This window comes from Planococcus sp. APC 3906 (genome assembly GCF_030407685.1).
Lineage (GTDB): Bacteria > Bacillota > Bacilli > Bacillales_A > Planococcaceae > Planococcus > Planococcus koreensis.
Map to the genome: position 1 here is coordinate 1 of NZ_JASDCW010000015.1, position 57,671 is coordinate 57,671.

General features: G+C 47.9%; 52 protein-coding genes, 1 pseudogene and 1 other annotated feature (1 of these 54 running past the window's edge). Of the genes and pseudogenes, 36 read left to right on the forward strand and 17 right to left on the reverse strand.

The window, feature by feature from the left end; all coding sequences use genetic code 11:
* Positions 1-83 precede the first annotated feature (83 nt).
* A complete protein-coding gene (locus QMA09_RS10005; RefSeq protein ID WP_135500356.1) occupies positions 84-599 on the reverse strand; it encodes a gamma carbonic anhydrase in 516 nt (171 codons plus the stop codon).
* Between the two features lie 92 nt (positions 600-691).
* Between QMA09_RS10005 and QMA09_RS10010 the strand changes: the two genes are divergently transcribed.
* Positions 692-1,492: an alpha/beta hydrolase gene (locus QMA09_RS10010; RefSeq protein WP_158290555.1), complete on the forward strand. Its 801-nt coding sequence runs from the start codon at positions 692-694 to the stop codon at positions 1,490-1,492.
* A gap of 21 nt (positions 1,493-1,513) precedes the next feature.
* Positions 1,514-2,527 (forward strand): LLM class flavin-dependent oxidoreductase, encoded by a 1,014-nt coding sequence (locus tag QMA09_RS10015; RefSeq protein ID WP_290213016.1) that lies wholly within the window; start codon positions 1,514-1,516, stop codon positions 2,525-2,527.
* A gap of 92 nt (positions 2,528-2,619) precedes the next feature.
* Here the strand turns inward: QMA09_RS10015 and QMA09_RS10020 are convergent, their stop codons facing one another.
* Positions 2,620-3,666 carry a hemolysin family protein gene (locus QMA09_RS10020; protein ID WP_290213017.1) on the reverse strand — a complete coding sequence of 349 codons (1,047 nt, stop codon included), beginning with the start codon at positions 3,664-3,666 and terminating at the stop codon, positions 2,620-2,622.
* Between the two features lie 209 nt (positions 3,667-3,875).
* Between QMA09_RS10020 and QMA09_RS10025 the strand changes: the two are divergent.
* A pseudogene (locus tag QMA09_RS10025) lies at positions 3,876-4,656 on the forward strand (SDR family oxidoreductase).
* 163 nt (positions 4,657-4,819) lie between these two features.
* Here the strand turns inward: QMA09_RS10025 and QMA09_RS10030 are convergent.
* The 4 genes from QMA09_RS10030 to mnmL form a co-directional block, all read right to left on the reverse strand.
* The gene (locus QMA09_RS10030; RefSeq protein ID WP_290213018.1) at positions 4,820-6,178 is read right to left on the reverse strand and encodes an IS1182 family transposase; all 1,359 of its coding nucleotides are present in this window, start codon (positions 6,176-6,178) and stop codon (positions 4,820-4,822) included.
* A gap of 319 nt (positions 6,179-6,497) precedes the next feature.
* Positions 6,498-6,920: a DUF948 domain-containing protein gene (locus tag QMA09_RS10035; protein WP_290213019.1), complete on the reverse strand. Its 423-nt coding sequence runs from the start codon at positions 6,918-6,920 to the stop codon at positions 6,498-6,500.
* Between the two features lie 81 nt (positions 6,921-7,001).
* Positions 7,002-7,568, reverse strand: coding sequence for a tRNA 5-(aminomethyl)-2-thiouridylate-methyltransferase MnmM (gene mnmM / locus QMA09_RS10040; RefSeq protein ID WP_290213020.1), 567 nt, complete (start codon positions 7,566-7,568; stop codon positions 7,002-7,004).
* Positions 7,565-8,518, reverse strand: coding sequence for a tRNA modification radical SAM protein MnmL/YtqA (mnmL, locus tag QMA09_RS10045; RefSeq protein ID WP_290213021.1), 954 nt, complete (start codon positions 8,516-8,518; stop codon positions 7,565-7,567). The genes mnmM and mnmL overlap by 4 nt, the downstream gene beginning before the upstream one ends.
* Before the next feature lie 181 nt (positions 8,519-8,699).
* Here mnmL and QMA09_RS10050 point away from each other — a divergent pair, with 181 nt between their 5' ends.
* The 3 genes from QMA09_RS10050 to leuS all read left to right on the forward strand — a co-directional run bounded on the left by QMA09_RS10050 (position 8,700) and on the right by leuS (position 12,803).
* Positions 8,700-9,386, forward strand: coding sequence for a CoA transferase subunit A (locus QMA09_RS10050; RefSeq protein WP_290213022.1), 687 nt, complete (start codon positions 8,700-8,702; stop codon positions 9,384-9,386).
* Between the two features lie 22 nt (positions 9,387-9,408).
* A complete protein-coding gene (locus QMA09_RS10055; protein ID WP_135500364.1) occupies positions 9,409-10,062 on the forward strand; it encodes a 3-oxoacid CoA-transferase subunit B in 654 nt (217 codons plus the stop codon).
* Between the two features lie 45 nt (positions 10,063-10,107).
* Positions 10,108-10,314, forward strand: a binding site (T-box leader).
* Positions 10,315-10,391: 77 nt separating this feature from the next.
* Positions 10,392-12,803: a leucine--tRNA ligase gene (gene leuS, locus QMA09_RS10060; RefSeq protein WP_290213023.1), complete on the forward strand. Its 2,412-nt coding sequence runs from the start codon at positions 10,392-10,394 to the stop codon at positions 12,801-12,803.
* A 322-nt stretch (positions 12,804-13,125) separates the two neighbouring features.
* On the opposite strand, the gene QMA09_RS10065 is transcribed toward leuS, so the two are convergent.
* The gene (locus tag QMA09_RS10065; protein WP_290213024.1) at positions 13,126-14,391 is read right to left on the reverse strand and encodes a BaiN/RdsA family NAD(P)/FAD-dependent oxidoreductase; all 1,266 of its coding nucleotides are present in this window, start codon (positions 14,389-14,391) and stop codon (positions 13,126-13,128) included.
* Positions 14,392-14,572: 181 nt separating this feature from the next.
* Here QMA09_RS10065 and QMA09_RS10070 point away from each other — a divergent pair, with 181 nt between their 5' ends.
* Both QMA09_RS10070 and QMA09_RS10075 read left to right on the forward strand, forming a co-directional pair.
* The gene (locus tag QMA09_RS10070; RefSeq protein ID WP_290213025.1) at positions 14,573-16,180 is read left to right on the forward strand and encodes a putative polysaccharide biosynthesis protein; all 1,608 of its coding nucleotides are present in this window, start codon (positions 14,573-14,575) and stop codon (positions 16,178-16,180) included.
* Between the two features lie 9 nt (positions 16,181-16,189).
* Entirely contained in the window at positions 16,190-16,903 is a 714-nt protein-coding gene (locus tag QMA09_RS10075; RefSeq protein WP_290213026.1) for a pseudouridine synthase, read from the forward strand.
* A 41-nt stretch (positions 16,904-16,944) separates the two neighbouring features.
* Here QMA09_RS10075 and QMA09_RS10080 read toward each other — a convergent pair whose 3' ends face one another.
* Positions 16,945-17,166 carry a DeoR family transcriptional regulator gene (locus tag QMA09_RS10080; protein ID WP_135500369.1) on the reverse strand — a complete coding sequence of 74 codons (222 nt, stop codon included), beginning with the start codon at positions 17,164-17,166 and terminating at the stop codon, positions 16,945-16,947.
* A gap of 330 nt (positions 17,167-17,496) precedes the next feature.
* Between QMA09_RS10080 and pepV the strand changes: the two genes are divergently transcribed.
* The 6 genes from pepV to QMA09_RS10110 all read left to right on the forward strand — a co-directional run bounded on the left by pepV (position 17,497) and on the right by QMA09_RS10110 (position 22,825).
* Entirely contained in the window at positions 17,497-18,870 is a 1,374-nt protein-coding gene (pepV, locus tag QMA09_RS10085) for a dipeptidase PepV (RefSeq protein ID WP_290213027.1), read from the forward strand.
* A gap of 17 nt (positions 18,871-18,887) precedes the next feature.
* Positions 18,888-19,736 carry a D-amino-acid transaminase gene (dat, locus tag QMA09_RS10090; protein ID WP_290213028.1) on the forward strand — a complete coding sequence of 283 codons (849 nt, stop codon included), beginning with the start codon at positions 18,888-18,890 and terminating at the stop codon, positions 19,734-19,736.
* Positions 19,737-19,808: 72 nt separating this feature from the next.
* Complete coding sequence (thpR, locus tag QMA09_RS10095; protein ID WP_290213029.1) at positions 19,809-20,354, forward strand: RNA 2',3'-cyclic phosphodiesterase; 546 nt, start codon at positions 19,809-19,811, stop codon at positions 20,352-20,354.
* 18 nt (positions 20,355-20,372) lie between these two features.
* Entirely contained in the window at positions 20,373-21,305 is a 933-nt protein-coding gene (locus tag QMA09_RS10100; protein WP_290213030.1) for a diacylglycerol/lipid kinase family protein, read from the forward strand.
* Positions 21,302-21,952, forward strand: a complete 651-nt coding sequence (gene trmB, locus QMA09_RS10105) for a tRNA (guanosine(46)-N7)-methyltransferase TrmB (protein WP_290213031.1) — start codon at positions 21,302-21,304, stop codon at positions 21,950-21,952. Before QMA09_RS10100 ends, trmB begins: the two co-directional genes overlap by 4 nt.
* Before the next feature lie 18 nt (positions 21,953-21,970).
* On the forward strand, positions 21,971-22,825 hold the full coding sequence (locus QMA09_RS10110) for a YtnP family quorum-quenching lactonase (protein ID WP_290213032.1): 855 nt from the start codon (positions 21,971-21,973) through the stop codon (positions 22,823-22,825).
* A gap of 74 nt (positions 22,826-22,899) precedes the next feature.
* Here QMA09_RS10110 and QMA09_RS10115 read toward each other — a convergent pair whose 3' ends face one another.
* Positions 22,900-23,214, reverse strand: coding sequence for a PepSY domain-containing protein (locus QMA09_RS10115; RefSeq protein WP_135500376.1), 315 nt, complete (start codon positions 23,212-23,214; stop codon positions 22,900-22,902).
* 348 nt (positions 23,215-23,562) lie between these two features.
* On the opposite strand from QMA09_RS10115, the gene QMA09_RS10120 reads away from it, so the two are divergent.
* From QMA09_RS10120 to ccpA, 13 genes are all read left to right on the forward strand, one after another.
* Entirely contained in the window at positions 23,563-24,636 is a 1,074-nt protein-coding gene (locus QMA09_RS10120) for a M42 family metallopeptidase (protein ID WP_290213033.1), read from the forward strand.
* Positions 24,637-24,677: 41 nt separating this feature from the next.
* Positions 24,678-25,199 (forward strand): DUF84 family protein, encoded by a 522-nt coding sequence (locus QMA09_RS10125; protein WP_290213034.1) that lies wholly within the window; start codon positions 24,678-24,680, stop codon positions 25,197-25,199.
* A 60-nt stretch (positions 25,200-25,259) separates the two neighbouring features.
* Positions 25,260-25,781, forward strand: a complete 522-nt coding sequence (locus tag QMA09_RS10130; protein ID WP_290213035.1) for a hypothetical protein — start codon at positions 25,260-25,262, stop codon at positions 25,779-25,781.
* A gap of 4 nt (positions 25,782-25,785) precedes the next feature.
* Entirely contained in the window at positions 25,786-26,103 is a 318-nt protein-coding gene (locus QMA09_RS10135) for a thioredoxin family protein (protein WP_290213036.1), read from the forward strand.
* Positions 26,104-26,172: 69 nt separating this feature from the next.
* Positions 26,173-26,988 carry a DUF1444 family protein gene (locus QMA09_RS10140; protein WP_290213078.1) on the forward strand — a complete coding sequence of 272 codons (816 nt, stop codon included), beginning with the start codon at positions 26,173-26,175 and terminating at the stop codon, positions 26,986-26,988.
* Positions 26,985-27,593 carry a YtpR family tRNA-binding protein gene (gene ytpR / locus QMA09_RS10145; RefSeq protein WP_290213037.1) on the forward strand — a complete coding sequence of 203 codons (609 nt, stop codon included), beginning with the start codon at positions 26,985-26,987 and terminating at the stop codon, positions 27,591-27,593. Before QMA09_RS10140 ends, ytpR begins: the two co-directional genes overlap by 4 nt.
* A gap of 6 nt (positions 27,594-27,599) precedes the next feature.
* On the forward strand, positions 27,600-30,428 hold the full coding sequence (locus QMA09_RS10150; RefSeq protein WP_290213038.1) for a DNA translocase FtsK: 2,829 nt from the start codon (positions 27,600-27,602) through the stop codon (positions 30,426-30,428).
* Positions 30,429-30,583: 155 nt separating this feature from the next.
* Entirely contained in the window at positions 30,584-31,897 is a 1,314-nt protein-coding gene (murC, locus tag QMA09_RS10155; RefSeq protein WP_135500383.1) for a UDP-N-acetylmuramate--L-alanine ligase, read from the forward strand.
* A 224-nt stretch (positions 31,898-32,121) separates the two neighbouring features.
* A complete protein-coding gene (locus QMA09_RS10160) occupies positions 32,122-32,616 on the forward strand; it encodes a DUF948 domain-containing protein (RefSeq protein WP_135500384.1) in 495 nt (164 codons plus the stop codon).
* A gap of 26 nt (positions 32,617-32,642) precedes the next feature.
* Entirely contained in the window at positions 32,643-33,470 is an 828-nt protein-coding gene (locus QMA09_RS10165; protein ID WP_290213039.1) for a YtxH domain-containing protein, read from the forward strand.
* A gap of 16 nt (positions 33,471-33,486) precedes the next feature.
* Complete coding sequence (gene ytxJ / locus QMA09_RS10170) at positions 33,487-33,816, forward strand: bacillithiol system redox-active protein YtxJ (protein ID WP_135500386.1); 330 nt, start codon at positions 33,487-33,489, stop codon at positions 33,814-33,816.
* 166 nt (positions 33,817-33,982) lie between these two features.
* Positions 33,983-35,068, forward strand: coding sequence for a bifunctional 3-deoxy-7-phosphoheptulonate synthase/chorismate mutase (locus tag QMA09_RS10175; protein ID WP_135500387.1), 1,086 nt, complete (start codon positions 33,983-33,985; stop codon positions 35,066-35,068).
* Positions 35,069-35,596: 528 nt separating this feature from the next.
* Positions 35,597-36,595, forward strand: coding sequence for a catabolite control protein A (gene ccpA, locus QMA09_RS10180; RefSeq protein WP_290213040.1), 999 nt, complete (start codon positions 35,597-35,599; stop codon positions 36,593-36,595).
* Between the two features lie 36 nt (positions 36,596-36,631).
* Here ccpA and QMA09_RS10185 read toward each other — a convergent pair whose 3' ends face one another.
* Genes QMA09_RS10185 through QMA09_RS10195 form a run of 3 tightly spaced genes read right to left on the reverse strand, consistent with a single transcriptional unit; the run spans position 36,632 to position 39,079 of the window.
* A complete protein-coding gene (locus QMA09_RS10185; protein ID WP_277751527.1) occupies positions 36,632-37,810 on the reverse strand; it encodes an acetoin utilization protein AcuC in 1,179 nt (392 codons plus the stop codon).
* Entirely contained in the window at positions 37,780-38,424 is a 645-nt protein-coding gene (locus QMA09_RS10190; RefSeq protein ID WP_135500389.1) for an acetoin utilization AcuB family protein, read from the reverse strand. Before QMA09_RS10190 ends, QMA09_RS10185 begins: the two co-directional genes overlap by 31 nt.
* Positions 38,425-38,446: 22 nt before the next feature.
* Positions 38,447-39,079: a GNAT family N-acetyltransferase gene (locus QMA09_RS10195; protein ID WP_135500390.1), complete on the reverse strand. Its 633-nt coding sequence runs from the start codon at positions 39,077-39,079 to the stop codon at positions 38,447-38,449.
* Positions 39,080-39,247: 168 nt separating this feature from the next.
* On the opposite strand from QMA09_RS10195, the gene acsA reads away from it, so the two are divergent.
* Complete coding sequence (gene acsA / locus QMA09_RS10200) at positions 39,248-40,966, forward strand: acetate--CoA ligase (RefSeq protein WP_290213041.1); 1,719 nt, start codon at positions 39,248-39,250, stop codon at positions 40,964-40,966.
* Positions 40,967-41,016: 50 nt separating this feature from the next.
* Here acsA and QMA09_RS10205 read toward each other — a convergent pair whose 3' ends face one another.
* On the reverse strand, positions 41,017-44,067 hold the full coding sequence (locus QMA09_RS10205) for a transglycosylase domain-containing protein (RefSeq protein WP_290213042.1): 3,051 nt from the start codon (positions 44,065-44,067) through the stop codon (positions 41,017-41,019).
* Between the two features lie 412 nt (positions 44,068-44,479).
* Between QMA09_RS10205 and tyrS the strand changes: the two genes are divergently transcribed.
* Together tyrS and QMA09_RS10215 are read left to right on the forward strand one after the other, a co-directional pair.
* Positions 44,480-45,748: a tyrosine--tRNA ligase gene (gene tyrS / locus QMA09_RS10210; protein WP_290213043.1), complete on the forward strand. Its 1,269-nt coding sequence runs from the start codon at positions 44,480-44,482 to the stop codon at positions 45,746-45,748.
* Between the two features lie 160 nt (positions 45,749-45,908).
* On the forward strand, positions 45,909-46,760 hold the full coding sequence (locus QMA09_RS10215) for a general stress protein (protein ID WP_290213044.1): 852 nt from the start codon (positions 45,909-45,911) through the stop codon (positions 46,758-46,760).
* Between the two features lie 36 nt (positions 46,761-46,796).
* On the opposite strand, the gene QMA09_RS10220 is transcribed toward QMA09_RS10215, so the two are convergent.
* Positions 46,797-47,603 (reverse strand): cobalamin-binding protein, encoded by an 807-nt coding sequence (locus QMA09_RS10220; protein WP_290213045.1) that lies wholly within the window; start codon positions 47,601-47,603, stop codon positions 46,797-46,799.
* A gap of 186 nt (positions 47,604-47,789) precedes the next feature.
* Here QMA09_RS10220 and QMA09_RS10225 point away from each other — a divergent pair, with 186 nt between their 5' ends.
* Complete coding sequence (locus tag QMA09_RS10225) at positions 47,790-48,635, forward strand: STAS domain-containing protein (protein ID WP_290213046.1); 846 nt, start codon at positions 47,790-47,792, stop codon at positions 48,633-48,635.
* A gap of 100 nt (positions 48,636-48,735) precedes the next feature.
* Here QMA09_RS10225 and rpsD read toward each other — a convergent pair whose 3' ends face one another.
* The gene (rpsD, locus tag QMA09_RS10230) at positions 48,736-49,338 is read right to left on the reverse strand and encodes a 30S ribosomal protein S4 (RefSeq protein ID WP_135503232.1); all 603 of its coding nucleotides are present in this window, start codon (positions 49,336-49,338) and stop codon (positions 48,736-48,738) included.
* A gap of 432 nt (positions 49,339-49,770) precedes the next feature.
* Between rpsD and megL the strand changes: the two genes are divergently transcribed.
* Positions 49,771-50,979 (forward strand): methionine gamma-lyase, encoded by a 1,209-nt coding sequence (gene megL, locus QMA09_RS10235; RefSeq protein WP_290213047.1) that lies wholly within the window; start codon positions 49,771-49,773, stop codon positions 50,977-50,979.
* A 57-nt stretch (positions 50,980-51,036) separates the two neighbouring features.
* Here megL and QMA09_RS10240 read toward each other — a convergent pair whose 3' ends face one another.
* Both QMA09_RS10240 and hisJ read right to left on the reverse strand, forming a co-directional pair.
* Positions 51,037-51,516, reverse strand: a complete 480-nt coding sequence (locus QMA09_RS10240) for a GAF domain-containing protein (protein WP_135503226.1) — start codon at positions 51,514-51,516, stop codon at positions 51,037-51,039.
* 26 nt (positions 51,517-51,542) lie between these two features.
* Positions 51,543-52,337: a histidinol-phosphatase HisJ gene (gene hisJ, locus QMA09_RS10245; RefSeq protein ID WP_290213048.1), complete on the reverse strand. Its 795-nt coding sequence runs from the start codon at positions 52,335-52,337 to the stop codon at positions 51,543-51,545.
* A 154-nt stretch (positions 52,338-52,491) separates the two neighbouring features.
* On the opposite strand from hisJ, the gene ezrA reads away from it, so the two are divergent.
* The 4 genes from ezrA to mbcS all read left to right on the forward strand — a co-directional run.
* Positions 52,492-54,195 carry a septation ring formation regulator EzrA gene (ezrA, locus tag QMA09_RS10250; RefSeq protein WP_290213049.1) on the forward strand — a complete coding sequence of 568 codons (1,704 nt, stop codon included), beginning with the start codon at positions 52,492-52,494 and terminating at the stop codon, positions 54,193-54,195.
* Between the two features lie 56 nt (positions 54,196-54,251).
* Positions 54,252-55,358 (forward strand): cysteine desulfurase family protein, encoded by a 1,107-nt coding sequence (locus tag QMA09_RS10255; RefSeq protein ID WP_290213050.1) that lies wholly within the window; start codon positions 54,252-54,254, stop codon positions 55,356-55,358.
* Between the two features lie 3 nt (positions 55,359-55,361).
* On the forward strand, positions 55,362-56,564 hold the full coding sequence (thiI, locus tag QMA09_RS10260) for a tRNA uracil 4-sulfurtransferase ThiI (protein ID WP_290213051.1): 1,203 nt from the start codon (positions 55,362-55,364) through the stop codon (positions 56,562-56,564).
* A gap of 155 nt (positions 56,565-56,719) precedes the next feature.
* A protein-coding gene (mbcS, locus tag QMA09_RS10265; protein ID WP_290213052.1) for an acyl-CoA synthetase MbcS crosses the window boundary here: on the forward strand, positions 56,720-57,671 show its 5' portion. 620 nt of this gene lie beyond the right edge of the window; 952 of the gene's 1,572 nt are visible here — the first part of the coding sequence; its start codon is at positions 56,720-56,722; its stop codon lies off the right edge, out of view.

A 57,671-nucleotide genomic window follows, 5' to 3' on the forward strand; every position in this document is an offset into this window, starting at 1 on the left:
AAATAATGGGTATCAATCTATTTGCATGCCATGAAAATACTCAGCATAAAAAAAGCCGGCTTTTGGCCGGCTCGAAAATCTTTTTATTTTTCTTGCAGCGATTTGTAATAAGCGCCTTTTTCCGCATATTCGCGGACGATCCGCTCCATGTCCGTTTTATCTTCGACAGTTAGTTCACGGACAACTTTTGCTGGGCGGCCAAGTGCGAGCATGCCAGGCGGGATGACTTTTCCGGGCGGCACGAGGCTTCCCGCTCCGATAAATGCACCTTCGCCAACTTCTGCGCCGTCAAGGATGATCGAACCCATGCCGACAAGCGCGCCTTTGCGGATTTTGCAGCTGTGCAAGGTGACCTGGTGGCCAATCGTGACATTATCCTCTAAAATCAGCGGGTTGTCTGGGCTTTGATGCAAAACGCAGAGATCCTGGATATTGGTTTTATTGCCAATGATGGTCGGTGCGACATCGCCGCGGATGACGGTATTGAACCATACGGAAGATTCTGCGCCGATGGTGACGTCACCGGTAACCGTCGCGAAATCCGCGATGAAGACGGAAGGGTGGATGTTCGGCTGTTTGCCGTGGAACGGATAAATCATGGGAAAACCTCCAAATAAGTTAGTAGCTATCTTTAATCCTATCAAATTCGATGCAAAGGTCAAAATATTGGCGTTCATATGAAGATAAGGGGATGATGGATTTGTGGAAATGGGAAGCGGAAGGACCGGCGAAAGCGGTCATGGTCCTTGTACATAGTGCGTATGAGCACCACATGAAATATGCGTGGCTGATTGAACAATGGCGGGCTTCCGGATTCCATGTCATCATGGGGGACCTGCCTGGGCATGGCCGCGGAATTCCCGGCAGCAAGCCGCATAACGAAGCTTTCAGCGATTACGAAAAATCAGTGGAGCAGGCGATTGCGGTTGCTTTAGAAAATGAGCTGCCGGTCTTTGTTTTAGGCCACGGCCTCGGAGCGACAATCGCGATGAATGTTTTGAGCGGCAAGGCTTTTCCTATAGCTGGAGTGGTATTGAGTTCGCCATGGCTCCACTTGCTGAAAACTCCTTCTGTCTTGACGTCTGCCTTTTCCAACTTGGGCAGCCTCCGCATTGACCACGCTTTGAAAATCGAAGACTTAACGAGCAATCCGGAATCGATCGAATCCGAAAGCGGCGACCCTTTTTACCGCACAGTTGTGACGATGGGCTGGTACCGCGAACTGCATGCTTATATGAAAAAATCCATTTCTGCGAAAAGGCATTTTCCGGATATCCCGGTCATGGTCCAGACTGCAGGAAATGACAGAGTTGCAGATAAAAGTTATGCCAAGCGCTGGCTGCATGACCGCCAGCTTGGACATTTCAGCTACAAAGAATGGACCGGCTGCAGCCACGACTTGTTTTTGGAGCAGCAGCGGGAAGAAATATTCGCCGCAAACCATTCATTTGTCAAAGATGCATTGCGTTTGGTCGGCTATGTTGTGAATTAACCCTAAGCAAGGAGGAATAATGTGGCATTGAAATTCAGTATTTTAGATCAGTCACCTATAGCAGAAGGCAGTACGCCGCAGGAAGCGTTGAAAAATACGGCGGAACTTGCGCGCCATGCAGAGGAATGTGGCTATACGCGCTTTTGGGTTTCCGAGCATCACGACGCGGCTACATTGGCAGGCTCGAGCCCGGAAGTGCTGATTGCTCATCTCGGAGCGGTAACGAAAACCATCCGGCTGGGTTCTGGCGGCGTCATGCTGCCGCATTATTCAGCGTTTAAAGTCGCAGAAAATTTCAAGCTTCTGGAGGCGTTGTACCCGGAGCGGATCGATGCCGGAATGGGCCGGGCGCCGGGCGGAATGCCGCGCGCTAGCTACGCTTTGAATGACGGCAAAGCGCGGGACGCGAGCCGTTTCCCTGAACAAATCGATGAATTGCGGATGTACCTGGACGATGCGATACCGGAAGACCATCCGTATTACGGCATGAAAGCGACACCCGTGACGGACAACGCACCGCCTATTTGGATATTGGGGTCCGGACAAGATTCCGCGTTATTGGCAGCGGAAAAAGGGCTGCCTTATATGTTCGCCCAATTCATCAATGGCGAAGGCGGACAAAGTTTCGCGCGCTCGTACCGCGAGCGCTTTGCGCCATTCAATGGAAGCAAACCTTATCAAGGCGTCGCTATTTTCGCAGTCTGCCAGGAAACTGAAGAACAGGCGGAGCGGGTTGCTTCTTCGATGGATATGGCATTGGCATTCGGCGCTCAAAGCAAACCGCTATCAGGGACGCCAGCGCCGGAAAAAGCGTTGGCGTACAATTATTCGAAATTCGAGAAATTACTTGTCGAGGAAAACCGCAAGCGTATGATTGTTGGCGATCCGGTTCAGGTAGTGGATGCGCTGGAAGAGCTGGCTGCGGGATATGCAGCAGATGAAGTGATGCTAGTAACTATTACTTATGATTTCAAAGATAAACTGACTTCTTATAAACTGATTGCAGAAGAAATGAGAAAACGCCAGACGGGTTGATTCGTCTGGCGTTTTTTTGCCAAGCAGAAAGAAAAAAGGCAGACAGCCTCGCTGAAATGCTCTTTATAAAACGAATGCTGCGAAGGAAGTGGTCATTGTTTTTTTTCAAATTCATTTTTGATATCGCCAACCAATTCTTCCAGCAAATCTTCGAGTGTAACCATTCCTGAAACTTTTTCGTCTGATCCGATTATGATGGCAGAGTGGACATTGGCCTTTTGCATATTCTTGAATAATGCATCGAGTTTCTGAAATTCGTGCGCAAAATAAGGCGGCTGGATGATTTTTTGGATATCGAAAGGCCCCAATGCCGGCTGCTCCTTATAGCGGAATAAATCTTTGACATGCAAAGTGCCGATGATGTGGTTGACGTCGCTTTCGTAAACAGGGAAACGTGAAAAGCGCTGTTCTTTCATGATTTGGCTGATTTCTTCCAAGCTTTGATCTTTTGATATTACAACCAAATCTTGTAAAGGAACCATGATTTCAGCGACAGTTTTATTATTGAATTCAAATACATTAGTGATCAAAAGCTGTTCCATTTCCTGGATGCTGCCCATTCCGATGCCTTCTGCCAGCAGCATGCGGATTTCTTCTTCTATCTCTTCTTCCTCTTTTTTATGGAGGTCGACGCCGAATAACCGGAGAATCGTATTGGTCGACCAAGATAATAGTTTTACGAAAGGTGCAGCAGTTTTGGACAATAGATAGAGCGGCCAGATTGCAGCCATAGATACAGTTTCTGCCCGCTGCATCGCTAGTCGCTTCGGCACCAATTCACCGAAAACCAAAGTGAAATAAGAAAGAATTATCGTGATGCCGACCAAAGACACCGTTTCGAGCAATTGCATGCTGCCTGGGATTCCAATGCCAAAGAGCCATATCGACATATCACTTGAAAAACTATCGGCGGCTAAAGCGCTCGCCATAAATCCTGCAAATGTGATGCCGAGTTGGATTGTGGCGAGAAATCGGCTTGGTTCTGATAATAATTTAGCGATCATGTCAGCTTTTAGGTTGCCTTCTGCAGCCATTTTAATGACTTTATTGTCATTCAATGAAATCAAAGCAATTTCGGAAGCGGCAAAAAAAGCATTCAGCAAAACCAATAAGATTAATATAGCCAGTTCGATTCCCATCCGCACATCTCCTTGCAATTGGAATTGTCTTCTTCCATTCCCGATTTTAAGCAAGTTGAAAATCATTTAGCATTATGCGCAGAATAGAAGAGTGTTCCTGTAATTTATTAAAAAAAGAGTTGAATTTATGATTTTCTCAACAAAAGCATTCTGCATCCCAGCGCTTAAGAAAAGGGTGCTAAGAAGAAGGGGGCGTTAAAGTGGCCAAAATTAAACAACAAAGCAACGCTAAAATCGCAATTGTCACGGGAGCCAGCCGGTTGAATGGCATCGGAGCCGCTATTTGCCGGGAATTGGCAGAAAGCGGCTGCCATCTCTTTTTTACCTATTGGACAGAATACGACAGGAGCATGCCGTGGGGTGTAGGTGCAGAAGAACCCCAAAAGCTGCAAGAGGAACTCACGGCATCAGGCGTTAAGGTGTCGAGCCTGGAAGTGGACTTGGCTCAAATCGATTTTGTGGATCTTTTATTGGACCGGGTTTCAGCTGAATTCGGAGAACCAGACATTTTGGTCAATAACGCTGCGTATTCGACAGCTACCGATTATGCCAGTTTGACGGCAACCGAATTAGACCGCCATTACCAGGTGAACGTCCGGGCAACGGCTTTGCTGAGTGCGGGATTTGCACAGCGTTTCAAGAAAAAAAGAAGGGGGCAGAATCATCAATATGACCTCAGGCCAGTTTCAAGGCCCAATGGCTGGAGAGCTGGCTTATGCGGCGACAAAAGGTGCGATTGATGCATTGACCATTACATTATCTGCTGAAGTTGCGCCGCTCGGCATCACGGTCAATGCGGTGAACCCGGGTCCGACCGATACCGGATGGGCAACTGGGGAAACAAAACGCTTTTTGGAAACGAAATTCCCGACAGGCAGGCTCGGCCAGCCGCGGGATGCTGCGAAGCTTGTGAAATTTCTCGCCAGCGAAGATGCGGAATGGATCACGGGTCAAATCATCCATTCCGAAGGGGGCTTTATGAGGGGATAAAATGCTTCCACTTAATGGTTCAAGCAAAAGAAAAAGGCAGCCATTGAGGCTGCCTTTCAGAGTGTAGACAAAAGGGGTTTTGGAATGAGTTCATTCCAAAACCCCTTTGTTTTTTCAGAATATCGGCTTTAACGGCGGAGTAGACCTTTTAGCGTTTACCCGATTAACCTAATATCGGCTCTTTCCATGTCCAGTTGGCCATCTTTTTTAAATTCATGCAAGCAAATGTAAGCATCGCCTGCATGGACAATTTCTTCAGACCTCGGAGCGTTGTCCAACGCATGCCATGCTTTTCCTTTGCATCAGCGAAAACCCGCTCAATCGTTTCCTTCCGCCTTTTGTAAATGGCTTTGACTTCGTCGAGGTGGCGAAGGCGCTCCACTTCTTCCAGATACGCTTGCCACACATGCCGATTGACCACCTTCTGGTGGTTCTTGCTTTCCGTACACTGGGTCAAAAGTGTACAGTTGACGCAAATCGCTGGACGGGATTTGTATTCCCGGTACCCCTCTTTATTGGTGGTGGAATAAGCCAAAACTTGCCCATCTGGGCACAGATAATGATCGTGCAACTCGTCATAGAGATAATCGCTTTTCCGGAAGAATCCTTTTTTTGTCCGCGGACGTGTATAAGGTAACGCGGGCATCATGTCTTTACCGATCAGGTAACGGGCAATCGCCGGTGTTTTGTAGGCGGCGTCAGCTGCGACAGCGGAGGGTTTCATAACCTTCTCGATCAGTTCCGAAAGGAGTGACTCCAAGACTTGGCTGTCGTGGACATTTCCTGGCGTCACACAGGAACCGACCACAAAACCGTTGCGATCGGCAGCGGCGTGAAAGGAATAGGCAAACTGTTTCGTCCGTTCATCTTTGACGTAATAGCCACTTTCGGGATCTGTCTTGCTTTCTTTGATTTCCTTTTCCTCCACCTTATCGAACTTATCGGGTGGGAATGGGTTTTTCCCATGATCGATCCGGTCTTGGTTGATCTCCTCTTGAAGCTGTTCCTGATAAGCCCGGGTTTCTTTACGAACCACTTTCTTTTCAAACTTCCGTTTATTGGCACTCGCTTTGACATGGGTGGAATCGATAAAGACATGTCCCGGACTAATCAATTTCTTGTCCGCTGCAGTTTTCAGGATGCGGTAGAAAATCTGTTCAAACAGGTCCGTGTTTTTGAAGCGCCGTTCGTAATTCTTGCCGAATGTGGAGAAATGCGGCACTTTATCGTGGAAGCCAAATCCAAGGAACCAACGATAGGCCATGTTGGTTTCCACTTCTTCGATGGTCTTACGCATGGAACGGATGCCGAAGGTATATTGGATGAACGTCAATTTAATGAGGATAACAGGGTCGATGCTTGGGCGACCGATCTCGGAATACGTGTCTTTCACGATGTCGTAGATGAACGAAAAGTCGAGGGCGGCTTCCATTTTGCGAACCAGATGGTTCGGTGGGATCAGCTGGTCCAGGGTTACGGTCTCCAATTGATTTCGATGAATCGGACTGTGTTTTGTCATCATGTTCATCACCTCACGGTTTTTATGCTTTTATTTTAACCGCATTCCGACCGATTGGAAGAGGATTTTTTCCTACTCCCTCCACTTAAAAAGAAACAAAGCGAAGGCGCGTCAACGGGGTAGGCGAAGCAAGAAGACAGGTGCTCTTCCTGGCTTTTTGCGGGAGCCATCCCCAGAGCGACCGTAGCGGTTAATCGACTTCATGCCACAAAAAAACTGTAGACCACTCGAGTGACTCGAGTTTGTCTACAGTCTGAAAGGCAGCCATTGAGGCTGCCTTTTTCGATTCGTTTTGAGTTTTCGCTTGGAAAACCGTTTGCTGTTACGAAGTTTTGCGGTTTTTCACCATATCGATCAGGCCAACTGCTTGGCTGCTCCACTGGTCGACTTGAGCAGCGTTGCGTTTGTCATGGTCAACCTTGGTAGCGATGTTCGTAGTGATGGCATGAACCGATGCGTTCAAGTCAACGACTGAATTCTTTGTGCCTTTTAATGCATCAACTGTAAAACCGACTTTTTCGGATTTCATGTTCATGTCTTCTTTTATTTCGTTTGTCCGGTGCTGCAAGCTCGTCGTTTCCAGGTTGAGCTTATCCATCCGCTCTTTCAAGTTGTTGGCGGAACCTTTAATTTCTTTCACCGGTTCCTTCATTCCTTTGATCAAAAGGAAAACCCCGATTCCTGCGACGATCAATCCAATTACGACGAGTGCTAATGCTATGTACAGATACATTGCTGGTTCCATTTTGTTTCCTCCTTCATATTATTGGCGTATTGGATATCTTATACCCGTTTTGCACACCGCATTAACATGCGAGAAGAGCAATCATGCGTTCTTTGACCGCTTTTTCTCGATGGCGACCAAAAAAGGAGGGGAATGCTGCTGGTTGATAAATTCATACCGCATGACGTCATAAGAAATCTGGGGCAAAGCGCGGACGAAATCCATGACGGCATCGCGCTCTTCGCTGCCGCCTTCGTGGCCGGAATAAATGACGATCAGCACCAGGCCGTTTTCCTTCAGCAATTCCAAGCATTGCTCGATTGCTTGCAGCGTACTGTCGGATTTCGTGATGATGCTGTGGTCGCCTTTCGGCAAATAGCCGAGATTGAAAACGGCTGCAGCAATCGGCTCGTGGACACGCGCCGAAATTTCCGCGTGGCTAGCGTGGAACAGCTCGACATTCGGGTAATCTGCGACACGCTCGCGCGTCGCGTCGATTGCTTCCTGTTGGATATCGAAGGCATATACTTTACCGGAAGGGCCGGTGAGCTGCGCCAGGAAAAGGGTGTCGTGGCCGTTGCCGGCTGTTGCGTCGATTGCCGAATCGCCGGCTGATACCACTTGCTGCAATAAGTTTTTAGTGAAAGGCAGGACGCGCTGCAATGTCATGATTTCACACGCTCCTTGAAATGTTTTCCTTGCCAGCTACCGCGTTCAGCAAGTTCCTTATCGATGCCGTTCAAGACGTCCCATTTATTGACGCTCCACATCGGCCCGATCATCAAATCGATCGGCCCATCTCCCGTAATGCGCTGGACGACCATCTCTGGCGGCAATATCTCCAATTGGTCAGCAACAAGGCGGATGTATTCCTCTTTACCAAGAAATTCAAGCATGCCTTTTTCGTATTGCTTGACCATTGGTGTGCCTTTCAATAAATGAAGCAGATGGATTTTGATGCCTTGGACATCCAGTTTCGCGACTTCGCGCGCGGTTTCCATCATCATGCCGCGGTCTTCAAGCGGCAAGCCGTTGATGATATGCGTGCAGACGCGGATGCCGCGTTTCCGCAATTTCTCGACGCCTTCTTGATAAAGCGCAAAGTCATGCGCACGGTTGACCAATAGCGCAGTCTTTTCATGGACTGTCTGCAAGCCGAGCTCGATCCATAAATATGTGCGTTCATTCAGCTCCGCCAAATAGTCGACCACGTCGTCGGGCAAACAGTCGGGACGGGTTGCAATGCTCAGGCCGATGACATTTTCCTGTGCCAAAGCGGCTTCGAATTTTTCCTTGATGACTGCGAGCGGCGCGTGGGTATTCGTATAGGCTTGAAAATAAGCCATGTATTTCGCATCTTTCCATTTGCGGTGCATCGTCGTTTTGACTTTCTCGAATTGCACATCGATCGGGTCGACGCGGTCGCCGGCAAAATCGCCGGAGCCGGCCACGCTGCAGAATGTGCAGCCGCCAAAAGCCACGGTACCGTCACGATTCGGGCAGTCAAAGCCCGCGTCCAAAGCAATTTTCATGACCTTGAAGCCAAAATGGTCCCGCAAATGGCGGTTCCACGTATAATAACGTTTGCCGTCGGAAGAAAAAGGCAAAAGATCATCCATTGTCTAACAACTCCTCTGCGGTTATTGTATCACGGCCCGAAAAGACGCGGCAATGGCATGCCGCAATGGCGCTATTCGCATTTCTTAGATATTGCGTTTTGTGGAGGAGTTTGTTTAAATTAAAAAGGAAAGCGCTTTAATTTAAAAAATTCTGTACATAGAAGAATGGAGGCCACTTGAAATGAAACCGATATATGGATCTGCGAAAGAAGCAGTTGCCCAAATTCAAGACGGCGCGACAATCATGGTCGGCGGTTTTGGATTGGTAGGAATCCCCGAGCAATTGATCTTGGCGTTAGTAGATAAAGGGATTAAAGAACTTACTGTAATCTCCAATAATTGTGGCGTCGATGAATGGGGCTTAGGCCTGTTATTGAAAAATAAACAAATCAAGAAAATGATCGGCTCGTATGTCGGCGAAAACAAAGAATTCGAGCGCCAAGTATTATCCGGCGAAATCGAAGTGGAATTGACGCCGCAAGGCACATTGGCTGAAAAAATGCGTGCAGGCGGCGCTGGAATTCCGGCATTTTTCACACCAGCCGGCGTTGGCACGATGATTGCGGAAGGCAAGGAAATCCGCGAATTCGACGGCAAGGAATATGTCCTTGAACATGCGTTGAAAGCGGATTTCGCTTTAGTGCGCGCGCATAAAGCCGATAAGATGGGGAATCTCGTCTACAACAAAACGGCACAGAACTTCAACCCGCTCGCTGCAGCTGCAGGGAAAATCACCATTGCGGAAGTGGAAGAAATCGTGGAAACGGGCGACATCGATCCGAACCACGTTCAGACGCCAAGCATTTACGTCCAAGGCTTGCTGCAAGCGAAACAGGAAAAACGCATCGAACGCCTGACAACTCGATAGATATAGAAAGGACGGGAAGACTGTGGATAAGAATTTAGTGAGAGAACGCATTGCCCGCCGCGCGGAGCAGGAAATCAAAGACGGAGACTATGTCAACCTCGGAATCGGCATGCCGACATTGGTAGCCAATTTCATTTCTGACAATAAAAGCGTTGTGCTGCAATCGGAAAACGGTTTGCTTGGCATCGGCCCATACCCGACAGAAGACCAGGTGGACCCTGATTTGATCAATGCAGGGAAAGAAACGGTCACGGCAATTCCGGGCGCGGCGTATTTCACCAGCGCGGAATCGTTCGCGATGATCCGCGGCGGCCATATTGATGTCGCGATTTTAGGCGGCATGGAAGTGGCTGAGAACGGCGATTTGGCCAACTGGATGATTCCAGGGAAAATGATCAAAGGCATGGGCGGCGCGATGGACTTGGTGCACGGCGCGAAGAAAGTCATCGTCATCATGGACCATGTGGCGAAAGACGGTTCTTCCAAGATCAAGAAACAATGCGAGCTGCCGTTGACGGGCAAAGGCGTCGTCAACAAAATCATCACGGAGCGTGCAGTGATGGAAGTGACGGAAAACGGCTTGGTGCTGATCGAAGTGTTTGAAGGCTTCACTGTCCAGGACATCATCGACTCTACCGATGCGCCGTTGAATACAGATAACGTGAAAGTATCGTAAGCTATTGCCAAAAAACGGTGTGTCCGCTAAAATTAACTTTAATAGCTTTTGACAGTGAAGAGGATCAGTAAATTGTTTTTTGTCGACAGAGAGCCGGCGGCAGGTGCGAGCCGGTGTCAAAAACAATTGAACTCGCCTTAGAGTCTGTGCAGCCGAAACCAAGTAGGCCGCACCGTTTTCCGCGTTAAGGAGTCAAGTTGAGCGGGAAACCGCTAATTTGGGTGGCACCGCGGGAAAACTCCCGTCCCTTATTCCAAGGGACGGGAGTTTTTATTTTTTGCCGCAGGTGCCTGAGCTGTTTTCGTTTTTAATTCGAGGAGGAACTGGAAATGACATTCAAGCACAAGGAAATCGAGAAGAAATGGCAGAAACATTGGGAAGACAATAAGACGTTCAAAATGGAAACGGATTTTTCGAAACCGAAATTCTACGCGTTGGATATGTTCCCTTATCCATCAGGAGCCGGCTTGCACGTCGGGCATCCAGAAGGCTACACGGCTACGGATATTTTAAGCCGCCAGAAACGCATGCAAGGCTTCGACGTTTTGCATCCGATGGGCTGGGACGCTTTCGGGTTGCCTGCTGAACAATACGCACTCGACACGGGCAACGACCCGGCTGAATTCACGGCGAAAAACATCGCGACGTTCAAGCGCCAGATCCAGGAACTTGGCTTCTCGTACGACTGGGACCGCGAAGTGAATACAACGGACCCGAAATATTATAAATGGACGCAGTGGATTTTCACCCAGCTGTACAATAAAGGCTTAGCGTATGTCGACGAAGTGGCAGTGAACTGGTGCCCGGCACTTGGCACAGTGCTTGCCAACGAAGAAGTGATCGACGGTTTGTCCGAGCGCGGCGGCCATCCGGTTGAACGCCGTCCGATGCGCCAATGGGTGCTGCGCATCACCGAATACGCAGACCGTTTGCTGGAAGACTTGAACGATTTGGACTGGCCGGAAAGCTTGAAAGACATGCAGCGCAACTGGATCGGCAAATCCGAAGGCGCAGAACTTGAATTCAAAGTTGACGGCATGGAGCATTCATTCCGCGCATTTACAACGCGTCCGGATACGATTTTCGGGGCAACGTATGCTGTCTTGGCACCGGAACATAAATTGGTGGCGTCGATTACAGCGGCTGAGCAAAAAGAAGCAGTCGAAAAATACATCGACGACGTGAAAACGAAGAGCGACTTGGAGCGCACAGATCTGGCGAAATCGAAATCGGGTGTTTTCACCGGCTCTTACGCAGTCAACCCGGTCAGCGGCGAAAAAATGCCGATCTGGATCGCTGATTACGTACTGGCAACTTACGGAACTGGTGCCATTATGGCAGTTCCGGCACACGACGAACGCGATTACGAATTCGCGAAGCAATTCGATTTGCCGATTGTTGAAGTTGTTTCAGGCGGGGATATTTCGACGGAAGCATACGCAGGCGACGGCGAGCTGGTCAATTCCGATTTCTTGAACGGCTTGAACAAAAAAGAGGCGATTGAGCGCGCGATTTCATGGCTGGAAGAACACGGTGCCGGCGAGAAGAAAATCACGTACCGCTTGCGCGATTGGCTGTTCAGCCGCCAGCGCTATTGGGGTGAGCCGATTCCGATCATCCATTGGGAAGACGGCACGATGACGCCGGTCGATGAAAAAGACTTGCCATTGATGCTGCCGGTGACGACAGATATCAAACCGAGCGGTACAGGCGAATCACCGCTTGCCAACATCACGGAATGGGTCAACGTCGTGCATCCGGAAACGGGCATGAAAGGCCGCCGCGAAACGAACACGATGCCGCAATGGGCAGGAAGCTGCTGGTATTATTTGCGCTACATCGATCCGAACAACGAAGAAGCGTTGGCGGATCCGGAATTATTGAAACACTGGCTGCCGGTCGATGTCTACATCGGCGGCGCGGAGCACGCGGTATTGCATTTATTGTATGCACGCTTCTGGCATAAAGTGCTTTACGACATCGGCGTAGTATCGACGAAAGAGCCGTTCCAGAAATTATTTAACCAAGGGATGATTTTGGGCGAAGGCAACGAGAAAATGTCGAAATCGAAAGGCAATGTCGTCAACCCGGACCAGATCATCGAAAGCCACGGCGCGGATACGCTGCGCTTGTACGAAATGTTCATGGGGCCGCTTGAGGCATCAATCGCCTGGTCGACGAACGGTTTGGACGGCGCGCGCCGCTTCTTGGACCGCGTCTGGCGCTTGTTGATCGAAGAAGGTACATTGAGCCCGAAAGTCACCGATGCAAACGACGGCAAGATGGAAAAAGTCTATCACCAAACCGTTAAAAAAGTGACCGAGGATTTCGAAGGCTTGCGCTTCAATACGGCCATTTCGCAAATGATGGTCTTTATCAATGAAGGCTATAAAGCCGATTCGATTCCGAAAGAATATGTCGAAGGCTTTGTGAAATTGCTGTCGCCGATCGCGCCTCATGTAGCTGAAGAGCTATGGGAGAAATTAGGGCACGCAGAAACCATCACGTACGCCGTTTGGCCGGAATTCGACGAGTCGAAAATGATCGAGGACGAAGTCGAAGTCGTTGTGCAAGTGAACGGCAAAGTGCGCACGAAAATCGTTGTCGCAAAAGATTCAACCAAAGAACAATTGGAAGCAGCAGCGTTAGCTGATGAGGCAATCGTGAAAGCTGCGGAAGGCAAACAAGTCCGCAAAGTGATTGCGATTCCAGGGAAATTGGTCAACGTCGTCATTTCATAATTTATATAGAAAAGCCTGTCCGGCGTCGGACAGGCTTTTTTGTGCTGCTGCAAGTAAACGGCTGTTTGCTGCAAGTTAAGCAGGGAATGCTGCAAGTAAAATGAAGATACTGCAAGTGTTTTCGATTTGCTGCAAGTAAACCGGTGGATTCTCCAAGTAAATCGCGGATACTGCAAGCAAATGATTTATTCTGCAAACAAATCGGCAGATTCTGCAAACAAACTCCGTATTCTGCAAACAAATCAAAAATCGGCATCTTTTCATCAACAATTGCGGTCCTATTAGAAAAGCCGCCCGCAATAGCGGACGGCCGGGCATAACATTAATGTGTTTTTGAAAATGCGGCTGCGCTTTGGCCGGCGACGTTGCCGGTCACCAAAGCGGAGGTGATGTTATAGCCGCCGGTGTAGCCGTGGATATCCAGGATTTCACCGCAGAAATAAAGTCCGGGCTTTTTGCGCGAAGCCATCGTTTTTGGCTCGATTTCCTTGATGGAGACGCCGCCGCCAGTGACGAATGCTTTTTCAATCGGTTGGCTGCCGTTGACTAACATCGAGAATGCAGTCAATTGCTGGGCCAGCACGCGAACTTTGTCGCTCGCGAGCTCGGCACCAACCGCTTGCGGATCTATTCCAGCGCGCTCGAGCAGGAATAGCAGCCAGCGTTCCTGGGTGATGCTTTTCCAGACATTCTTGACGGCTTTTTTCGGCTCTTCTTTCATCATCTTCAAGAGCATTTGGAACGCCGATTCGGCATTTTCACCCGGCAGCGTATTGATGCGCATTTCCACCGGAAGTCCGCCGTTTTTCTTCATTTCCTTGACGACGTACTGGCTGCAGCGCAGCACAGCCGGACCGCTGAGGCCGAAATGGGTAAACAGCATGTCCATCTGATGGGTGACGAGCACTTTTCCTTTTTTATTGTACACGGAAACAGCGGCGTCGCGCAGGGCAAGACCCTGCAATTCACGGCTGACGATGAACGGCTCTTTTGACAACAGCGGAACTTCCGTCGGATATAAATCGGTCACCGTGTGGCCCGCTTTTTGCGCCCATGGATAGCCGTCGCCGGTCGAACCGGTCTGCGGCACCGCTTTGCCGCCGACTGCGACGACAACGGCTTTCGCGGTGAATTCTTCGCCGGAATGAAGCCGCACGCCGGTGATTTTCTCGTCGGTCATCAATAGCTTCTTGACCGGGGAATCGAGCATCACTTTGACATTGAGGCGGTCCATTTCCTTGAACATTGCCTCCGCAACATCTTGCGCCCGGTCGGAAACGGGGAACATGCGGCCATGGTCTTCTTCTTTCAGCGCTACGCCGAGCCCTTCGAAAAAGTTGATGATGTCTTCGTTATTGAACACGGAAAACGGGCTGTAAAGGAATCGGCCGTTTCCGGGAATGTGCTTGACGATTTCTTCCAATGGCAGGCGGTTCGTAACATTGCAGCGGCCGCCGCCGGAGATGATCAGTTTCTTGCCGAGCTTTTTGCCTTTTTCAATCAATAAAACCTGTTGGCCGTTAGAAGCCGCGGCGATCGAAGCCATCAATCCTGATGGTCCGCCGCCGATGATTATTACGTCATACATAATTTAAGAACTCGCTTTCGTTTTTATTAGTGTCCAGACTCCAGCGCCTCTTCGAGCTGAACAGGCGCTTCCGCTTTTCTCAAGTATACACGATGCGGCAAAACTCGTTGAGTAATTTAGTTTATAGGTGTAAACTATCGTGTAGATTGTTTTTTTATCATCTCAAGTCAGGAAGTGCAAAATGTCAACATTAATCAAAGGAACCGCCATTTTAACTTTAGGTTTATTCATATCCAAAGTCCTTGGCATCATTTACGTCATCCCGTTTTACAGCATGGTCGGGGAAGAGAACATCGGCCTCTACCAGTACGCATACATACCATATAATTTAATGCTGTCGCTGGCGATTTCCGGAGCGCCGATCGCATTTTCGAAATTCGTCGCAAAATACAATTCGCTGGGTGATTATGAAACCGGCCGCAGGCTTTTGAAATCCGGCTTGCTGACGATGATGATCACTGGTTTCGTGTCATTCCTCGCGCTCTACTTTTTCGCAGGACCGCTGGCGGAAATTACAATAGATGAAAAAGAAAAAATCCATTCCGTGCAAGATATCAAAGAAGTGATTCAATGGGTGAGTTTCGCGTTGATCGTCGTACCGTTCATGAGTTTGTTCCGCGGATTCTTCCAGGGCTATAACTTCATGATGCCGACAGCCGTGTCCCAGCTGATTGAGCAAATTGTACGCATCGTCTTCTTATTAGCGGGGGCTTACCTCGTATTGAACGTTTTTGGCGGCACAGAGAAAACGGCTGTGCAGTTTGCCGTATTGTCGGCGTTCATCGGCGCACTAGGCGGAGTTCTGGTATTGTTCTATTACTGGAAAAAGCGCAAGCCGGAATACGATGAACTTCGTAAAAACTCTGTTGAGTCTTATGACGTCAGTTTGCGTGACATGTACAAAGAAATTGCGATTTATGCAGTGCCTGTCGTGTTTCTTGGAATTGCCAATCCATTGTTCCAATTCGTTGACATGCTGACGTTCAACAATGCAATGGGGTCTACTGAAGGGGCTGCCAATTCAAGCATTTACTTGAGCATGCTGAACTTTACAACCCATAAACTGGTGATGATCCCGGTGATGCTTGCTACCGGATTTTCCATGGCATTGATTCCATTGATCACAAAATACTTTACGACAAACCAGCACCAATCCGTCAACCGCACGCTCGATCAGGCATTCCAGATTTTATTGTTCCTGACATTGCCAGCGGTTGTCGGCATGACATTATTATCGGATGAACTTTACCACATTTTCTATGAAGTAAGCGATGCAGGTTCAGAAATCCTAGCCCATTACTTGCCGGTTGCGATTCTTTTCGCTTTGTTCCCGGTAACGGCGTCGATTCTGCAAGGGATCAACCAGCAAAAATGGATCATCTTGAATTTATTGACCGGTTTGCTGTTGAAATTGGCATTGAACATTCCGTTGATCAAGCTTTTTGAAACAGATGGCGCAATTGCTGCGACGATTATCGGCTATGTTGTCGCAATCGGCATGAACCTTGTGGTCATCAAAGTGACGTTGAATTACCAATCGAATATGGTGCTGCGCCGGCTGTTCCTCATCTCGTTAATGAGCGCAGCGATGGCAGCAGCTGTCTACGGCACGCTTGCTGTACTCGATCTGTTCCTTGGCATGGACACGAAATTGCATTCGGTTGCCCGCATTTTGATTGTCGGTGCAGTCGGCGGAGCGGTTTATGGCTTCCTTGGTTTGAAAACCGGGATTGCGCAGAAACTGCTTGGTGAACGCTTGACGAAATACACGAAGAAATTCGGTTTCTAGGAGGCCCCCATGCGCATAGATAAATTTTTGTCGAATATGGGCTTTGGCTCACGCAAAGAAGTGAAGATTTTATTGAAGTCGAAAGCGGTGGAAGTGAACGGCGAAACCGTCAGAGATCCAAAGGTCCACGTTGATGAAACAAAAGACGAAGTTTCGGTAGAGGGCGAAAAGGTGGAATACAGCGAATTCATCTACCTGCTGATGAATAAACCCCCGGGCGTCATTTCGGCGACCGAGGACAAATACGATGAAACGGTCATCGATTTGCTGGGGCCGGATGAACAGAATTATGAACCGTTTCCGGTCGGCCGGCTCGACAAGGATACAGAAGGCTTGCTGCTGCTGACAAATGACGGCAAGCTGGCGCACGAATTGCTGTCTCCGAAAAAACACGTCGATAAACGCTATTTCGCGAGAATCGATGGCGTGGTGACGGAAGAGGACGGCGAAGCATTCAAGCGCGGCGTCATGCTCGATGACGGCTACACAACAAAACCGGCGCAGCTTGAAATCCTCAAAAGCGGTGCACAGTCGGAAATCGAATTGACGATCACGGAAGGGAAGTTCCATCAGGTCAAGCGCATGTTCCAAAGTGTCGGCAAAGAAGTCGTTTACTTGAAACGGCTGTCGATGGGGGCGCTCGAACTGGATCCGTCATTAAATCTTGGTGAATACAGACACTTAACTGAAGAAGAGCTCGACTCTTTGAAAACAAGAAAATGACCGCATAAGCTGCGGTCATTTTCTTTGTTTTCAAGATTTTTCTAGGATGTCATTTTGACTTTTTTTTGCGTCGTAGTCCATTTGCCTCGAATTGGGCTTTCCACCAAGTCGTTAAAGGCTAACACATTCAAATCTCTTTGAATGGTGCGAGGAGTGATGCCGAATTCATCGACAAGATCTTGCGTAGTTACAGTTCCGTTATCACGGATGTACTTATACATATCTTTGATGCGAATTAACATGCGATCAGTAGTTGGTTTCAAAGAGAGACCACTCCTTCATCTTTTTTCCATTTGGCAAAGACAAGCGGACGAAGCGCCGGGCGAACCCCAGCTGATTTGAAATTAATGCCAACGACATCCCCTTTTCTTAAAAATTATGCCAGATGTATTTGTCTGACAATTTAATTATAGCTAATTACCAATAAGATATCTACGATTTTCCCTTTTACTTAACATAAGTTCAACAATTGTTACAAAGCATTTTCTGACAAATTAGCCCGAAGTTCTTTTATTTATTCGTAAAAGGTGTACAATAGCTTTAATTAACGGACAAATAAAAAGGCAAACGAGTTTGATACAGGAGTGTGGTTTATGGATTGGCAACTAGAGGCGGAAAAGCGCAAAGACAGCATCATCAAGGATTTGCAGGAACTCATTTCAATTCCGAGTGTGTTGAACGATGAAGCGGAAGAGGGTGCGCCGTTCGGCAAAGACGTCAAACGGGCGCTCGATTGGTTTCTGGATCAAGGAGCCGCGCGGGGGTATAAAGTGAAAAACGTCGCGGACGTGGCTGGCCATATCGAAACCGGTAATGGCGAAGAGCTTCTGGGAATTCTCGGCCATGTTGATGTCGTGCCTGCTGGGGCCGGCTGGACGAAAGATCCGTTCGGCGGCATGGTGGAAAACGGCAAACTCTACGGACGTGGAGCGATTGATGACAAAGGGCCGACAATCGCAGCTTGGGCTGCGTTGAATATGGTGAAAGACGCCGGCTTTGAATTTACAAAGCGCGTGCGCCTGATTATCGGTACAGATGAAGAAAGCGGCTTCCGCTGTGTCGACCGTTATTTCGAAACAGAAGAAATGCCGACGATCGGCTTTGCGCCGGATGCCGATTTCCCGATCATCAATGCGGAAAAAGGGATTGCGTCGGTCGCGCTGACGATGTCTTCTTGGCAATCGGCGGACGCGCTGCAAAGTTTCGCTGCCGGCAACCGGACCAATATGGTGCCGGATTTGGCGGAAGCCGTTGTTACAGGAGCACTCGCCGACTGGCAGCCGCCGTTCGAAGCGTTCCTGGCGCAGCATGGTGTGGCAGGAGCTGCGGAAGCCATTGATGATGGAGTGAAATTAACGGTGCACGGCAAATCGGCCCATGCCATGGAGCCGGAAGATGGCGTCAATGCTGGAATCTTGCTGGCGCTGTTTTTGAAAGAACGGCTTGCAGGCGACGGCGGGAGGTTTACCGCTTTTCTGGCGGATCATTTTTACAACGATTCACGGGGCCGAAAGCTTGGGCTCGATTTCAAGGATGAGGTGTCCGGCGATACAACGCTGAACGCTGGCGTCATCCGTTATGAACATGGCAAGAAAGCGGCAATCGAGGTAAGCATGCGTTATTCGATCTCTTTCCCGTTTGAAGAACGGATCGGCATCGACATGCCGGAAGGCTTTGAGCTCACGGTTGATTCAAACTCCCCACCGCACCACGTCGACGCGGCGGACCCGTTCATCAAGACATTGCAGACGGCCTATGAAAAGCAGACCGGCGACAAAGCGGATTTGCTTGCCATCGGCGGGGGAACTTACGCGCGCGTCCTTGATAAAGGGGTGGCATTCGGAATGCTGTTTCCTGGTGAGAAGGACGTCGCCCACCAGGCGGATGAATTTGTGGATATCGAAAATCTGCTGAAGGCCGTTGCAATTTACGCTGAAGCGATTTATCAATTGGCTTGCAAACAATAATGAAAGAGGGATGCTGTATGGATTGGATTTTACACAATGAAGAATTTATTCGCGAGGAAGAACTGAACATTTCAAAAGAAGACCGAGGCTATCAATTCGGAGACGGCATTTATGAAGTCGTCCGCGTATACGAAGGCAATTTGTTTACTGCGGAAGAGCATATTGACCGTTTTTACGAAAGCGCGGAAAAAATCAAGATCGTCATCCCTTATACGAAAGACGTTTTCCACAAAATGCTGTACGATTTGGTGGAAATGAACGAAATCAACAACGGTCAGGTTTATGTCCAGATCACCCGTGGACATGCACTCCGCCAGCATCATTTCCCGGAGTCGACTTCGCCGGTGGTGGTCGCGTATACGAAAACGGTGGAACGTCCGCTTGAGTTGATGCGAAACGGTGCAAAAGGCGCGTTCATCGAAGATGTCCGCTGGCTGCGCTGCGACATCAAGAGCTTGAACTTGCTCGGCAATGTCATGGCGAAACAGGAAGCACATGAAAAAGGCAGTTTTGAAGCCATTCTGCATCGAGGCGAAGTCGTTACTGAAGGTTCTTCCTCGAATATGTACGGCGTGAAAGACGGCATTATTTATACGCATCCGGCTACAAATTTAATCCTTAATGGCATTACGAGAAGAGTGATCTTACAGCTCAGCCAAAATCTCGGCATCGAAGTGCAGGAAATGGCATTCACCAAAGCCCAGGCTTTGGAAATGGATGAATTCTTCATGTCTTCGACAACTGCTGAAATCATGCCGATCACCGAAATCGACGGCAACCCGATAGGGCAAGGCATTCCAGGCGAGTTGACGAAAAAGCTTCAGCAAGCATTTGAAGCGAACTTGAAACTGGCAGTTAAAATGTAAAAGTGGTCGGCGAAAGCCGATCACTATTTTTTTGTAGACGCGCAAGTGGTAAACTTGGTAAAGGTGATGATTATGCAAACACATTATTTTATCGGCATCAATATTCCGGAAGCGGCTGCAAAAGAGTTGGCAGAGGCGCGCGGGCAATGGAACCTGCAAAGCCATAAAAAATATACGCGGCCGCAGGATATGCATATAACGCTGCTGTTCATCGGCAGTGCAGAAGAAACTCAGCTGCAGGAAGCGGCTCAAGCGCTGGAGGAAATCTCGCAAGCGCCTTTTGATTTGGCGATAAATGGCGTCAAGACCTTCGGCAACCCGCAGACGCCGCGCATCATCTACGCTGCAATTGCGGACAGCGCTCCGCTGATGGAACTGCAGGAAAAGGTCAGAGAAATCACGCAAAAATTCAATTTGTCATCGGACCAGAAGCCTTTTGTGCCGCACATCACACTGGCTGCCAAATGGGCAGGCGGCAGCGAGATGGAAGAAGCACCGGTGTTCAAGATGCCAAGCATTTCATTTCGCGTCGAGGAATTTTCATTGTTCCGCATTGAACCGCAGAATATGCGCAAATATGTGCCGCAAGCAACTTACCGATTGCAGGAAGGCGTCTGACGCCAAAAGAGGGGTCATATGAAAACAATCATTATCGTCAACCCGGCAGCCGGCAACGGCAATGCAGCAAAAAAATGGAATAAATTCAAAAACACCGCGGCGTTTCCCCATGAATTGGTTATGACGCAATATGCGGGACATGCGGAAGAAGCGGCTGCGCGGCTCCGTGAAGCCGATGAACCGGTGCTGGTCATCGGCTTCGGCGGCGACGGCACGATGCGTGAAATCGTTGCGGGCGCTGCGGGTGCGCCCAATTTGATCGTAGGTTCGGTCGCTGCCGGTTCAGGCAACGATTTCAGTCGGGGATTTTATTCATTTAAGGATGCTGAGGCGGTTGAGCTGTTTTTGCAGGAGCCAGCGAGCCTTGAGCAAGACTTGGGGGAATTCATCGATTCTGAACTATTCCGTTTCGTGAGCAGCTCAGGCATCGGTTTTGACGCTGAAATATCGGCACTGGTCAATCGCTCGCTAGCAAAAAAAGGGCTCAATAAGGTCGGAGCCGGAAAACTGGTCTACTTGCTTTACGTCATCCGCACATTATTCCGCTTTAAGAAATTTGATTTGGCCGTGGAAACGGACGGCAATAATCAACAGTTTAAAGACGTTTGGCTGGCAACTGTCAGCAACCAGCCTTATTTCGGAGGCGGCATGAAAATTTCACCGGACTCGAAAACCGGTGACGGCTTGCTGGAATTGACCATCGTCAGCGGCATATCACGCTTGAAACTGCTGCTGGTGTTTGGTACGGTTTTTACTGGAACCCATACGAGGTTCAAAGAAGTGATTCAGCTCAGTGGAAGCCAATTCCGCTTGACAACAGATCGGCAAGTATATCGCCACATCGACGGCGATTATGCCGGCAAAAGCCCTAAAAATGAGCCAATCCATTACGGCATCAGCAAGAGCCGATGGAATGCGATAAATAATGGAAAGAAAGAGGATGTATTATGAGAACACGTTTTAAACCATGGGCTGCAGATTTGATGAAAGCCCATCCAGAAATCCTGATTCCGAATCCGGAACAGCAAAAAGGCAAATGGCACGAAGTATTCGGCAACAACAACCCGCTTCATATCGAAGCAGGGACTGGCAAAGGCCGTTTCATCATCGGCATGGCGAAGCAGAATCCGTCAATTAATTACATTGGCATCGAATTGTTCGACAGCGTCATCGTCAGCGCGCTTGAAACGATTTTGGAAGAAGAAGGCGGCATTCCGAATTTAAGATTGCTGCGCGTCAACGCCAAAGACTTAACCGAGTTTTTTGAAAAGGGTGAAGTGGACCGCTTGTATTTGAATTTCTCAGATCCGTGGCCGAAAAAACGCCATGCCAAACGCCGATTGACACACGATACTTTCTTGAAATTATATGAATCTGTGCTGCCGGAAAACGGCGAAATCCATTTCAAAACAGACAACCGCGGCCTGTTCGAATATTCGCTGACCAGCGTTTCGGAATACGGCATGCTGTTGAAATACGTGTCATTGGATTTGCACGCCGGCGATCCGGAATGGAACATCATGACAGAGTACGAAGAAAAATTCTCGAAAAAAGGACAGCCGATTTACCGGCTTGAAGCGCAATACCAAACGAATTAAGCATAAGGGGGATTCAGGGTGGATAAATTTCAATTTCACGACATGGCATTGACTTGGCTGGATGGGGGAACGACTTGGCTGGACGGAGGCACAATGTTCGGCGTAGTGCCGAAAGTGATCTGGTCAAAGCGTTATCCTGCCAACGAACAAAACCAGATTGAATTGCCGACGCACCCGATATTGGTGCAATACAATGGCCACAACATCATCATCGACAGCGGGCTTGGCGACGGTAAATTGACCGATCGCCAAAAACGCAACCTCGGGGTGTCATCGGAATCGCGCGTCGAAGAGAATTTGGCGGAGTTTGGCTTGTCTGCAGCAGACATTGATTTGGTTCTTATGACACATCTGCACGGCGACCACGCAGCCGGTTTGACGAAACCGCAAGGCGATGGCTACGTTTCCGTTTTTCCGAACGCAAAAATTTACGTATCTGCTGTTGAGTGGGAAGAAATGCAGCATCCGAATATCCGCTCGCGCAACACGTATTGGAAAGAGAACTGGGAGCCGGTTGCAGGCCAAGTAGAAACCTTCGATAAGCAGGCAAGCCCAGTGGAAGGCATTACGATGATCCACACGGGCGGCCATTCGAACGGCCACAGCGTCATTAAATTGGAAAGCGGCGGCGAAACGATCTTGCATATGGGCGACATCATGCCAACGCATTCCCACCAAAACCCGCTGTGGGTGCTCGCTTTTGACGATTACCCGATGGATTCCATCTATGCCAAAGAAAAGCTGATGAAAGAAGCTTTGGCGAATGGCTATTATTTCACGTTTTACCACGATGCCTATTACCGCATCCTCAAATGGAGCGAAGACGGCAAAGAAATTGTTGAATCCGTCCAATACAAAGAAAAACAATTCTAAAAATCACTTCACTATATGCAAAACAAAAAGAAAGAATGCCGCGCAAATTCGCGCGGCATTCTTTCTTTTTGTGATTAAACTTTATTCACTTCGACGATAGCGCCTGAATAGGCATCTGCCATGAATTCGAATTGCTCCAATTCATCGTCGCGGTGGCGAGTGATGCCGCCTTTATAAACTTCTGTTTCAATTGCGTGCTGTTTATACGGCTCTGTCTTCATATAGATCCACGAACCGTCAATCGGGCCTTCTTCTTTAAAAGCTTCTTTGACACTTTTCAGGACATCATCTGCGGGATAAAGCTTCTCCTTGCGGTCATACACTTCTTTGACAATATAAGTCGCTGCCACACCTGTTGCAAATCCGATTAATAAATCACGATTTTTCACTAAAATCCCTCCTAAGCTTTCTGGACAAATTGTACCATAAATGATGTACAGGGAAAAATATAAGCTTTAAAGGTAAAACTAAAAAAGAAATCTATTGAACACCGCTTCGGACGCTTTGGGCATGGCTCCCGCAAAAAGTCAGGCAAAGAGAACGCCTGTCTTTCTGCTACGCCTAGCCCCTTGACGCGCCTACGCTGGATAAGTACTTGATAAGAAAAAAATTAGGAGTTTCTACTTCACAGAGAATAGCTTCGTTCATCTTTCGTATGTCGAAATATAAAACTGGAAATAATCTGAAAAAAGCTCTACACTAAAGGGAAGCAATGCATTTTAGGAGGAGTTATACATATGAACAGTGAAACGAGAGAATTATTCAAGACCTTGACCGAGTTGCCAGGAGCACCGGGCAATGAGCATGCAGTCCGTAAATTCATGCGCCAAGAACTTGAAAAGTATTCTGATCGATTGATCCAGGATAATTTGGGCAGCGTTTTCGGCGTGAAAGATGGCGACGAAGCTGGCCCGCGCATTATGGTAGCGGGGCATATGGATGAAGTCGGTTTTATGGTATCCCAAATTACAGAAAACGGCATGCTGCGTTTCCAGCCGCTTGGCGGTTGGTGGAACCAAGTTATGCTGGCAATGCGTGTTGAGATTATCGCAGGAGATCGAGTGATTCCAGGTGTGGTCGGATCGATCCCGCCTCATTTATTGAGTGAAGAATTGCGCAGCAAGCCGATGGACATTAAGAATATGCTGATTGATATCGGTGCTGATGACAAAGCGGACGCACTCGCAATGGGCATCCGCCCAGGCCAACAGGTTGTGCCGTTCAGCCCGTTCACGGAAATGGCGAACAGCAAGAAAATCATGGCGAAAGCGTGGGATAATCGCTACGGCTGCGGCCTGGCAATTGAGTTGTTAAAAGAATTGAAAGACGAAAAATTGCCGAACCAATTGTTCTCCGGCGCAACTGTAATGGAAGAAGTGGGACTTCGCGGCGCACAGACAGCGGCAAACTTGATACAGCCAGATCTGTTTTTTGCGCTTGACGCAAGCCCGGCGAATGACGCAACCGGCAATAAAACCGAATTCGGCCAATTGGGCAAAGGGACGCTCTTGCGTATTTTCGATAAAAGCATGGTGACGCACCGCGGCATGCGCGAATTCATCTTGGATACAGCCGAGTCGAATAACATCCCTTATCAATACTTCATTTCCCAAGGGGGCACGGACGCAGGCAAAGTCCATACAGCAAACGAAGGGATCCCGAGTTCCGTCATCGGCATCTGCTCACGCTATATCCATACGTCCGCATCGATCATCCACACCGATGATTACGCGGCAGCAAAAGAATTGCTGACAAAGCTTGTCAGATCTGCAGATAAAACGACTTTGGAAACAATTAAACAAAACAGCTAAAAGAGGGCCTTCGGGCTCTTTTTTTTGAAAGGGTGAAGAACATGAAGAAAATCCAGGCTGGCATCGCATCTAAAAATCCGTCCAAGATCAACGCGGTCGCTGACGCGATGGAGGTTCTTGGCTATGCGTTTGACCTGACGTCAGCGGAAGCGGCTTCAGGGGTATCCGAGCAGCCGAGGTCACTGGAAGAGACACGCCTAGGTGCAATAAACCGCGCTAAAACACTTTCAGCTGAGTCCGTGGACATTGCAATCGGCTTGGAGGGCGGCGTCTATGAACTTGAAGGCGAAATGTATTTATGCAATTGGGGGGCGCTCGCAACGAATGACGGCAAAATTTATACAGCCGCAGGAGCCCAACTGCCGCTTCCTGAAGAAATTGCAGAAAAACTGCGGGCGGGCGGCGAGCTTGGTCCGGTGATGGACGCTTATGCCAATGAAATCGGTGTGAGGCATCACAAAGGAGCTGTCGGCGTGTTGACTGCAGGCTTGGTCAACCGGGATGAAATGTTCAGCCATATTGTTAAATTGCTGCTAGGACAATACGTCCGCTGCAGCGATTAAGTTGCATGTGCAAAGAAACATCTTTAAAATAAGAACAAGCAAAGTTAGGGAGGAATAGGCGTGCCTCGTAAAGGGTTATTGGTTTTATTCACAGCAGCGGCCATTGGGTTGGCTGGCTGTACAGCAACTCCGGAAGAAAAGATTGCGGGCGCCTTGGAGAATGCCCATAAGGCATTTTCTGCAGAACCGCGGGAAGCTAACGAATCTTCCGACGGCACAGCGTTCTATCTGCCGGGAGGCTACACGGTGGAAGAGCCGTCTGATGAACGCAGCATCAATATCACAAAAGGCAGCGATTCGTATATGCTGACCGCCAACCCGAACGAGGCGGGCGACAGCACATTATTCTATGACCTTTTAAAATCCGAGCCGCAGCAGGAATGGGCGGCAGATGAAACTTTCGAGGAAAATGGACGATTCGGTTTTGCCGCTGTACGAAAAATCGCGGACGACCGGTTTGAAGTGGTGGCCAGCGCTGGCGGCGCCAAATTGACAGCCGTATCGGAAGCAGGCAAAATTGAGGGAAATATGGACTGGATGATGCAAACTGTACGTTCCATCGATAACGAGAAGGGAGAATGACTGAATGAGAACGTTAACTTCTATTGAGCAATTCAATGAACTGGCGGAAAGCGAACCGGTCGTCTTTATGTTTACGGCCGACTGGTGCCCGGATTGCCGTGTCATTGAACCAATACTGCCTGAAATTGAAGAAGCTCACACGGAATTCACTTTCGTATCCGTGGACCGGGATGAATTTATCGATTTGTGCATTGAAAAGAACATTTATGGAATTCCGAGCTTCCTGGCTTATACGAATGGCACTGAAGCTGGCCGTTTTGTCAGCAAGGACCGTAAAACCAAAGAGGAAATCGAAAATTTCCTGGCCGCTCTCGGTAGATGAGAAATATAAAAAAATGACGGTTCGCCATCCTGTGGCTGAGCCGTTTATTTTTGAGGAGGAACCGACATGATGAAATCATCCGAATTAGTAAATATATTGAAACAGCGAATGACGAATCCAGAATTGATCTGGCATTTTGACCGCGAAAAAGATGTGTTGGACATCCGGCATAAAACCTTAGGCAATGGCATGACGCTTTCCTTGCCGCAGGCATTAAACCGTTATGAAGCAAAAGGGGAGAGCGCGTTGGATGAAATCGTCTATACCATCCTGGAAACTTTCGGTGCGATGGAAAAAGAGGCGAAAGGCGAATTGGAATCGTCGGAGCACATCTATCCAGTCGTCCGCTCGACGTCATTCCCATTGGAATCAAAGGAAGGCCATCGCTTCATCACTTCGGACCATACAGCTGAAACACGGGTTTTTTATGCGTTGGATGCTGGCACTACCTATCGCTTAATTGACGAAAATATGTTAAATTCATTAAGTCTGAGTGAAGAGCAGGTCAAAGAAATTGCACGGTTCCAAGTGAAAAAACTGAAAACCGCTGTAAAAGAAGACCGCGTCGCAGGCAATGTATTTTACTTTTTGAACGAAAATGATGGGTACGATGCTTCCCGTCTGCTGAATGAAAACTTCCTAAAAGACATGAAAACGAAAATCACAGGCGACATGACTGTATCTGTGCCGCATCAGGATGTGCTGATCATCGGCGATATCCGCAACGAGACCGGATACGATGTATTGGCGCAAATGGCGATGCACTTTTTCACTAACGGCAAAGTGCCGATTACGTCATTGTCGTTCATCTATGAAAATGACGAACTTGAGCCGATTTTCATCATGGCCAAGAATAAACCGACCGAGGAGCAGGATAAGAAATGAATGCATTTTACAATAAACACGGAATAGGCGATGTCCTATTGGTCCAATTGCAAACGGAAACACCGGAGAAAATCCACCCTGAACAATTCGGCGATGTTACGCTGATCAAAAATGGCGAAGGAAACATTGCCGGATTCAATCTTTTCAATGCCTCTACTTACGTGGAACTGGCTGACGGAGAGAAAGTGGAACTTTCGGAAGCATTGGTTACAGAGCTTCAGAATGCTTTGGCTAAAAATGGTATAGATTATGTTCTTGAAGTCGATTTGTCTCCGAAATTTGTCGTGGGCTTTGTAGAAGCGAAAGAAAAGCATCCGAACGCGGACAAGCTGAATATTTGCCGTGTCAATGTCGGCAGCGAAGAATTGCAGATTGTCTGCGGTGCTGCAAACGTTGAACAAGGACAAAAAGTAGTTGTGGCAAAGGTAGGAGCAATCATGCCTTCTGGAATGCTGATCAAAGACGCGGAACTTCGCGGTGTTCCATCTAGTGGGATGATCTGCTCGGCGAAAGAACTGGCTTTGCCGGATGCTCCTGAAGAAAAAGGGATATTGGTCTTGCCGGAAGATGCAGAAATCGGATCTTCATTCGAAGTAAAGGCGTGACGCGTTATGAGTTGGGTTAAAAATATATGGAATCGTTTATTCACTGAAGCCGAGGAAGAGGAAACTGCGGAAAACGTCCTTAAACAAGACAAGCCCGTAACTGAGCGGCCGAAAAAGGCGCCGTTCCGCTTTCCAGTTATTTCAGATAACGAAAAAGACCGTTTCAAAGAAATAGACCCTGCAGCAGAGCAACCCGTGCCTAAACGCCGTCCATCAAGCCCTGCTTTAAACAAAGCGAGAGGTTTTGGACCACCGGCACCGCAAGTAGGCGAAGCATACCAAAGCCCGCCGGTGCGCGAGCCGCGGGAACGGCGTGAGCCCCGGGAAGTTCGTGTGTACGAAAAACCAGCTCCTAGAGTTCCGCGTGCGGCAGAAACGAAAACTTTGCCAAGACCGAGCCAAAACAGCCAGCCGAAGCCGAAAGCGCGGGAAATTCCAGCTACGAAGCGCCCGGCAGCCCGTGCATACGAGCCGCAAAGCAAAAGTTCACGGCCGTTTGAACCGAGCCGGGTGCCGTCTCCAATCCATGGGTATAACGAGTCGCGCCCCGAGCCGATCATGAATTTGCTCGAGAAAAAAGAACAGCAGCGCAATGAACAGCCGAACTTGAGCTCTTTGGCTTCGGCTAAGGAAGCGCTGAAACTGCAAGGGTTCCATAACCAATTGCCTTCAAGTAAACAAGAGACGATCGTTGAAGAGAAGCTGCCAGCCACGGAAAAAGAAATGTCGGCAGAACCTCAACAGGCGGATATTGCAGCACAACAACAGCTTGATGGACAACAGCCAGCGCCGGTCAAGCAAAAGGCATCTGTCCTGTTATTTGACGACGAACCGGAACCAATCGAAGGGCCGGCAGAGATAGAAGAACCGATGAATATCGAAGAACCGGCAGCAGTCATAGAACCGGAACCAATCGAAGAACCAGCAGAGATAGAAGAGCCAGTGCATATCGAAGGACCTGCAGAAGTCAAAGAACTGGAACAAAGCGAAGAACCAATAGAGATAGAAGAACCTGTGCTTAACGAAGAACCAGCAGAAGTCATAGAATTGGAACAAAGCGAAGAACCAATAGAAATTGAAGAGCTCGAAACTTTAGAGCAAAAGGTACATAATGGAGCTTTGGAAGAGGCGGTTAAAGCCGAAGAAATCCGCCAACCGGAGAAAAAGCGTGAAAAAATCGTGCCATTCAATGTGCTGATGTTGAAATCCGATAAAGATCGTTTGAAAAAAACGAAGCCGGCCGCAGCCGGTGTTCCCGCTGCTCCAGTTGAAAAGGAAAAACCGGCAAATGAGCCTGTCCAGAAAACACTCGTGGAAAAGCAGATGATGTCTGAGTTTGCTGAGAAAAAGCAAGAACCGTTACAAGAACGATTAAAAGTTAATGAGCAGGCACCGGAACCAGTAACGGAACCGGAACAGCCAATTGTCTATGAGCATCCGAGAAGCGACTTTTTGCGTGCACCTGAAAACGATCTGATAGATGAAGCGTGGATGGAAGAGCAGGGAGAGCGCCTTATTGAAGCGTTGTCCCACTTCCAGATCCAGGCATCCATTCTCAGCATCGTGCAAGGGCCGGCTGTGACCCAGTTTGAAGTGACCGTTGCCCAAGGCGTGAAAGTCAGCAAAATACGCAATCTGGCGGACGATCTGAAACTGGCCCTGGCAGCCAAAGACATCCGGATCCAAGCACCGATTCCGGGGAAAAGCTCGATCGGAATCGAGATCCCCAACCGCACTTCCCGTGCAGTCCGTATATCCGAAGTGATCGAAAGCCGCGTGTTCCAGGAATCGGATTCGCCGCTTGAAGCCGCTCTCGGACTCGATTTGACTGGAAAGCCGGTTACACTGGATTTGCGCAAAATGCCGCATGGCTTGATTGCTGGCGCGACAGGTTCCGGCAAGAGTGTCTGCATCAATTCAATATTGGTCAGCCTTCTTTATAAATCATCGCCGCGCGATCTGAAAATGCTGCTCATTGATCCGAAAATGGTTGAACTTGCGCCATACAACCACATTCCGCATCTTGTCAGCCCGGTCATTACCGATGTCAAAGCGGCGACAGCTTCCTTGAAATGGGCAGTCGAGGAAATGGAGCGCCGTTATCAATTATTCGCTCATTCCGGCGTCCGCGATTTAAGCCGCTACAATAAATTAGTAAAAGAAAAAGGGAATCATGCCCAGCATCTCCCTTATATTCTGATTGTCATCGATGAGCTGGCAGATTTGATGATGATGTCGCCATCCGATGTAGAAGACGCCATTTGCCGCATTGCGCAAAAAGCGCGGGCTTGCGGAATCCATTTGGTCATTGCGACACAGCGTCCGTCGGTAGATGTGATTACTGGCCTCATCAAGTCGAATATCCCGACGCGCATCGCGTTTTCCGTATCCTCCCAAGTGGACAGCCGCACCATCCTGGATTCGCAAGGAGCGGAGCGGCTGCTCGGAAGAGGGGATATGCTGTATCTCGGAAACGGCATGTCTGCACCTGTGCGGATCCAAGGAACGTTCGTCACAGACAATGAGATCGAAGACGTAATCGCCCATGTCCGTGCGCAAGGCGAGCCGGAGTATTTCTTCAATGAAGAAGAACTCATCAAACGGAGCGGTGTGTCAGGAGTGCAAGATGATTTATTCGAAGAGGCTTGCCGGTTCATCATGTCCCAAGGCAGTGCTTCGACATCGTTGCTGCAGCGCAAGTTCCATATCGGCTATAACCGTGCAGCGAGGCTCATGGATTTGATCGAGCAGCACGGCTTTATTTCCGAACAGAATGGCAGTAAGGCACGAGCGGTATTGATAACGGAAGATGATATCGAAAACGTCTTTCAGTAAGATATGCCCAAAAATTCTTTAAGGACAGGAAATATCGGGTATATCGATAATGTTTTAAAAGTGATATAATCGAGTGATTATGTTTTGTTGACTAGCTATGAATTTCGCTCGGCGATTTCTATAGACTCTTTTCAACTTCCACAGGAGGTTCATTTATGACAGTGTTACATTTTACCGGCATCAAAGGATCCGGCATGAGTCCGCTCGCGCAGATAATGCATGATATGGGCAAGACAGTGCAAGGTTCCGATATCGAACAGTATTTCTTTACAGAAGACCGTCTTCGTGAAAGAGGCATCACCATTCTGCCTTTTGAAGCTGACAATATATCGGCGGATATGACAATTATCGCTGGCAACGCGTTCAACGACAACCACCCGGAACTTGTCAAAGCGCGTGAACTTGGGGCGACGATCATCCGTTACCACGAGTTTCTTGGAGACTTGATGAAACAGTATGTTTCAGTTGCCATTACAGGTGCCCATGGCAAGACTTCTACGACGGGTTTGATGGCGCATGTGCTTGACGGTTTTAAACCAGTTTCTTACTTGATCGGCGACGGCACGGGATTCGGCAAGGAGAATTCACATTTCTTCGTTGCGGAGGCGTGTGAATATCGACGCCATTTCCTGGCTTATCATCCGGACTATGCAATCATGACCAATATCGATTTCGACCATCCTGATTATTTTGCGGGAATCGACGATGTGTTTAATGCGTTTGAAGAGATGGCGCAGCAAGTCAAGAAATGCATCATTGCCTGCGGCGACGATGAATACCTTCAGCGTATTCAGGCACCAGTTCCGGTGGTGTATTATGGTTTCGGCGAAGAAAACGATTTCCAGGCCCGCAACGTTGTGAAAACTACTGAAGGCACGACGTTCGACGTCATGATCCGCAATGAATTCTTCCATACGTTCATGATTCCAATGTTCGGCGACCACGCCATCATGAACGCGCTGGCTGTTATTTCACTTTGCCATTATGAAAACATTCCTGCTGACATCATTCAGCAACAATTTTCGGACTTTGAAGGCGTCAAACGCCGTTTCACTCAAACCGAACTTGATGGGCGTATTTTGATTGATGATTATGCACACCACCCGACAGAAATACGCGCGACGCTTCAATCCGCACGTCAGAAGTTTCCTGAGCGTGAAATTGTGGCTATCTTTCAGCCGCATACATTTACACGTACGCAAACGTTCCTTCAGGAATTTGCGGACAGCTTAAGCGGAGCTGACCAAGTGTATCTTTGCGATATTTTTGGATCTGCACGTGAAGAAGCCGGCGTTCTGACAATCCACGATCTTGAAGAGAAGATTGAAGGGAGCCGCATCCTGCAATCTGATGATGTTACGCCATTGCTGCAGCATGAAAATGCGGTTTATTTGTTCATGGGTGCTGGAGACGTTACGAAATTCCAGAAAGCTTTTGAAAACCTCATTAAAACCGAAGAAACGGTTTAATAGCAACTCAAGCAAAAGGCCACAGGCGCAACCGGAAATCCGGAAGCGTCTGTGGCCATTTTTTGTTAGAGCCAATCATAAACCGAATTTTGAATAGACTAACAATTGATTTTAAGCAGGATTAACAGGTGTATAAGTGGAATAAATCTAAAGTGCCAGTGTTTACACCAATTGATGGTGGGGTACAAAAGAGATATACCAGTATTCAAAAAGGAGGAAACAGCATGGATTGGAAAATATTGCTTTACATAGCGGCTATCGTTGCTGCTGTCGGATTTTTAGTTTTATGCGTAGCGTTGGCTATGACATTAAACTCGTTGAAAAACACACTTAAAGAAGTTTCAGGAACTGTTTCAGGACTTGAAAACCAATTACAGGGTGTGACCTTGGAAACGACGAACCTTTTGCATAAAACAAATGAGTTGGCAGAGGATATCCAAGTGAAATCAGAAAAACTTAATACAGTGGTGGACGCAGTCAGAGGTGTCGGAAATTCCGTAACTGATTTGAACTCATCTGTCCGCCGCATCACTTCGACTGTTTCTACTCATGTGGAACAAAACGAAGACAAAATCGCTCAGGTTGTCCAATGGGGAAATGTTGCAATGGGCATCCGCGACAAATGGAAAGAGCGCAAAATCTATGAAGCACGCGCTTCACAGTCTTACGCTCCAGTACCAGGGCAAAAACAATTGCCGCATAACGACCAAACGCTATAAACTTAAACCAAATGGAGGAATTTAATATGACAAACAATAACAATAACAATAATAATAATTACCAGAAACCAAATTACAATGAATCTGAATACAAGAACCAGAACTATTACGCACAAAACGATTACAATGGCCAGCAAAGCGCTTTCGTGCCACAATCATATGGCATGGGCAACCGTTATGATGATCTTTATGATTACGAAGATGAGTCAGGTTCATCAGGCTTCCTATTAGGGGCAATCGTAGGCGGAATCATCGGAGCTGCAGCTGCATTGATGCTAGCACCGAAATCCGGCAAAGAATTGCGCACGGACTTGAATACGCAAGCTAGCACGTTAAAAGAAAAAACTTCAGGCTATACAGATACTGCTAAAGAGAAATCAAGCGGATTGACGCAACAAGTCAAAGAACAGTCGACTAAAGTGGTTGATAAAGTAAAAGGCATGAAATCCGGCCAATCTCCTATGGACGATGGCACAGCGTCATCTGAAGGCGAAGAGACGATTGAAATGCTAGACACTGTACAAAACTCGATCGGCCAAACTGAAACAGCTGGACACGAAGCCTTCACTTCAACTGCAAACGCTTTGAAAGAAGCAGTAGAAGAAGTTAAAGAAGAGAAGAAATCTACAAATACTAGCAACACAAGCAACACAAGCAACACAAGCAACAAAACAACTAATGCTTCGACAAGTTCTAATAACTCGAACAACTCGAACAAAAACACATCAAATTCCAGCACTTCTGGCAGCGCTGGCAGCAGCTCGAATAAAAACAGCTCGAACAATAATTCAGGCAGCAGCACAAACAAGAACAACAGCAACAACAGCAACAACAACAATAAATCATCGAAATGATCTGGGAGCGGATTAAATGGAAAATTTAGTACGTGTACATGATTTAGACGATTTAAAAAATGCCACTGCCCACACCGAGCATTACTGGCTGCTGAAGCACAGCAGCACATGCCCGGTATCGGCTTCCGCGTGGAACGAATACAATGAGTATTGCTCTCTGCACCCGAACCAGCTGTTTTTATACTTAGTGGTTCAGGAAGACCGTGAGCTTTCCAAAAACATTGAATCGTTGACAGAAGTTAAACATGCTTCTCCGCAAGCCTTTCACTTTGCTAACCAGAAAGTTGATTGGAATGCATCGCATGGCAGAATCACCAGCAAAGCGATGCAAGAATTTATCGCTTAAAAAAGATGCCGGAGCCTTGAGGCTCCGGCTTTATTTATTCAAAATACTTTAGCGCGTTGAATCGCTAAAATATAATGCGTGACTTTACCGAATACTTTGCTTATAATAGTCTAAACATGTTAAGATAAGTCACCAACATGATGATACGCGAAGGGAGCAGTAAAGAATGAGCCATTTAGATTTAGAACAGCTAAGAGAAAAAGTGGATGCCGTAAACCTCGAGATCCTCACACTTATTAACGAACGCGCAACAGTAATCCAGGAAATTGGTAAGATCAAAGAAAAGCAGGGTGTAAATCGTTACGACCCATTGCGTGAACGCCATATGCTGAACTTATTGAAAGAAAATAATAACGGACCATTAGATCAGAAGACGGTTGACCATATATTCAAGGAGATTTTCAAATCTGCACTTGATATGCAGGAGGAAGACCACCGCAAAGCACTTCTTGTTTCACGCAAGAAAAAAGCCGAAGATACGATCATCACCATCAACGGTGAAAGCATCGGCGACGGCACCCCATCGTTCATCTTCGGTCCTTGCGCAGTAGAATCCCAGGATCAGGTTTCAAAAGTCGCTGAAGCGATTGGCGCTAAAGGGCTTAAGTTGATCCGTGGCGGTGCGTACAAGCCGCGTACATCCCCATATGATTTCCAGGGCCTTGGCCTTGAAGGGTTGAAAATGCTGAAAGCAGCCGCAGACCAATACAAACTTGCGGTCGTTTCAGAAATCGTAACGCCGCATCACTTGGAAGAAGCATTGCCATTCGTTGATGTTGTCCAAGTCGGCGCACGGAATATGCAGAACTTCGAATTGTTGAAAGCGGTTGGGCAGATCAACAAGCCTGTATTGCTGAAACGCGGAATGTCTGCAACTGTCGATGAATTCATCAACGCTGCTGAATACATCATCGCTTCAGGGAATAGCCAAATCATTCTTTGTGAACGCGGAATTCGCACGTACGAAAAAGCGACGCGCAACACGCTCGATATTTCAGCAGTGCCAATCCTTAAACAAGAAACGCATCTTCCAGTATTCGTAGATGTCACGCATTCCACAGGGCGCCGCGACTTGTTGCTTCCTGCAGCAAAAGCTGCAATTGCAATCGGTGCTGATGGAGTTATGGCTGAAGTTCATCCAGACCCAGCGGTCGCATTATCCGATGCTGCCCAGCAGATGGATTTGAACCAATTCGATGATTACTACGATGCTTTGATGAAGTTCATGAAACAATACGAGTTCAAAATGTAAATCCGAAGAGCCGGGTAGCTACCCGGTTTTTTTCTATGATATTAAAAAATACATACTTTTATAAGTTGAAATAGTGAATATTTATAATCGATATTCCGCAAAACAGCTGCGCTTGCCGCGGGCGAGCGCCAAGCCTCCTCGGTCGCTTCGCTGACTGCGGGGTCTCGGCTGTCTCGCTTTCCCGTAGGCAAGACATGGGCCGAAGTTAGCGAGGCCATGTCTTTGCGACGAAGTGCGCAGCGCTGCAGGAGCAGTACGGTTTTCTCCGCTGTGTTGCTCCATATCGAGAGCTTTCTTAGCGGAGGCGCGTCAAGGGGCTAGGCGAAGCCATGAGACGAAAGGTCTTCTCGGCTCATGGCGAGAGCCATGCCCAAAGCGACCGAAGCGATTTTTAATATGATACTTTAATTGCGCTGCGGAAGCTCAGGCGGAATATCGACACATGAAAATGATAAGTTCTACTTATATAGTTGAAAATAGGAAACTTTTTATCGTATGATAAAAGATATAAGGGAAGGAGGGCGCACCGTGACCGTTACAATATATGATGTAGCAAGGGAAGCAAATGTATCCATGGCTACCGTTTCGCGTGTAGTCAATGGCAATCAGAATGTGAAACCTGCTACAAGGAAGAAAGTATTAAAAGTGATTGAAGAGCTTGGATACCGCCCGAACGCAGTAGCAAGAGGGCTGGCCAGCAAAAAAACCACCACGGTCGGTGTCATCATTCCGGATATCTCTAATAGCATGTATGCCGAACTTGCCCGTGGAATTGAAGACATAGCAACAATGTACCGATACAACATCATCTTGTCGAACTCGGATCAAAACCAGAACAAAGAACTTCAATTGCTTGAAACGATGCTTGGCAAACAAGTGGATGGCATTGTTTTCATGAGCGATGTGATTTCAAGTGAACTTCTTTTTGAAATGGAGCGTTCCCAAACGCCAATCGTATTGGCAGGTTCGATTGATGAATCGGCGAGCATTGCTTCTGTAAATATCGATTATTATGGGGCAGCATATGAAGCTGTGAAAAAATTGATTGATAATGGCCATAAACGTATAGCGTTCATATCTGGACCGCTGACATCTAAAGTGAACAAAGATTATAAATTGAAAGCTTACCAAACCGCTTTAAAAGATGCAGGCATGGATTACGATGAGAAACTGATCGTCGAATGCGATAATTCTTACGATGAGGCAATCGAAGCCGTGGAAACGTTGAAAGAAAGTGATCCGACTGCCTATTTTGTCAGCAATGATGAAATGTCCATCGGTGTCATCCACGCTGTTGAAGCGAATGGCAAGAAGATTCCGGACGATGTAGAAATCATCAGCTACGAAAACTCGAAATTGGCGCGCATGGCAAGGCCGATGCTGACGTCAATCGCACTTCCGCTTTATGACATCGGAGCAGTTTCAATGAGGCTGCTGACGAAATACATGAACAAAGAAGAAATTGAAGAAAAACAAGTTATTTTGCCGTATCGAATTGAAGAGCGCCAATCAACTAAAAACGGTTAAACGCAGAAACGCATAAAAGCCTCCGCTCGGAGGCTTTTATGCGTTTCTAATCATATACAGGGCTTTATTGAGCATTTCGTGGTTTTTTTCCGTGATTTCCTCTTTGCGTGGTATCGCTTCATACATCTTTTGCGGGTCTTCCCACGCTTCAATCAAAGGGACCGGTGATTCCGGCTGCCATTTTGCCAGCCATGAAGCAGGCAGTGGACCTGTTGGAGCTGGAAAATTGTTCATTTCCATCCATAACAAAGACCATGCACGCGGAACGACGCGCCAAATATCGTAACCGCCGCCGCCTACAGCAATCCAGCGCCCCTCACAGAACTCGTGGGCCAGCTCATGAGCCACTTTCGGGATTTCCCGGTAAATGTCCATAGTTCCGTACAAATGCGTTAGAGGGTCTAAATAATGGGCGTCAGCGCCATTCTGGCTTAAGATGACGTCAGGTTTGAAAAATTCCACAATCTCTCTCATTGCCGTCCGGTAAATTTCCAGAAACGATTCGTCTTCCGTAAACGCATCGATAGGGAAGTTGAAGGATGTTCCATAGCCTTGCCCGCTGCCGCGTTCGTTAATGTTGCCAGTCCCAGGGAATAGATAGCGCCCGGTCTCATGGATCGACACGGTGCAGACGTCCGGATCGTCATAAAAGCTCCATTGCACGCCATCGCCATGGTGCGCATCGGTATCGATATAAAGAACGCGTGCCCCGTATTTCTTCTTCATGTAATTGATTGCGACAGAGCTGTCATTGTAGATGCAAAAGCCGGAAGCTTTGCCGCGGAAGCCATGGTGCAGACCGCCGCCAAGATTCAATGCGTGCTGCGCTTTGCCTTCCATAACCCAATCGACCGCCGTCAAAGTACCGCCGACAAGCCGGGCGCTTGCTTCGTGCATATTAGCAAAAATCGGCGTGTCTTCTGTGCCGATGCCGTAGCTTTCACCGGCTTCCGGAGAAACTTTGCCGATGCTGGCCTGCTTGACGATGTCAATATAACGCTGGTCGTGGGCTAGGAGCAGTTCTTCGTCTGTCGCGATGCGAGGGGCGACGACCAGCTCTTCTGGAAGCGCCTTCATTTTTTGCAGAAGGTCAACAGTCAACTCCAGCCTTTTCTGATTAAATGGATGGGTATCAGAGAATTTATACCCCAGTTGATCCTCCGAATAAATAAATACTGCGTGCTTCATTTGTCCATTTGTGGTGTGTTTGGCCATAAAACATCGAAACCTTCTTTTTGTAAGTCGTCAATAATTGCTAGCGGATTCATGGTTTGTATACGGAATACCAAAACTTTATTGGCGTTATTCTGTTTGTCAGGGTAGACCAGAACACTCAATACATTGACCTTATGATTGTAGAACACTTTTGACACTTCATAGAGCACGCCGGAGCGGTTTGGCACACGTATTTCAATGTGTGAGCCTGGCTGATGGGCGCCTGTCAATTCGATGTACTTGTAAAGAAGATCGGTTTCAGTCAGAAATCCCACAAGCTTTTCATGGCTGACAACTGGCAGACAGCCGATTTTCTGGTCATAAAAAGTCAGCGCAGTTTCTTCGACGAAATCCATCGGATGCCCGGTTATTGGATTTTTTGTCATAATTTCAGAAACTTTCATCTCATAGGCGTTGATTTTTGGCGAAACGGAAAATCTTGATGGCAATGCATCTTTTAAGTCGCGCTCAGTGACGACGCCAACCACTTTACCGTCTTCGACGACAGGAGCATGGCGGATCCGGTTGTCCTCAAAAAGGTCCAGCACATCCTGGACGGTTTGGCTGGGAGCTAAGGTATGTACATCAGTTTTCATAATTTCCTCAAGTAACATAGAAACACCCCTTGGATTCGGATTAGTACATGTAGCGGTTCATGAAACGGAGCTGATCGAATTTTTGGACGGATTCCGGATCGACGCGGCTGCCGATTTTCGCCATAAGGCAATTGGCGGGATGGGAACTGATTTCAGGGTCATCGGTCGCATAATATTCCAAACCGCCAGCCTGCATCATTTTTTCCATGATTTTACGATATTCCCAGACGTTCAAGCCGGTTCCTTTCAAATCCCAATGCCAATAGTACTCGGTCGTGATGACGATGAAATCTTCAAAGGCATCATCCATCATAGACACTTTAAGCAGGGATTTTCCAACGCCGGTGCCGCGGAATTTCGGTATGACTTCAATAGCGCCGAGTTCAATCAAGTTTTCCATTTTGCCTTCCGACCAGCGTTCGAGCGGGTCCGGATACAAGAAAGTGACATAGCCGACAATCATATTTTGGTCTCGGGCAATGAGGATGCGGCCCTCCGGCAGATCGGCAATTTCCGTAATCGCCTTATGCTGCTGGGCAGGGGGGCGGAAAGCGACCAAGTCTTCATGGAATTCAAGCGCTTTCAAGTCTTTTGATGAAATTGGTCCTTCTATAATGATTGGACCGTGTTTCGTTTTCAGCTCTAATGCATTGTAAGTTTTCTTATGTTCCATCATTTCACCGCCTATAGGGTACAATTAGGTCCATTATACATGAAACCGCTTAAATTTTGTAAAGTTTCCTCGACTGTCCGTTCAATATTCTAAAAAATTAAAATTATTAGCAATCGATTGAACGATTGTTGTAGAATGGAAGAGAATCAATTCGAAAGGATGATGGGTATGAAAGTCGAAACTATTGCAGCTGTCCAAGGAGACCACAACTTACATAATTATGAAGAGGTTTCATCGGATTTTAACTGGGCTGATGTTGAGAAGGAATTCAGCTGGTCCAAAACAGGGAAGATCAATATGGCTTATGAAACGATCGACCGCCATGCTGAGTCAGACCGGAAAAACAAAGTAGCTCTTTACTATCAAGACCAGAAGCGCCATGAATCCTATACGTTCTACGAAATGAAGCGCATGACGAACCGTGCGGCAAATCTTTTGAAAGCGCATTCCGATTTGGAAAAAGGCGACCGTTTCTTCATCTTCATGCCGCGTTCACCGGAATTGTATTTTGCGATGTTCGGCGCATTGAAGATGGGATTGATTGTCGGCCCTTTGTTCGAAGCCTTTATGGAAGGTGCAATTTACGACAGGCTGGATGACAGTGAAGCAAAAGCGATCATTACGACGCCTGAATTATTGCCGCGCATCCCACTGGACCGCTTGCCGAATTTGAAAACTGTATTTCTCGTCGGGGAGAATGTAGAAGAGGATGGTAAAATTGTAGACTTTAAAAAGCATCTGCACACGTGTTCTGACCGTTTTGAAATCGAATGGCTGGATAAAGAAGACGGCCTCGTGTTGCATTATACGTCCGGATCTACAGGCAAGCCAAAAGGGGTTCTGCATGCGCAATATGCAATGGTGCAGCAATACCAGACGGCTAAATGGGTGTTGGATCTGAAAGAGCAGGATGTTTATTGGTGCACTGCCGATCCAGGTTGGGTCACTGGCACGGCATATGGGGTGTTCGCTCCTTGGCTGACGGGTACTACAACCGTAATAATCGGCGGGCGCTTCTCGCCTGATGCTTGGTACAAAGCGATCGAAGATTTTGGCGTAACCGTATGGTATAGCGCACCGACCGCTTTCCGCATGTTGATGGGGGCTGGGGATGCATTGGTGAAAGAATATGATCTTTCAACACTGCGCCATGTGCTGTCGGTCGGAGAGCCTTTGAATCCGGAAGTTGTGCGCTGGGGTGTACAAGTATTCAATAAACGCATCCACGATACATGGTGGATGACGGAAACCGGTGCACAGACGATCTGCAATTATCCTTCAATGGACATCAGACCGGGATCTATGGGCAAGCCTGTTCCTGGCATCAAGGTTGCTATCGTCGATGACCGCGGAAACGAATTGCCGCCGAATCAGATGGGGAACCTGGCGATTGAAAAAGGCTGGCCATCCATGATGAGGCAGATCTGGAACAATCCAGCGAAATATGAGTCATATTTCATGAACGATAAATGGTACGTATCCGGTGACTCCGCTTATATGGATGAAGATGGTTATTTCTGGTTCCAGGGACGCGTTGATGATGTCATTATGACTTCTGGAGAGCGAGTTGGACCGTTTGAAGTGGAAAGCAAGCTGCTGGAACATCCAGCAGTGGCTGAAGCGGGCGTTATTGGAAAACCGGACCCTGTCAGAGGGGAAGTTATCAAAGCGTTCGTTGCATTGAATGAAGGCTACGAGCCTTCCGAGGAATTGATCCAGGATATCCAGCAATTTGTGAAAAAAGGCTTGGCAGCACATGCTGCGCCTAAAGAAATTGAATTCAAGGATAAGCTTCCGAAAACGCGCAGCGGCAAAATCATGCGCCGCGTGTTGAAAGCTTGGGAACTTGATTTGCCGACAGGCGATTTATCCACAATGGAAGACTGATCGAGCATAGAAAAAAGCCGCAGCTGAAATTCAGCTGCGGCTTCTTTTTTTTATTCTTCATCGGCGCTTTCTGCATCTGATGGTTCAGAAGCGGGTTTAGCTTCCGCTTCTGGATCGGCCGGTTCTTCTGGTTCCTCTGGCTCTTCCGGCTCTTCAGGTTCCGGCTCAGGTTCAGCCGGCTCTTCAGGTTCTTCCGGTTCTGCAGGTTCCTCCGGTTTCTCTTCAGGTGTTTCTTCTGGTTTCTCTTCTTCTTTCACTTCTTCATCTTTCGGTTCTTCTTTAGGCTCTTCTTTCGGTTCTTCTTTCGGTTCTTCTTTAGGCTCTTCTTTCGGTTCCGGCTTCGGTTCTTCAATCGTTACTGCGTTGGAAGGCGAAGACTGTTTACCGGTAATGTCTACCGCTACGACTGTGTAGCTTCCTGGACCCGACAGGCTATAAGAGTTGCCTTTGGATTCTGAAATAGAAGCTATTGTGGATCCGCCGCTGCGATAGATGCGGTATCCGACGATATCGTTCGATGGTGAATCGCTCCATGAAATCGTGGATCCGCTGAGTTTGGCTCCGACTCCAGCAGGTGCTATGCCGTCATGCTCAAGCGTAGCGCCGGAAACGACATTCGAGAATTTGGAATTGCTAGGGAATAATTTTCCAGCATCTCCTCCGAATGGAGCTAGCATACGGTCAACAAATGCTTGGTTGACGCCAGTTCCACCGCTGGATACGAATTCACCAGGAGTGCTTGGCAGAGCTGCATACCGGCTGCCGTTGACAGTAGTATAAGAGCCTGAAGTCAGGCTATCATCCGGTTTTGTCGGAACCATGATATTCGAGATGAACAGATCCGACTTTACAAGTCCGGCAGCTGTACAAGCTTTGCCTGGGGCAAGGCCTGAAATTCCACAGAACGAGCGGGAAACAACGCCTTTAGGCTCCTTGAATTTTTCCTTGGTGCCGATGAGTTTTGGATCTACTTTATAAGCTGTATTCATCAGGCTCGCCCATAGCTGATTTACACGTACGGACGGCATCAGGTTTTGGTTTTTAAAATTATCCAATGAATATTTTTCTTTGTCGTAGCCGAGCCAGACGCTCATCGTTACGTTCGGGTTGTATCCGACAAGCCAGACATCGCGCGTTTCTTGAGTAGTACCGGTTTTACCGGCAAAATCGCTGCCGAAATCGAGTAATCCATTTGCCCGGTTTGCAGTGCCGCGATCGGTTTTAAATACGTCGCGGAGCATATCGGTCAGAACATAGGCTGCTTGAGGTGTATAAATTTCTTTTTCTTCGACTTTATGTTCGAAGATGATATTGCCGTCTGCGTCTTCGATGCGGGAAATCATATGGGTTCCTACTCGTTTTCCGCCATTGGCAACTGTCGCGTAGCCGCTTGTCACTTCTTCAACAGAACCTTCGATCCCGCCGCCCAGAGCAGCAGATGCGTTATAGTTTTCATTTTCCACTACTGTAGAAAAGCCGTTATTCATCAAGTACTGGATTGGCAAATCTTCTTTGATCTGTGCGAACAAGCGGAGCGCCGGCAAGTTTTGGGACTCGGCAAGCGCATTGCGTGCAGGCATGATGCCCTGTTCGCTGGTCGCGGTGAAGTTGGCCGGTTCGTAGCTGTTTCCGTTGTCGTTCATTGTGAACTTCACATCGACAACCGGGCTGCCTGCGCCGATTGCACCTAATTCAAGTGCAGGTCCGTATACCAATAAAGGCTTAACGGTCGACCCAATGGAGCGGAAGGCTTGGGTTGCGTGATTCAGCGCCTCGACTTTGTGGTCGCGGCCGCCGACAAAGCTCAGGATGCGTCCTGTGCTGTTTTCGACGGTCATACTGCCGACCTGGACCGGCAATTGCTTGGTGATTTCTTTGCCGTCTTCATCCGTAGCTTGGATGCTTAACGTCGTGCCGTAACCGTTATAGGCATCTTTCGCTTTTTCCTGTGCATCGTACAAATCTTTGTTGATCGTCGAATGGATGCGGTAACCGTTTGAACGCACTGCGCGATCCGCTAAAATAGCGTACTCTTCGTATAGTTTATTGTTCTCTGTCAGTTCGACAGGATCAATGCCGTCTTGTTCCGCGAGCACATCCATGATGATGCGGTTTGCGCGGCTTTGCAATTCAGCAGTGATATAAGGGTATCTTTCAAAAGAGCTGGATTCGCCTGTACGGAAATCTTTCGTGATGTCGTAGGCGACAGCTTCTTTGTATTCCGCGTCAGTGATGTAATTCGTTTCGTTCATACGGAACAAGACTGTTTTCATCCGGTTGATGCCGTGCTGCAATAGCTCTTCGCTTTTCAGCTTGCCGCCATCCGAAGAATAAGGCGTATAGCGGTAAGGCGCTTTCGGGATACCCGCAATGAATGCTGCCTGAGGCAGGTTCAATTCACTTGCCGACACATTGAATAAGGCGTTTGCCGCTGTTTCAATGCCGGCAATATTTGCGCCCGATGAACTTCTTCCGTAAGGAACGATGTTCAAGTAAGCTTCGAGAATCTCATCTTTTTCCATGAATTTCTCCAAGCGCATCGCAAGCAAAATTTCTTTCGCTTTGCGTTCATAGGAAACTTCGTTGGTGAGAATTTGGTTTTTAATCAGCTGTTGCGTCAGTGTCGAGCCGCCTGTCTGGCTGTCAGAGTTTGATACATCCTGGAACAAGCCGCGGAAAATGGCTTTCGGGACAATGCCTTCGTGCTCCGAGAAATATTCATCCTCTGTTGCCAGGACAGCGTCGATTGCGTAATCTGACACTTTATCGAGCGTTGTTTCTTTGCGCTCGAGATCTGTTTGGATATTGCCGATATATACTTCGTTGTCGAAGTACATTTCGGATGTTTCGTTGTAGCTGTAAATCTGTTGCTTCATTTCGTCCGGTGTGCGGAGCTTTTCCTCGTCGACTAACGATGCGAAATACCCGGCACCGACCGAAGCAGCAAAAACACCGCCCGTAATGAGAATAATGAATAGCAGAATCGCTAAATTCCAAAAGACGCCGGTGGTGATATTAAGCCTTCTATACCATTTGGTGGCGGTCCATTTATTGTAAGTTTCTTCAGATCGACTGAGAACTTTCCTGAATTTTTCTTGCACAATATTCCCCCCCTAAAATCTCGTTCCATTATAGCATATTCTCGTATTTTCAACTAAAAAGATTGACAATATCAGAGAATAAAGTAAACTTATTTTTATATAATTTATATGAAAACGAAGAAGGGTCCGAAGTAGGGCGTGCGAACTTTGTCTAGAGAGCCGGTGGATGGTGCAAACCGGTCAAAGCGCAGCGGCTGAATTACAGGCTTGGAGTTTGCGGCTGTGCCCCGTTCGGCACATATTGAGTCGGGAGAATCGGATTCTCCAAGCTGGGTGGTACCGCGCAAATGCGCCCCTGCATGAACTATCATGCAGGGGCGTTTTTATTTTGCCCACTCTTCTTCAGTTTCATCAAGGTTGTTTTCATTGAATGGCAAGGCACAGAAGTGGAAGCTCAAGAGGAGGAATTGGAATGGTTAACGAATTATTGGATGATTTAAAATGGAGAGGCCTGATTTACCAGCAGACCGATGAAGAGGGATTAGCGGCATTGCTGGAAGCACAGAAAATTTCATTGTACTGCGGTGTCGACCCTACTGCGGACAGCATGCACATTGGGCACATTGTTCCGTTATTGACACTAAGACGTTTTCAGCTGCACGGCCACCAACCGATTTTGTTGGTAGGCGGCGCGACTGGGACGATCGGTGATCCATCAGGAAGAAATGAAGAGCGCCAGCTGCAGACGATGGAGCAGATTGACCTGAACGTACAGGGCATCAAAGTCCAGATGGAGCAGATTTTTGATTTTTCATCGGACAACGGAGCGGTGATGGTCAACAACAACGACTGGATCGGCAAGATGAGCATAATTGAGTTTTTGCGGGATTACGGAAAATTGATTTCCGTCAATTACATGCTGGCCAAAGATTCGGTGGCATCGCGGCTGGAAACGGGAATCTCGTTCACCGAGTTTTCCTACACATTGATCCAAGCGATCGACTTCAACCATTTATACGACAATTACAATTGCCGTGTGCAAGTCGGCGGTTCAGACCAGTGGGGCAATATCACCTCCGGCCTGGAAGTGATCCGTAAAACACATGATGCGGAAGACACCAAAGCGTTCGGCATTACGATTCCGCTGGTGACAAAAGCGGATGGCACGAAATTCGGAAAATCGGCGGGCGGTTCCGTGTGGCTTGATCCTAAGAAGACATCACCGTACGAATTCTACCAGTTCTGGATCAACACGGCGGATTCGGATGTCATCAAATACTTGAAAATCTTCACGTTTATCAGCCGTGAAGAAATCGAAGAACTTGAAAAAACCGTAGAAGCGGAAGCGCATCTGCGCAAAGCCCAAATCGTGTTAGCAGAAGAAATGACCAAGCTGATCCACGGCGAAGGGGCTCTTGAGGATGCACAGCGCATCACAAAAGCATTGTTCAGCGGTGATTTGAAAGCTTTGTCAGCCAATGAAATGCGCGCAGCGTTCAAAGACGTCCCTTCAGTTGAACTTTCCAAAGAACCGAAATCGATCGTCGATTTGATTGTCGAAGCCGGTATTTCCCCGTCAAAACGCCAAGCCCGTGAGGACGTAACCAATGGTGCGATTTCCCTCAATGGCGAGAAAGTGACAGACCTGGAATACGTCATCGATGAAAAAGATCGCCTCGAAGATGCCTTCGCGATTTTGCGCAGAGGCAAGAAGAAATACCACATGGTTCAATTCAACTAAATGAAAAGATTGTAGAACAAGGGCAGGCCTAATCTCCTGTCCTTTTTCTTGTTTTTTGGGAACTGTGTGTTTTAAAAAATAAAGCGGCGGGTAACCAATCACTAGAAACAATTTTTAGACATAAATTAATAAATCCAAATTCACAGGAGGCGTTAACACGATGTCAAGAATGGTAGGTTCGTACAATTCAGAAAACGAAGCGATTCGAGCAATTGAGGATTTAAAAACACAGGGGTATCGTTCAGAAGATATTTCGGTGCTCAGCAAAGATAAAGGAGAAACCAAACACGTTACTGAAAAAACAGGTACACATGCAGGAGAAGGTGCTGCTACTGGCGCGTTGACAGGCGGTGCGCTTGGCGGCCTTGGCGGTGTACTTGCCGGCATCGGAGCATTAGCCATCCCAGGCATAGGCCCGATCGTAGCGGCAGGCCCGATAGTCGCCGGCCTCACAGGAGCAGCAGCGGGTGCAGGTGTTGGAGGTTTGGCAGGCGCATTGATTGGCGCCGGCATACCGGAAGACGAAGCGAAAGAATATGAAGGCCATTTCAACGATGGAGCTATCCTGGTCATGGTCAATGACTCAAAATCGGCGATTCCAGACAGCAGCGACCGAGATCGCTTTGCAGATAGCGATCGGAATTCGACACTTTCAGGAGACAGAACAGTCATTGGCAGCGACGGCGATGTCCGGCATGAACGCGGGCAAGCATCGGAGACCCATGCCGGGCACAGAAGCACTGGGCGCAACGACCATGATTTATTTGATGATGAAGCGCGGACCGCTGGATTGGGAAGCAACCGTGACTTGCTGGATGGCAATAAGCGCAGCAGCGGTTTAGGGAGCGATGAAGGTTTATTGCATGATACCCGGCGGCGCTCAGGTTCAGACAATAGCTATGACCGCGATCCACTGATTGGCGGCGAAAACGATACCACCATCAGAGGAGACCGCGATTCACATTTTGATGACAGCGATGATCCAAGTAAACGAGGACGTGCAGGATTGTAGATAAAAAGAAAGCCAACCTTTGCTGGTTGGCTTTTTTTATAATTGCTTTTTCTTGATAAACTGCGGCAGTTCCATATCTTCGAAAAGAAGCGGGTGAATGAGTTTGCCTAAGCGGATAGCACCTTCGATCAAACGGGGGGAAGGCCGGCAATATAACTCCTCTTCCATAATGTGGATTTCTTCGTAAGCCTTCATATTTTCCCAGCCTGGCCGCTTGCGGACCAATTCAGGTTTAACTTTAGAAGTCATGATGCCGACCCAGGCCAGGAGAATATAATCGGGATCACGTTTTTCAACATCGGCCCAATCCGTCTGGATATTTGCTGATTCAATGTCGGAAAAGGTATTTCTGGCACCTGTAATTTCACTGATTTCGCTAAGCCAGTTGATATTTCCAGGAGTGAAAACGGGCTTCGGCCACCATTCCCAATAAAGGGAAGGGCGTGTCTCAGCCGCGGCCGACCGTTTTTTGATTTCTTCAATCACTTGTTGATAAGCATTATATACAGGCAAAGCATCAATGCCGCAGGCTTCACCGACCGCAAGCAAATCGCTGCCAATTTCAGCGAGCGATTGCGGATTCAAAATTAAGTGGGGGATTTTTCGCTTTTTGAGTTCCTCGATATTCTTTTCCATGCCGGGTACGCTGAGCGAAGCCAAAACCAAATCTGGTTTTAACGCTTGCAATTCGTCCATACGAATGGCGAGGTCAGGTCCGAGCCTCGGCAAAGAATCAATCGGTTTCGGCCAATCCGAGTAATCGTCGACGCCTACCAGCAGATGTTCTGCGTCTAAAAAAGCGAGAAGTTCCGTGTTGCTCGGGCATATTGATACGATCCGCATTGAAATGCACCTCCGGTTTGGTCCAGTTTATCATATTCCGGTTTTTGCGTGAAATGCTGCAGGCTGGAGAATGAAAATTTTAGGTATTCAAATATAACTGGAAAAATTCGGTCCATTAATGCACGTTTAACATTAATGTATTATTATAGAGAAAAGTGGTTTGGATTGAACAGAAGGAGAGACGGCATGATCAAGAATCAGGCATTGCATGATTACATAGGTGAACGGACTTGGGATTTAACTGAAAAGTGGTATGAAACGCTTGATAAAAGCAAAGGCGGGGTATACGGCACAAACGACCCTGAAAAAATAGCGATTCTCAAAAACCAGAATCATGAATTTCACAAACGGTTTTGTTCAATGTTTTTAAAAGAAGAAAACGAATTTCATGAAAACTTCCACGAATGGATCAAGGAAATCGCGGAAGATGAGGCACATTTGGAGACGCCTCTTGTTGCCGTAATTGAAGAATTTTTTAGAACACAATTGCAGTATTTAGAAATGATCGGTAATTATACAGCGAAGAATCAGGATGAAGTCAGCCTGGAGCAATTGAACGAATGGAATTTAGCGATTGTCAATACAATATCCAAAGTGATTGTTGAATTCAGTTCACAGAATACGAAAGCGGCACAGGACCGGCTGGACAAACAGCAGCAGATGATTGTAGAAATGAGTGCGCCTGTCATCTTGCTGACGAAGAATGCAGGCTTGCTGCCGTTGATCGGAGAAGTCACTTCCCACCGGGCAGCAATCATTTTTGAAAAAACCTTGGCGCAGAGCTCGAAGCATAATCTGGAAAGGCTGTTCATCGATTTATCGGGTGTGCCGGTTATTGATACGATGGTTGCCCAGCAGATTTTCCAGCTGATCAGTGGTTTGGAAATAATCGGTGTTAAAGCGGCATTGTCAGGCATCAGCCCGGTAATTGCACAGACAGCTGTCCATTTGGGCATCAAGTTCATAGACATCGAAGTCTATAACACGCTGGCTCAAGCATTGAAACAAAACGAAATCCATTTTTATAAATAAATGCTTTGCACCCAAACCTCAGCTGTTCCAGCGGAGGTTTTTTTTGCATAGAAAAACCCCTTGAAACGCTTTGCCGTTTCAAGGGGTTTAAAAGCAGTTATTAACGTGAGTAGTACTCAACGATCAATTGCTCGCTGATTTCAGCTGACAATTCGCTGCGTTCTGGGTAGCGTACAAACGTGCCTGTTTTGCTGTCGGCATCGAAAGTTACGTATTCAGGAACGAAGTTGCTTACTTCAATCGCTTCGTTTACTACATCAAGGTTGTTTGATTTTTCACGGAAAGCGATTGTTTGTCCTGGTTTTACGCTGAATGACGGAATGTCAACGCGTTTGCCATCAACAAGGATGTGGCCGTGGTTTACAATTTGACGAGCTTGGCGGCGAGTGCGCGCAAGACCTAAACGGTAGACAACGTTATCAAGGCGAGCTTCAAGCAAGATCATGAAGTTTTCACCGTGTTTACCAGGCATTTTGCCGGCTTTGTTGAATAGTGTTTTGAATTGGCGTTCGTTTACACCAAACATGAAACGAAGTTTTTGTTTTTCTTGAAGTTGCAAACCGTACTCAGAAACTTTTCTGCGTTGGTTAGCACCGTGTTGACCTGGTGCGTAAGGGCGTTTTTCTAATTCTTTACCTGTTCCGCTAAGAGATACTCCTAGACGGCGTGACAGTTTCCATGCTGGACCTGTATAACGAGACATATATGTCTCCTCCTCTGTTTTTGGTTTTTGAAGTAAAATAAAAACCAGATGCATTCATGCTGTAAGCCATTTTATATTCATGTACCTTCGCTCGGCAGCCAAGAGTTACGCGATACACCTTTTAATTGTCTAGACTCCAGCGCCAAGATCTAACAGGCGCTTTCGCTTTTCTCATAAGGAATAAAATGGACAGACGCGCACATACAACTGCTGCGATTATTTTACACAAATTCTAGTATAACCGGACCACGCTCTATAAGTCAATGGCTAACAAGGGCTTTCTTCAAAAGGACTGCAATTAAGGTATTTGCCAGGCTGTCCAGACCAGTTCTACAAGGAAAAAGGTAAGCTTTTCTTTTTTTGCAATTTACGGTAAAATGAAAATAAGGCAGAATGTAAGCGCTTTCTATTTAAACTAAGGGGTGTATGAACATGAAACAATCTTCTGGGAATATGGAAACCGCTATTATCCATAGCGGTTATGAGAGCCAGCTCCACCACGATAGTTTGGCAACGCCTCTTTATCAGACATCGACGTTTTCTTTTGCGACAGCGGAAGAAGGCGAACAACGCTTTGCCGGAACGTGCGGCGGCAATATTTATTCGCGTTTAGGCAACCCGACAGTGCGGGTGCTTGAAGAACGCATGGCCGCCATTGAATTCGGAGGAGGAGCGTTGGCATTCGGTTCAGGGATGGCCGCTGTCAGTGCGATTCTGATTCACCTGACGAAAGCCGGGGATCATGTTCTTTGTTCGAGAGGCATCTATGGCTGCACGTTCGGGCTTTTGGAGATGCTGGAGGAAAAATACGCCATCGGCCATAATCTGGTCAGTATGACGACAGAGGAAGAAATCGAAAAAGCATTGCGCCCGGAAACCGTCTGCATCTATGTAGAGACGCCGATCAACCCGACGATGGAAATCGTCAATCTTGATGCGGTTATTGCTGTAGCCAAAAAGCACGGATTGCGGGTCGTTGTGGACAATACGTTCAGTTCGCCATATCTTCAAAATCCGTTGAAGATGGGGGCGGATTTTGTGCTGCACAGCGCGACTAAATACTTGAACGGCCATGGGGATGTGGTCGGTGGTGTTTTAGTCGGCCAAGATACAGAAGAAATGCAAACAATCCGTTTTACAGTCCAAAAGGATATCGGCGCCATCATGTCGCCTTTCGATGCATGGCTCCTGCTCCGCGGCATGAAAACTTTGCATGTGCGCATGGACCGGCATATCTCGAATGCCAAGAAAGTGCTTGAGTTCCTGAAGCAGGAACCTCTGGTAACGAAAATACATTATCCGCATGATGAGAATCACCCACAATTCGATATTGCGAAACGCCAGATGCGCGATGGAGGCGGCTTGATATCCTTTGAGATTGAAGGCGGCAAAAAAGAAGCGCAGACGTTCATGAATGCGCTGTCGATGATCAAAATCGCAGTAAGCCTTGGAGATCCGGAAACGCTGATCCAGCACCCGGCTTCCATGACGCACCAAATTGTACCCGAAGCAAATCGCCAAGCGATGGGCATTTCCGAATCCTTGATGAGGCTGTCCATCGGATTGGAACATACCGACGACTTGATAATGGATCTGGCTGCAGCTTTCGAAGCGGTCAAGCCGCATTTGCAGGAAGCTTAGAAAGCAAAAGAGCCCCCGAATCAATTCCTGATTCGGGGGCTCTTTCAATTGTTAGGATTAAAGATGCTTAATCAGTGTTTCAGCAAACTTCTCGAGTCCTGCCTGGTCGTCTTGTGTAAAGCGGCTGAGTTCTGGGCTGTCGATATCAAGGACGCCGATCACTTCACCGTTTTTGATTAATGGTACAACGATTTCTGAACGTGAAGCTGCGTCGCAGGCAATGTGTCCAGGGAAAGCATGGACATCTTCGACAAGCATTGTTTTCTTTTCAGAAACAGCAGTGCCGCATACGCCTCGGCCGACCTTGATGCGCACACATGCCGGCAAGCCTTGGAATGGCCCAAGCACAAGTTCGCCTTCTTCCATTAAATAAAACCCGACCCAATTGATGCGGTCTAAAAATTGGTTTAGTAATGCAGATGCATTGCTTAAGTTGGCGATGGCGTTCGATTCGCCTTCAAGCAGGGCATCCAATTGTTTTCCGAGCATCGCGTATTGGCTTGCACGCGTGCCGCTATAATCTGTTTGAGTGAACATGAAAGACCCTCATTTCGTTTGTGGATTTATCCATTATAGATTCTGTCATAGCCTTGATGCAAGCCTTTGGCGCTGTGTGCATCGGAACCGAACACCAGTGGAATGCCGAGTGATTCGGCATAGCGGATCCATTTTTTCGAAGGATAGGGCTCCAGGCAATCCGGTTTGAAATAGCCGGCGCTGTTGACATCAAGCTCTGCACCGGCGTCAGCGATTTTGTCGATGATCGCCTTGATGCGCGATTCGTCATCAATGTTTGCGCCATGAGAAAATTGGAATTTATGTGCCAGCGTCGGGTGGCCGATGCGCTTCGGTTTGAATTTGCCGAGGTCAGATGCAATCGACGCTTCAACGGTATCGTAATAAATGCCGTATGCTACTTCGACAGAACCTGCCGCCGCCGCAAGCTCCATAAAAACTTCTGGAGAATAATCGAGGCAGAAATAACGCGGTCCTGCTTTGACAAAATGCACGGATAAAATTGAATCATCCAGACGTGGTCCGATTTCATTTAAAAAAATGCGTGTTTCCTCTTCAAAGCCTTGGATAAAATCGACTTCCAGCCCAACCCGGATCCGGATATCGTTTTTGTATGCATCTTTTGCAGCTTCAACGGCGTCTAGATAACGGTGCAGCACGTCAAAGCTCATCCCGCTGTCTTTCATCGGAGTCGTATCGGTGAAAGAGGGGGGGAGTGGAGCGTGTTCAGTGAATGAGATATCCAGGAAACCTGAAGCTATCGCTTTTTCAATATAGGATTCCAAGGCATCAGCAGTGCCATGCGGACAAAAGGGGGTATGGATATGGCCGTCTCTTTTCATTGGAAACACCAACTTTCTTTAGAGAATAAAAATATTTTATCATTTCTTCTAAATTCGCAAACAAAACAATAGAATACATGTTAAAATAATAGAATCATGAAATGCATTTATATAGAAGAGGAAATGGATTTTGGAACAGGGGGCTAATTGGCTTATGATGAAGTATATCATCATTGCGGTCATCATTCTAATAGCGGTAATTATCGTCGGATTCATGTTTCGAAAGAAGCACAACGCGGAAATTGAACGCTTGGAACAGTTAAAACTGCAAATACAAAACAAACCGATACTCGAAGAACTGACGAAAGTGAAACAATTGAACATGAACGGCCAGACGGAAGAAATGTTCGAACGCTGGCGCGCTGTCTGGACGGAAATCATGGACTTACATATTCCGAAAATCGACGCATCGCTGTTCGACGCAGAAGATGCGATTGACCGCTTCAATTTCGGAAAAGCTTCGAAGATTGAACAGGAAATCGAAGTCCGCATTGAAAAAGTGGATCAGCAGATGAACGAGATCCTTTCGGAATTGAGCGACTTGATCGGCAGTGAAGAAAAGAACCGCAGCGAAATGGACTTGATGAAAGACCACTACCGCCAAGCGCGTAAAACCTTATTGGCGCACCAGCATTCATATGGAGCAGCAGCCGGACCTTTAGAGAAGAAGCTTGAATCGTTCACGCCATTGTTCAGTGAATACGACAAGCTGACGGAAGAAGGGAATTACCTGGAAGCCCGCGAAACGGTTATGGGCTTATCAGATGAAGGGGATTACGTATTTTCGCTTATCGACAACATCCCGCCATTGCTGGCAGATGTCCAGTCGAAAATACCGGCTTCGATCCAGGAATTGCGTAGCGGCCAGCGTGAAATGGAGTCTCAATCGTATTATTTGAACCACCTCGAATTGACGGGGCAATTGGATGCGATGGAGCAGGAATTGGCCCATATGAAAGAAGAAATTGCCGAGTTGAAAATCGCCGAAACGACTGTCAAAGCGGAAGCGATGAAAGACCGCATCGATTCATTCTACGAGCTACTTGAAAAAGAAGTGGAAGCGAAGCATTTCGTTGACCAATACAAAGTACAAACCGGCCGACAATTGGATACGGTGTCGAGTGAGACACGCGATACGTATGATGAATGTGCAGTCGTGCAGCAGAGCTATAAGATTTCCGAGAGCGATGCAGCGATTCCGCGTGCATGCCTGGACAAATTGAAAGAACTTCAACGCCGATTCGACTTGCTCGAGTCCCGCACGCAAGAAGAACAGGCAGCCTACTCAAGCCTGGAAGAAGAATTGGTCAACATCCGCAAAGAACTTGCTGAGGTCGATGTAGCTCAAAGCGGCTTGGCTGGATCTTTGAAAAATCTGCGGATCGACGAAAACGAAGCCCGCAAAAAACTGGAACACCTCAAACGCCAATTACAGGAAACGGACCGCATGCTGCATAAAGCGAACACTCCTGGGATTCCGGAAGAGATGGACGTTCGCCTAGAAGAAGCGGAAGAGCATTTATTCGTCGCAATGCAAGGCTTGCAGGAAGTGCCGCTTAATATGAAACTGGTCGACAGCTACTTGACGAAAGCCGAGAAATGCATCGATGAAGTCGAAGAAAAAGCGAAAGAAATGATTGAAAATGTGCTGCTGGTTGAGCGCATTATCCAATACGGCAACCGTTACAGAAAAACGAATCCGCAGATGAACGCCAAGCTGATGGAAGCGGAAGAGTCTTTCCGCCAGCTCCGGTATTCAAAAGCGTTGGAAGAAGCGGCTACAGCAGTTGAAAATTTTGAACCAGGCTCGATGAAACGAATCGAAGTACTGGTGAAAGAAGATGCTTGGCGCGTATAAAATGAGAAAACCACCAGCCGACGCGCTGGTGGTTTTCTTTTGGGAGGAGTATAAAAATGATATACCTGGACAATAGTGCAACAACTAAACCGAAAACCGAAATCCTCGAGGCATTCGTGAAAGTGAATGAAAGCTATTACGCGAATCCGGCTTCGATCCATTTGATGGGCAACCAAGCGGAAGATTTGCTGGAAGGCGCAAGAGCTCAGATTGCGGAGCTATTGGGGATGGAAAAGATCATCTTCACGTCTGGCGGTACGGAAGCCAATAACTTGGCGCTGCAGGGCGTTGCTGAAGCTTCGAAAACGCGCGGGATGCACATGATCACCGCAGCTACGGAGCATTCCTCTGTTTTGAAAACGATGGAGGAACTGGAGAAGCGCGGGTTCGAAATTACCCGCCTGCCGGTCGGAAAAATGGGCGAGATCGATTTATCCGAATTGCAAAAAGCGCTGCGGCACGATACGGTGTTGGTGAGCTTGATGCATGTCAATAACGAAATCGGTGCGGTACATCCCATCGCGGAAGTGAAAAAGCTATTAGCGGGTACCCGGACCTTATTGCATTGCGACGCCGTCCAGAGCGTCGGGAAAGTGGCGCTCGACCGTCAAAACATGCCAGACTTGTTGACGGTATCTGGGCATAAGATCCATGGCCTGAAAGGCAGTGGGGTTTTAGCCTATAATAAAGGAGTGGAACTGTTGCCTGTCCAGCACGGCGGGGGCCATGAATCCGGTTTGCGGAGCGGCACCGTTTCTGTCGCAGATGCCGTGGCTCTTGCCAAGGCGCTGCGGCTTGCAGAGCCACGGTCGGAGTTCACCATATGGAATCAACAATTGCGTGATTTCCTCTCCGGCTTTACTGGCGTGAGAGTCGTCAGCCCTAAAGGCGCCGCGCCGCATATTCTTGCGATTGCTGTCAAGGGCATCAAAGGCGAAGTACTGGTCTCCGGATTGCAGCAGCAATCCGTCATCGTTTCGACATCGAGCGCATGCTCTTCAAAAAGCACAGCTGCAAGCCACGTCATCGATGCAATCGGATTGCCGAGAGAATTCAAAGACGGCGTCATCCGCATCAGCTTTGGTGCATTCACGACAGCTGAAGACCTATCATCATTCCAAAAAGCGTTTGCACATGTCTACGCGATCATCAAAGGAGCTTAATCCATGAAAACAAATCAAATCCTCGTGCGTTACGGCGAGTTGTCCACCAAAGGAAAAAATAGAAGTTCATTTATCGGACGCCTGCGTGACAACGTCAGACAGACATTTTCGGATCTACCAGGCGTACGCGTCAAAGCGGAGCGCGACCGGATGTTCATTTATTCGGATAGCGAAGCGGAAATTGCACAAGTCCAGTCCCGCCTGCAAAAAGTTTTCGGAATCCAGTCGTTCAGTCCGGTAACCGAGTGCGAACTGGATCTCGAGTCCATGAAACGTGCAGCCATGACCGTGATGGAAAAAACGGACCATGCAGGAAAAAGTTTTAAAGTGTCGGTAAAACGTCCATATAAAGCATTTCCACATGAAAAACCTGAAATTGTGCAGACCATCGGTTCCCAGGTACTGCGGAATTTCCCGGACCTGACGGTGCAGATGAAAAATCCCGACATTGAGTTGAAGATTGAAGTGCGCGAAGAAGGTGCATTCATGATGGCTGAAACATTTGCCGGAGCAGGCGGATTGCCAGTTGGTGCTTCCGGAAAAGCCTTGCTGCTGCTGTCCGGCGGCATCGACAGCCCGGTGGCAGGCTACCATATGCTGAAGCGCGGCGTGCGTTTGGAACTGATCCATTTTTTCAGCCCGCCATTTACAAATGAGCGCGCCAAACAGAAAGTGTTTGACTTGGCAGAGAAGCTGAGCCAGTTCGGTTCTTCTGTCAGATTGCACGTCATTCCGTTTACGGCGCTCCAGCAGGAAGTCCATAAGCAAGTGCCGGACAACATCACAATGACTTCAACACGCCGCATGATGATGCGCATTGCCGATCTCGTGCGTGAAGACACGGGTTGCCAAGCGATTGTTACAGGCGAAAGCTTAGGCCAAGTTGCAAGCCAGACGCTTGAGTCGCTTGCAGCCATCAATGCCGTGACCCATACGCCTGTGCTGCGTCCGCTCATTGCGGCAGACAAGCTTGATATCATCGAAACGGCGCAGAAAATCGATACTTATGAGATTTCCATCCGCCCGTTTGAAGATTGCTGTACGATTTTCACCCCGGCCAATCCAAAAACCAAGCCGAAGCTCGAAAAAGTCGAGTATTACGAAAAATTCGTGTCGTTTGACGGCCTTATCCAAGAAGCGGTGGAAAACCGGGAAATCATTAAATTCCCACGCCCCAAAAAAGCCGTTTATGATGATTTATTGTAAAATTGAGTTATTGAAAATTAAACGTAAATTGCAAATTGAAAAGCAGATTGCCTGATTGGGCAGTCTGCTTTTTTTTATGGAGTATTTTGAATACTGGGAATTTTGCGGTATACTTTAATGGAAGCAGTTACTATAAGCCAAGGGGGAATAATAAGATGGATCGAAATGAACTCGTAGCACCTGAATCTTATAATTTAACAGAGGAAATCGAAAAGTTCGCGACAGGCGATGGCAAGATGGCTATTATTTGGGAGAACGACAAAGGGGAAACACAGGAACTTACATATGACGAACTGATTGCACGCGCCAATAAAGCAGCAAACAGTTTTGAAAAAGCAGGACTGAAAAAAGGGGATATCGTGCTGGTCATGGTACCACGCTTGATCGAAGCATACGTCGCCTATATCGGAGCATTAAAAGCCGGTTTGGCTGTGATTCCGAGTTCGGAGATGCTGCGCGCCAAAGACATTTCCTACCGATTAAACCACAGCGACGCCAAAGCGGTGATTGCATATGAACCATTCATGGATCAGTTTGCAGATGTAGCGGAAATGGACCGAGTCACGAAATTCGTTATCGGCAAGTCGGACAATACATGGATCTCGTTGACGGAGGAAATGGAAAGCGCTTCCAGTGAGTATAATGCTGCTGACACGGGCAAAGATGATATGGCGTTCCTATCGTACACTTCGGGAACGACCGGAAATCCCAAAGGCGCAGTCCACAGCCACGGCTGGGCATATGCCCACTTGCGGACATCAGCTGAGCACTGGCTCGGCGCTAGAGAAGGCGATCTCGTCTGGGCAACAGCAAGCCCAGGTTGGCAAAAATGGATTTGGAGCCCGTTCCTTGCCACGCTTGGAAGCGGAGCAACCGGGTATGTCTACAACGGCAAATTCGATCCCGAAGTCTACTTGCAGATTTTAGAGCGCCGCAAAATCAATGTTCTTTGCTGCACGCCAACCGAATACCGCTTGATGGCCAAACAGAAAAACTTGGCGTCATTCGATCTATCATCGCTACATAGCGCTGTTTCAGCCGGCGAACCGCTAAATGCAGAAGTCATCAACGTCTTCAAGAATCATTTCAACCTGGAAGTGCGCGATG

Excerpts from the sequence above, each read along its gene's own strand:
- QMA09_RS10005 (WP_135500356.1), bottom strand. The coding sequence starts at position 599 with ATGATTTATCCGTTCCACGGCAAACAGCCGAACATCCACCCTTCCGTC.
- QMA09_RS10010 (WP_158290555.1), top strand. The coding sequence starts at position 692 with ATGATGGATTTGTGGAAATGGGAAGCGGAAGGACCGGCGAAAGCGGTC.
- QMA09_RS10020 (WP_290213017.1), bottom strand. The coding sequence starts at position 3,666 with ATGGGAATCGAACTGGCTATATTAATCTTATTGGTTTTGCTGAATGCT.
- QMA09_RS10030 (WP_290213018.1), bottom strand. The coding sequence starts at position 6,178 with ATGATGACAAAACACAGTCCGATTCATCGAAATCAATTGGAGACCGTA.
- QMA09_RS10035 (WP_290213019.1), bottom strand. The coding sequence starts at position 6,920 with ATGGAACCAGCAATGTATCTGTACATAGCATTAGCACTCGTCGTAATT.
- mnmM (WP_290213020.1), bottom strand. The coding sequence starts at position 7,568 with ATGACATTGCAGCGCGTCCTGCCTTTCACTAAAAACTTATTGCAGCAA.
- mnmL (WP_290213021.1), bottom strand. The coding sequence starts at position 8,518 with ATGGATGATCTTTTGCCTTTTTCTTCCGACGGCAAACGTTATTATACG.
- QMA09_RS10050 (WP_290213022.1), top strand. The coding sequence starts at position 8,700 with ATGAAACCGATATATGGATCTGCGAAAGAAGCAGTTGCCCAAATTCAA.
- leuS (WP_290213023.1), top strand. The coding sequence starts at position 10,392 with ATGACATTCAAGCACAAGGAAATCGAGAAGAAATGGCAGAAACATTGG.
- QMA09_RS10065 (WP_290213024.1), bottom strand. The coding sequence starts at position 14,391 with ATGTATGACGTAATAATCATCGGCGGCGGACCATCAGGATTGATGGCT.
- QMA09_RS10070 (WP_290213025.1), top strand. The coding sequence starts at position 14,573 with ATGTCAACATTAATCAAAGGAACCGCCATTTTAACTTTAGGTTTATTC.
- QMA09_RS10075 (WP_290213026.1), top strand. The coding sequence starts at position 16,190 with ATGCGCATAGATAAATTTTTGTCGAATATGGGCTTTGGCTCACGCAAA.
- pepV (WP_290213027.1), top strand. The coding sequence starts at position 17,497 with ATGGATTGGCAACTAGAGGCGGAAAAGCGCAAAGACAGCATCATCAAG.
- dat (WP_290213028.1), top strand. The coding sequence starts at position 18,888 with ATGGATTGGATTTTACACAATGAAGAATTTATTCGCGAGGAAGAACTG.
- thpR (WP_290213029.1), top strand. The coding sequence starts at position 19,809 with ATGCAAACACATTATTTTATCGGCATCAATATTCCGGAAGCGGCTGCA.
- QMA09_RS10100 (WP_290213030.1), top strand. The coding sequence starts at position 20,373 with ATGAAAACAATCATTATCGTCAACCCGGCAGCCGGCAACGGCAATGCA.
- trmB (WP_290213031.1), top strand. The coding sequence starts at position 21,302 with ATGAGAACACGTTTTAAACCATGGGCTGCAGATTTGATGAAAGCCCAT.
- QMA09_RS10120 (WP_290213033.1), top strand. The coding sequence starts at position 23,563 with ATGAACAGTGAAACGAGAGAATTATTCAAGACCTTGACCGAGTTGCCA.
- QMA09_RS10125 (WP_290213034.1), top strand. The coding sequence starts at position 24,678 with ATGAAGAAAATCCAGGCTGGCATCGCATCTAAAAATCCGTCCAAGATC.
- QMA09_RS10135 (WP_290213036.1), top strand. The coding sequence starts at position 25,786 with ATGAGAACGTTAACTTCTATTGAGCAATTCAATGAACTGGCGGAAAGC.
- QMA09_RS10140 (WP_290213078.1), top strand. The coding sequence starts at position 26,173 with ATGAAATCATCCGAATTAGTAAATATATTGAAACAGCGAATGACGAAT.
- ytpR (WP_290213037.1), top strand. The coding sequence starts at position 26,985 with ATGAATGCATTTTACAATAAACACGGAATAGGCGATGTCCTATTGGTC.
- QMA09_RS10150 (WP_290213038.1), top strand. The coding sequence starts at position 27,600 with ATGAGTTGGGTTAAAAATATATGGAATCGTTTATTCACTGAAGCCGAG.
- murC (WP_135500383.1), top strand. The coding sequence starts at position 30,584 with ATGACAGTGTTACATTTTACCGGCATCAAAGGATCCGGCATGAGTCCG.
- QMA09_RS10160 (WP_135500384.1), top strand. The coding sequence starts at position 32,122 with ATGGATTGGAAAATATTGCTTTACATAGCGGCTATCGTTGCTGCTGTC.
- QMA09_RS10165 (WP_290213039.1), top strand. The coding sequence starts at position 32,643 with ATGACAAACAATAACAATAACAATAATAATAATTACCAGAAACCAAAT.
- ytxJ (WP_135500386.1), top strand. The coding sequence starts at position 33,487 with ATGGAAAATTTAGTACGTGTACATGATTTAGACGATTTAAAAAATGCC.
- QMA09_RS10175 (WP_135500387.1), top strand. The coding sequence starts at position 33,983 with ATGAGCCATTTAGATTTAGAACAGCTAAGAGAAAAAGTGGATGCCGTA.
- QMA09_RS10185 (WP_277751527.1), bottom strand. The coding sequence starts at position 37,810 with ATGGCCAAACACACCACAAATGGACAAATGAAGCACGCAGTATTTATT.
- QMA09_RS10190 (WP_135500389.1), bottom strand. The coding sequence starts at position 38,424 with ATGTTACTTGAGGAAATTATGAAAACTGATGTACATACCTTAGCTCCC.
- QMA09_RS10195 (WP_135500390.1), bottom strand. The coding sequence starts at position 39,079 with ATGGAACATAAGAAAACTTACAATGCATTAGAGCTGAAAACGAAACAC.
- acsA (WP_290213041.1), top strand. The coding sequence starts at position 39,248 with ATGAAAGTCGAAACTATTGCAGCTGTCCAAGGAGACCACAACTTACAT.
- tyrS (WP_290213043.1), top strand. The coding sequence starts at position 44,480 with ATGGTTAACGAATTATTGGATGATTTAAAATGGAGAGGCCTGATTTAC.
- QMA09_RS10215 (WP_290213044.1), top strand. The coding sequence starts at position 45,909 with ATGTCAAGAATGGTAGGTTCGTACAATTCAGAAAACGAAGCGATTCGA.
- QMA09_RS10220 (WP_290213045.1), bottom strand. The coding sequence starts at position 47,603 with ATGCGGATCGTATCAATATGCCCGAGCAACACGGAACTTCTCGCTTTT.
- QMA09_RS10225 (WP_290213046.1), top strand. The coding sequence starts at position 47,790 with ATGATCAAGAATCAGGCATTGCATGATTACATAGGTGAACGGACTTGG.
- rpsD (WP_135503232.1), bottom strand. The coding sequence starts at position 49,338 with ATGTCTCGTTATACAGGTCCAGCATGGAAACTGTCACGCCGTCTAGGA.
- megL (WP_290213047.1), top strand. The coding sequence starts at position 49,771 with ATGAAACAATCTTCTGGGAATATGGAAACCGCTATTATCCATAGCGGT.
- QMA09_RS10240 (WP_135503226.1), bottom strand. The coding sequence starts at position 51,516 with ATGTTCACTCAAACAGATTATAGCGGCACGCGTGCAAGCCAATACGCG.
- hisJ (WP_290213048.1), bottom strand. The coding sequence starts at position 52,337 with ATGAAAAGAGACGGCCATATCCATACCCCCTTTTGTCCGCATGGCACT.
- ezrA (WP_290213049.1), top strand. The coding sequence starts at position 52,492 with ATGATGAAGTATATCATCATTGCGGTCATCATTCTAATAGCGGTAATT.
- QMA09_RS10255 (WP_290213050.1), top strand. The coding sequence starts at position 54,252 with ATGATATACCTGGACAATAGTGCAACAACTAAACCGAAAACCGAAATC.
- thiI (WP_290213051.1), top strand. The coding sequence starts at position 55,362 with ATGAAAACAAATCAAATCCTCGTGCGTTACGGCGAGTTGTCCACCAAA.